The 53,933-nt window shown below is 64.2% G+C and carries 59 protein-coding genes (1 of these 59 cut by a window edge); 26 read left to right on the top strand and 33 right to left on the bottom strand.

All coding sequences use genetic code 11. The features are described 5' to 3' along the window. The 10 genes from IB243_RS25080 to IB243_RS25035 all read right to left on the bottom strand — a co-directional run. Positions 1 to 345: the 5' portion of a DUF1353 domain-containing protein gene (locus IB243_RS25080; RefSeq protein WP_192429854.1), read on the bottom strand. It extends 66 nt beyond the left edge of the window; only the first 345 of its 411 coding nucleotides appear in the window; its start codon is at positions 343 to 345; its stop codon lies beyond the left edge, outside the window. Continuing rightward, positions 342 to 899, bottom strand: coding sequence for a glycoside hydrolase family 19 protein (locus IB243_RS25075; RefSeq protein ID WP_192429853.1), 558 nt, complete (start codon positions 897 to 899; stop codon positions 342 to 344). The genes IB243_RS25080 and IB243_RS25075 overlap by 4 nt, the downstream gene beginning before the upstream one ends. Before the next feature lie 81 nt (positions 900 to 980). After that, entirely contained in the window at positions 981 to 1,202 is a 222-nt protein-coding gene (locus tag IB243_RS25070) for a hypothetical protein (protein ID WP_192429852.1), read from the bottom strand. Positions 1,203 to 1,210: 8 nt separating this feature from the next. Then, a complete protein-coding gene (locus IB243_RS25065) occupies positions 1,211 to 3,052 on the bottom strand; it encodes a hypothetical protein (RefSeq protein WP_192429851.1) in 1,842 nt (613 codons plus the stop codon). Between the two features lie 10 nt (positions 3,053 to 3,062). Then, entirely contained in the window at positions 3,063 to 3,434 is a 372-nt protein-coding gene (locus IB243_RS25060) for a hypothetical protein (RefSeq protein WP_192429850.1), read from the bottom strand. Then, positions 3,431 to 4,174, bottom strand: coding sequence for a hypothetical protein (locus tag IB243_RS25055; RefSeq protein ID WP_192429849.1), 744 nt, complete (start codon positions 4,172 to 4,174; stop codon positions 3,431 to 3,433). Before IB243_RS25055 ends, IB243_RS25060 begins: the two co-directional genes overlap by 4 nt. A gap of 3 nt (positions 4,175 to 4,177) precedes the next feature. Then, complete coding sequence (locus tag IB243_RS25050; RefSeq protein WP_192429848.1) at positions 4,178 to 5,338, bottom strand: hypothetical protein; 1,161 nt, start codon at positions 5,336 to 5,338, stop codon at positions 4,178 to 4,180. A 15-nt stretch (positions 5,339 to 5,353) separates the two neighbouring features. Further along, positions 5,354 to 9,040 carry a hypothetical protein gene (locus tag IB243_RS25045; RefSeq protein WP_192429847.1) on the bottom strand — a complete coding sequence of 1,229 codons (3,687 nt, stop codon included), beginning with the start codon at positions 9,038 to 9,040 and terminating at the stop codon, positions 5,354 to 5,356. A 2-nt stretch (positions 9,041 to 9,042) separates the two neighbouring features. Next, positions 9,043 to 9,453, bottom strand: coding sequence for a hypothetical protein (locus tag IB243_RS25040; RefSeq protein ID WP_192429846.1), 411 nt, complete (start codon positions 9,451 to 9,453; stop codon positions 9,043 to 9,045). A 3-nt stretch (positions 9,454 to 9,456) separates the two neighbouring features. Next, on the bottom strand, positions 9,457 to 13,449 hold the full coding sequence (locus IB243_RS25035; RefSeq protein WP_192429845.1) for a tape measure protein: 3,993 nt from the start codon (positions 13,447 to 13,449) through the stop codon (positions 9,457 to 9,459). A gap of 13 nt (positions 13,450 to 13,462) precedes the next feature. On the opposite strand from IB243_RS25035, the gene IB243_RS25030 reads away from it, so the two are divergent. Continuing rightward, positions 13,463 to 13,645, top strand: coding sequence for a hypothetical protein (locus IB243_RS25030; protein ID WP_192429844.1), 183 nt, complete (start codon positions 13,463 to 13,465; stop codon positions 13,643 to 13,645). 4 nt (positions 13,646 to 13,649) lie between these two features. Here IB243_RS25030 and IB243_RS25025 read toward each other — a convergent pair whose 3' ends face one another. The 19 genes from IB243_RS25025 to IB243_RS24940 form a co-directional block, all read right to left on the bottom strand. After that, entirely contained in the window at positions 13,650 to 14,429 is a 780-nt protein-coding gene (locus IB243_RS25025; RefSeq protein WP_192429843.1) for a hypothetical protein, read from the bottom strand. Positions 14,430 to 14,500: 71 nt separating this feature from the next. Further along, the gene (locus IB243_RS25020) at positions 14,501 to 14,956 is read right to left on the bottom strand and encodes a hypothetical protein (protein WP_192429842.1); all 456 of its coding nucleotides are present in this window, start codon (positions 14,954 to 14,956) and stop codon (positions 14,501 to 14,503) included. Continuing rightward, a complete protein-coding gene (locus tag IB243_RS25015) occupies positions 14,953 to 15,288 on the bottom strand; it encodes a hypothetical protein (protein ID WP_192429841.1) in 336 nt (111 codons plus the stop codon). Before IB243_RS25015 ends, IB243_RS25020 begins: the two co-directional genes overlap by 4 nt. A gap of 6 nt (positions 15,289 to 15,294) precedes the next feature. Continuing rightward, positions 15,295 to 16,326: a major capsid protein gene (locus tag IB243_RS25010; RefSeq protein WP_192429840.1), complete on the bottom strand. Its 1,032-nt coding sequence runs from the start codon at positions 16,324 to 16,326 to the stop codon at positions 15,295 to 15,297. A 38-nt stretch (positions 16,327 to 16,364) separates the two neighbouring features. Continuing rightward, positions 16,365 to 17,024 (bottom strand): head decoration protein, encoded by a 660-nt coding sequence (locus IB243_RS25005; RefSeq protein WP_192429839.1) that lies wholly within the window; start codon positions 17,022 to 17,024, stop codon positions 16,365 to 16,367. A 40-nt stretch (positions 17,025 to 17,064) separates the two neighbouring features. Continuing rightward, positions 17,065 to 18,396: a S49 family peptidase gene (locus tag IB243_RS25000; RefSeq protein WP_192429838.1), complete on the bottom strand. Its 1,332-nt coding sequence runs from the start codon at positions 18,394 to 18,396 to the stop codon at positions 17,065 to 17,067. Continuing rightward, positions 18,393 to 18,833 (bottom strand): hypothetical protein, encoded by a 441-nt coding sequence (locus IB243_RS24995; RefSeq protein WP_192429837.1) that lies wholly within the window; start codon positions 18,831 to 18,833, stop codon positions 18,393 to 18,395. The genes IB243_RS25000 and IB243_RS24995 overlap by 4 nt, the downstream gene beginning before the upstream one ends. Beyond that, complete coding sequence (locus IB243_RS24990; protein WP_225585323.1) at positions 18,830 to 20,485, bottom strand: phage portal protein; 1,656 nt, start codon at positions 20,483 to 20,485, stop codon at positions 18,830 to 18,832. The genes IB243_RS24995 and IB243_RS24990 overlap by 4 nt, the downstream gene beginning before the upstream one ends. Before the next feature lies 1 nt (position 20,486). Then, complete coding sequence (locus tag IB243_RS24985) at positions 20,487 to 20,738, bottom strand: hypothetical protein (RefSeq protein WP_192429836.1); 252 nt, start codon at positions 20,736 to 20,738, stop codon at positions 20,487 to 20,489. Further along, a complete protein-coding gene (locus IB243_RS24980; RefSeq protein ID WP_192429835.1) occupies positions 20,735 to 21,469 on the bottom strand; it encodes a hypothetical protein in 735 nt (244 codons plus the stop codon). The genes IB243_RS24985 and IB243_RS24980 overlap by 4 nt, the downstream gene beginning before the upstream one ends. A 178-nt stretch (positions 21,470 to 21,647) precedes the next feature. After that, on the bottom strand, positions 21,648 to 22,169 hold the full coding sequence (locus tag IB243_RS24975; protein ID WP_192429834.1) for a hypothetical protein: 522 nt from the start codon (positions 22,167 to 22,169) through the stop codon (positions 21,648 to 21,650). Then, positions 22,169 to 24,250 (bottom strand): phage terminase large subunit family protein, encoded by a 2,082-nt coding sequence (locus tag IB243_RS24970; protein ID WP_192429833.1) that lies wholly within the window; start codon positions 24,248 to 24,250, stop codon positions 22,169 to 22,171. Before IB243_RS24970 ends, IB243_RS24975 begins: the two co-directional genes overlap by 1 nt. A 55-nt stretch (positions 24,251 to 24,305) precedes the next feature. Continuing rightward, entirely contained in the window at positions 24,306 to 24,554 is a 249-nt protein-coding gene (locus IB243_RS24965) for a hypothetical protein (RefSeq protein WP_192429832.1), read from the bottom strand. 126 nt (positions 24,555 to 24,680) lie between these two features. Further along, entirely contained in the window at positions 24,681 to 26,486 is a 1,806-nt protein-coding gene (locus IB243_RS24960) for a DNA cytosine methyltransferase (RefSeq protein WP_192429831.1), read from the bottom strand. Beyond that, positions 26,486 to 27,058: a hypothetical protein gene (locus IB243_RS24955; RefSeq protein ID WP_192429830.1), complete on the bottom strand. Its 573-nt coding sequence runs from the start codon at positions 27,056 to 27,058 to the stop codon at positions 26,486 to 26,488. Before IB243_RS24955 ends, IB243_RS24960 begins: the two co-directional genes overlap by 1 nt. A 4-nt stretch (positions 27,059 to 27,062) precedes the next feature. Continuing rightward, on the bottom strand, positions 27,063 to 27,368 hold the full coding sequence (locus tag IB243_RS27525; RefSeq protein WP_370540389.1) for a glyoxalase superfamily protein: 306 nt from the start codon (positions 27,366 to 27,368) through the stop codon (positions 27,063 to 27,065). 273 nt (positions 27,369 to 27,641) lie between these two features. Continuing rightward, the gene (locus IB243_RS24950) at positions 27,642 to 29,345 is read right to left on the bottom strand and encodes a DUF5906 domain-containing protein (RefSeq protein ID WP_225585322.1); all 1,704 of its coding nucleotides are present in this window, start codon (positions 29,343 to 29,345) and stop codon (positions 27,642 to 27,644) included. Next, complete coding sequence (locus IB243_RS24945) at positions 29,338 to 30,408, bottom strand: toprim domain-containing protein (RefSeq protein WP_192429829.1); 1,071 nt, start codon at positions 30,406 to 30,408, stop codon at positions 29,338 to 29,340. Before IB243_RS24945 ends, IB243_RS24950 begins: the two co-directional genes overlap by 8 nt. After that, on the bottom strand, positions 30,408 to 30,794 hold the full coding sequence (locus IB243_RS24940) for a hypothetical protein (protein WP_063462585.1): 387 nt from the start codon (positions 30,792 to 30,794) through the stop codon (positions 30,408 to 30,410). Before IB243_RS24940 ends, IB243_RS24945 begins: the two co-directional genes overlap by 1 nt. 284 nt (positions 30,795 to 31,078) lie before the next feature. On the opposite strand from IB243_RS24940, the gene IB243_RS24935 reads away from it, so the two are divergent. Continuing rightward, positions 31,079 to 31,306: a hypothetical protein gene (locus tag IB243_RS24935; RefSeq protein WP_192429828.1), complete on the top strand. Its 228-nt coding sequence runs from the start codon at positions 31,079 to 31,081 to the stop codon at positions 31,304 to 31,306. A gap of 82 nt (positions 31,307 to 31,388) precedes the next feature. Here IB243_RS24935 and IB243_RS24930 read toward each other — a convergent pair whose 3' ends face one another. Both IB243_RS24930 and IB243_RS24925 read right to left on the bottom strand, forming a co-directional pair. After that, on the bottom strand, positions 31,389 to 31,715 hold the full coding sequence (locus IB243_RS24930) for a hypothetical protein (RefSeq protein WP_192429827.1): 327 nt from the start codon (positions 31,713 to 31,715) through the stop codon (positions 31,389 to 31,391). Further along, entirely contained in the window at positions 31,708 to 31,989 is a 282-nt protein-coding gene (locus IB243_RS24925) for a YdaS family helix-turn-helix protein (RefSeq protein WP_192429826.1), read from the bottom strand. The genes IB243_RS24930 and IB243_RS24925 overlap by 8 nt, the downstream gene beginning before the upstream one ends. Positions 31,990 to 32,065: 76 nt before the next feature. On the opposite strand from IB243_RS24925, the gene IB243_RS24920 reads away from it, so the two are divergent. From IB243_RS24920 to IB243_RS24835, 19 genes are all read left to right on the top strand, one after another. Beyond that, complete coding sequence (locus IB243_RS24920) at positions 32,066 to 32,566, top strand: helix-turn-helix transcriptional regulator (RefSeq protein ID WP_192429825.1); 501 nt, start codon at positions 32,066 to 32,068, stop codon at positions 32,564 to 32,566. A 111-nt stretch (positions 32,567 to 32,677) separates the two neighbouring features. Then, positions 32,678 to 33,178, top strand: a complete 501-nt coding sequence (locus IB243_RS24915) for a hypothetical protein (RefSeq protein WP_192429824.1) — start codon at positions 32,678 to 32,680, stop codon at positions 33,176 to 33,178. Between the two features lie 84 nt (positions 33,179 to 33,262). Then, complete coding sequence (locus IB243_RS24910; protein ID WP_192429823.1) at positions 33,263 to 33,757, top strand: hypothetical protein; 495 nt, start codon at positions 33,263 to 33,265, stop codon at positions 33,755 to 33,757. After that, positions 33,754 to 34,419 carry a primase-helicase family protein gene (locus IB243_RS24905; protein ID WP_192429822.1) on the top strand — a complete coding sequence of 222 codons (666 nt, stop codon included), beginning with the start codon at positions 33,754 to 33,756 and terminating at the stop codon, positions 34,417 to 34,419. Before IB243_RS24910 ends, IB243_RS24905 begins: the two co-directional genes overlap by 4 nt. Beyond that, positions 34,416 to 34,862 carry a hypothetical protein gene (locus tag IB243_RS24900; protein ID WP_192429821.1) on the top strand — a complete coding sequence of 149 codons (447 nt, stop codon included), beginning with the start codon at positions 34,416 to 34,418 and terminating at the stop codon, positions 34,860 to 34,862. The genes IB243_RS24905 and IB243_RS24900 overlap by 4 nt, the downstream gene beginning before the upstream one ends. Next, positions 34,859 to 35,086, top strand: coding sequence for a hypothetical protein (locus IB243_RS24895; protein WP_192429820.1), 228 nt, complete (start codon positions 34,859 to 34,861; stop codon positions 35,084 to 35,086). Before IB243_RS24900 ends, IB243_RS24895 begins: the two co-directional genes overlap by 4 nt. Beyond that, positions 35,080 to 35,214, top strand: a complete 135-nt coding sequence (locus IB243_RS27325) for a hypothetical protein (RefSeq protein ID WP_255509303.1) — start codon at positions 35,080 to 35,082, stop codon at positions 35,212 to 35,214. Before IB243_RS24895 ends, IB243_RS27325 begins: the two co-directional genes overlap by 7 nt. Continuing rightward, a complete protein-coding gene (locus IB243_RS24890) occupies positions 35,211 to 35,540 on the top strand; it encodes a hypothetical protein (RefSeq protein WP_192429819.1) in 330 nt (109 codons plus the stop codon). The genes IB243_RS27325 and IB243_RS24890 overlap by 4 nt, the downstream gene beginning before the upstream one ends. Before the next feature lie 2 nt (positions 35,541 to 35,542). Then, positions 35,543 to 35,680 (top strand): hypothetical protein, encoded by a 138-nt coding sequence (locus tag IB243_RS24885; protein ID WP_157891348.1) that lies wholly within the window; start codon positions 35,543 to 35,545, stop codon positions 35,678 to 35,680. Next, on the top strand, positions 35,677 to 35,994 hold the full coding sequence (locus IB243_RS24880) for a hypothetical protein (RefSeq protein WP_192429818.1): 318 nt from the start codon (positions 35,677 to 35,679) through the stop codon (positions 35,992 to 35,994). Before IB243_RS24885 ends, IB243_RS24880 begins: the two co-directional genes overlap by 4 nt. After that, the gene (locus IB243_RS24875; RefSeq protein ID WP_192429817.1) at positions 35,991 to 36,350 is read left to right on the top strand and encodes a hypothetical protein; all 360 of its coding nucleotides are present in this window, start codon (positions 35,991 to 35,993) and stop codon (positions 36,348 to 36,350) included. The genes IB243_RS24880 and IB243_RS24875 overlap by 4 nt, the downstream gene beginning before the upstream one ends. Continuing rightward, positions 36,347 to 37,000: a hypothetical protein gene (locus IB243_RS24870; protein WP_225585321.1), complete on the top strand. Its 654-nt coding sequence runs from the start codon at positions 36,347 to 36,349 to the stop codon at positions 36,998 to 37,000. Before IB243_RS24875 ends, IB243_RS24870 begins: the two co-directional genes overlap by 4 nt. Continuing rightward, positions 36,997 to 37,284, top strand: a complete 288-nt coding sequence (locus tag IB243_RS24865; protein WP_192429816.1) for a hypothetical protein — start codon at positions 36,997 to 36,999, stop codon at positions 37,282 to 37,284. Before IB243_RS24870 ends, IB243_RS24865 begins: the two co-directional genes overlap by 4 nt. Before the next feature lie 3 nt (positions 37,285 to 37,287). Further along, positions 37,288 to 39,435, top strand: a complete 2,148-nt coding sequence (locus IB243_RS24860) for a ParB/RepB/Spo0J family partition protein (protein ID WP_192429815.1) — start codon at positions 37,288 to 37,290, stop codon at positions 39,433 to 39,435. After that, entirely contained in the window at positions 39,422 to 40,087 is a 666-nt protein-coding gene (locus tag IB243_RS24855; protein ID WP_192429814.1) for a hypothetical protein, read from the top strand. Before IB243_RS24860 ends, IB243_RS24855 begins: the two co-directional genes overlap by 14 nt. Then, positions 40,084 to 40,599 carry a hypothetical protein gene (locus IB243_RS24850; protein ID WP_225585320.1) on the top strand — a complete coding sequence of 172 codons (516 nt, stop codon included), beginning with the start codon at positions 40,084 to 40,086 and terminating at the stop codon, positions 40,597 to 40,599. The genes IB243_RS24855 and IB243_RS24850 overlap by 4 nt, the downstream gene beginning before the upstream one ends. After that, positions 40,596 to 40,988 carry an ASCH domain-containing protein gene (locus tag IB243_RS24845; RefSeq protein WP_225585319.1) on the top strand — a complete coding sequence of 131 codons (393 nt, stop codon included), beginning with the start codon at positions 40,596 to 40,598 and terminating at the stop codon, positions 40,986 to 40,988. Before IB243_RS24850 ends, IB243_RS24845 begins: the two co-directional genes overlap by 4 nt. Continuing rightward, positions 40,985 to 42,121, top strand: a complete 1,137-nt coding sequence (locus IB243_RS24840) for a phage Gp37/Gp68 family protein (RefSeq protein WP_192429812.1) — start codon at positions 40,985 to 40,987, stop codon at positions 42,119 to 42,121. Before IB243_RS24845 ends, IB243_RS24840 begins: the two co-directional genes overlap by 4 nt. Positions 42,122 to 42,703: 582 nt before the next feature. Further along, the gene (locus IB243_RS24835; RefSeq protein ID WP_192429811.1) at positions 42,704 to 42,970 is read left to right on the top strand and encodes an AlpA family transcriptional regulator; all 267 of its coding nucleotides are present in this window, start codon (positions 42,704 to 42,706) and stop codon (positions 42,968 to 42,970) included. Here the strand turns inward: IB243_RS24835 and IB243_RS24830 are convergent. Further along, on the bottom strand, positions 42,936 to 44,225 hold the full coding sequence (locus IB243_RS24830) for an integrase family protein (RefSeq protein ID WP_192429810.1): 1,290 nt from the start codon (positions 44,223 to 44,225) through the stop codon (positions 42,936 to 42,938). The genes IB243_RS24835 and IB243_RS24830 overlap by 35 nt on opposite strands. A 241-nt stretch (positions 44,226 to 44,466) precedes the next feature. On the opposite strand from IB243_RS24830, the gene mutS reads away from it, so the two are divergent. Next, positions 44,467 to 47,055 (top strand): DNA mismatch repair protein MutS, encoded by a 2,589-nt coding sequence (mutS, locus tag IB243_RS24825; protein ID WP_192429874.1) that lies wholly within the window; start codon positions 44,467 to 44,469, stop codon positions 47,053 to 47,055. 62 nt (positions 47,056 to 47,117) lie between these two features. Here mutS and IB243_RS24820 read toward each other — a convergent pair whose 3' ends face one another. Then, positions 47,118 to 48,326 carry an alpha/beta hydrolase family protein gene (locus IB243_RS24820; RefSeq protein WP_370540388.1) on the bottom strand — a complete coding sequence of 403 codons (1,209 nt, stop codon included), beginning with the start codon at positions 48,324 to 48,326 and terminating at the stop codon, positions 47,118 to 47,120. A gap of 319 nt (positions 48,327 to 48,645) precedes the next feature. On the opposite strand from IB243_RS24820, the gene IB243_RS24815 reads away from it, so the two are divergent. The 4 genes from IB243_RS24815 (at position 48,646) to IB243_RS24800 (ending at position 53,835) form a co-directional block, all read left to right on the top strand. Beyond that, positions 48,646 to 49,473, top strand: coding sequence for a proteasome-type protease (locus IB243_RS24815; RefSeq protein WP_010459683.1), 828 nt, complete (start codon positions 48,646 to 48,648; stop codon positions 49,471 to 49,473). Positions 49,474 to 49,515: 42 nt separating this feature from the next. Then, positions 49,516 to 50,334, top strand: a complete 819-nt coding sequence (locus IB243_RS24810) for an alpha/beta fold hydrolase (protein WP_192429809.1) — start codon at positions 49,516 to 49,518, stop codon at positions 50,332 to 50,334. 287 nt (positions 50,335 to 50,621) lie between these two features. Continuing rightward, on the top strand, positions 50,622 to 52,070 hold the full coding sequence (locus IB243_RS24805) for an oxygenase MpaB family protein (protein ID WP_192429808.1): 1,449 nt from the start codon (positions 50,622 to 50,624) through the stop codon (positions 52,068 to 52,070). Next, positions 52,060 to 53,835 carry a diguanylate cyclase gene (locus IB243_RS24800; RefSeq protein ID WP_192429807.1) on the top strand — a complete coding sequence of 592 codons (1,776 nt, stop codon included), beginning with the start codon at positions 52,060 to 52,062 and terminating at the stop codon, positions 53,833 to 53,835. The genes IB243_RS24805 and IB243_RS24800 overlap by 11 nt, the downstream gene beginning before the upstream one ends. Positions 53,836 to 53,933: the final 98 nt, after the last annotated feature.

The raw sequence follows: 53,933 nt of genomic DNA, 5'->3' as shown, positions 1-53,933 counted from the left end.
GCCGATGCGTACGCCGAGCCACATAAAGAAGCGCGGCAGGAAGGACACCTCGTTTTTCATCGCGGCGTTGAACACGGCGTCGGCCCACTTGCGCGGCCGGTGCTGTGAATACAGGTAGTCGTGCAAGATGGCGCTACGCCGGGCACGGTTGGCAAACAGCAGATACGCGCCGGGCAGGCGCGGAACGCTGGCCAGGTCTGTGGTAAACCCACGGGGCACCGTGACGATTTCGGCAGGCTTGCCGTCTTCCTCGATGCGCACCGTGAAGTTGTCCACCAGCTCCCATTCGTTGCTGTTGCCCAGGGGCTTGAGCAAGGGGTCGATCAGGAAAGTGACGGTGATCACAGGCCCATCTCCTTGCGCACAGCTCGCCACCGCCGCAAGCGGTCTTCGTACCCATTCAGGGCACCATTGACCTTGCGCGTGACGGCCTTGAAGTCGTCGGCATCGGCCAGCGGGTTGATGCTGCGGGAATCCCAGTAGTCCCCCGCGCACAGCGCTGCCCACGGCTCGTGGGCGAGCAGCTCGGGGGATTCTTCGAAGTCCGGGACGTGCGCGCCCAGTCGCTTGCGCAAGCGGTCGCGCATCTGCGCATGGTTGCTGCGGCCGGTGATCTGGATCAGGCCATGCCCCCGGTACCGAAGGCCGTCGCCCGGGTTCACGTTGCCCAAGTCGGCACGGCCTTCGTATCGCCGCTGCGCATCCGTTGGTCCCCAGATCTCGGTGGTGTAGAGCAGGCCCTCCGACTCATGGCCGATCTGGGCCAAGAATGCGGAGATGCGTTTGGGCGTGCTGATGTCGTACGCCTGGCACGTGGCCCGCAAGGGCTCTAGCCATCGCTGCGCGCGGGCGGGTGATGCGCCGATAGCGCGCAGCGCCTCGACGGTGATGAGGTGCATGGGGAACTCCTTTCTAGGTTGCAGAAACAGCAACGCCCGCCGGTGTTGCCACTCGGCGGGCGTTGCAGGGATGTGTGTTGACTAGACTTCGATGGTCACCAGCGTCAGGTTGGGTGCTTCGGCCTCGATCACCCCATCGCGCACGTACACCTTCTGGCCTACGGTGGCTTCGCCCCGCACAGTCAACTTGCCGCCACCGGGCAGCTCGACGGTTGCGGTGCCCCCAGTGACAACCAACACTTCCCCCACCTGCAGGGGCGCGTCGGGGAAGATCTCTTTAAAAACTCGGTACGGGTTTGTCATGGGCTGCCTCACGCAGGATGGGTTTCAACGGAGAGCACCTGGCGCAGCGTGGGACGCGAGAACTCCAGGGAGGTGGATCGCACATAGCCGAGGTGTGTGGTGCCGCCGTCCACATAGCGCACCAGGGCACCCGGCTTGATGACCCCCGTGGTTGCCAGCACAGGCAACCGCAGACTTATCTGCGCCTGGCTGCCTGCATCGCTCAGCACTGCCCGGCCGCGCTGGCGGGCTGCGTCCGCGTGGGTGATCAGCGGATGGGTCACCATGGGCGCAACGACCCCACCGGATGTGCCGGCACGTGTGACTTGCCCCAGCACACCAGCGCTTGTGCCACTGACGAAGACGCGGTTGTAGGGTGCCTTCCGCCGCCACTCGATGCCCTCGACGCTGACGGCATCGCTGGGCAGCTCGAAGTTGGGCGTCAGCCCTGCCCAGTCCCACGGCGCAGCGGGATAGCGCGGAAGCACGCGCAGGGTTTGCGCCGTGTCGTGCGGCTGCAGGTAGGCCCCGGCCGCGTCCGCAATGTCGAGCAGGGCGCTGATGTAGCTGCCCTGGTGGCTCCACACATTGCCTGGCACCAGCCAGTCGGCCAGGCCCCAATCCACGTCCCACCCGATGCTTACACCGTTGACGGTGAGCACATCGGCCATGAGCTGCTGCGCGGTGCGGTTTGCTGTGTTGCCGTGGTTGCGCACAGGTGCGTAGGGCGCATCAAGGATGGCCGCCCTGCCCCGCCCCTTGACGTTGACGCGCGCCCTGCCAAACGAGCGCTCACGCGTAACGCTCTCTGCTGCCAGGCGGTACGGCACGCCGTTGATGGTGGCGAGCACGTCCACCGGGTCTCCGCTGCTATCGGGCATCACAAGATCAAGCGCGTGGCCCGGCAAGGATGCGGACCACTGCCAGGTCCACGAATCGACGTCGATGCTCATGCTGAAGCTGTCGGCGGGGATCGCCACCGCGCCCTCAACGCGCATGAGGGTGATGTTGTTGATGGTCATGTAGACCCTCCGTACTGGAACGACCACCGTGCCCGGGTCAGGCGGCGTTGTGTGCCGTTCACAAACAAAAACCAAGGGCATGCCCGCGCCGCCCGCTTCAGAGAACACCAGCCGCACGGGCAGCTCAGGCACATAGCAAGGGTCTGGCGCCGGTGGGTCCACCGGGCGCACCCAGCGGCCGATGGGCAGGCGCCGGGCCTCCTGGTAGCGGCTCAGCAGTTCAGTACGAATGGGGTCCGCATCGGTAGCCATCTCGACAAACCCGGCCGACAGGCCGATGGCCTCCTGGTATGCCGAGGTCACCCAAGCGCGCGCGTCGCGTCGCGCCTGCTCAAACGCTGTAGCCACCGGCCAGTTGCCCACGCGCTGCGCGTCCAGATACCGGGATGCCACCGCCCTGCGCAGGCGGGCCGCCTCTTGCCAGGCCGCCAACAGCGGCCAGGCACCCACGGCAACAGCCTGCTGGAATACCACCACGGCCCCTGGCCGCACGGTGCGATCCGCATCGGTCCAGGTGCCTGAGAGCCCGCGCTGCAGGCGCTGCCCGTCCTGCCAGTGCGAATGCCGCTGAACGCGCAAGGGCGCGGCACTCTGCCAGGTAGACACGAAGTCCTGCTGCAGCGGCTTGGCGTCCTGCCAGGAGCTGGTTGCAATCGCTTCTATCAGGCGCGGCGTGTTGCTGTCGTACTCCACATTGACCACGCCACGCAGGCGAGTGACCCGCGCCACCAGCGACACGGTGCTGTCTGCTGGCGGCTCGGCAGGGCCTTCGGTCTCGCCAAACACCACGCGCACCGGCAGCTCATCGGGCAGCGGCGCTTGGGTAAAGGCAAGGCGATTGACGGTCATGGCGCTGCGCTCAGGTCAGCTCGGTCAGACCGAGGATCGCGCGGCCACCAGCGAGCAGGCGGGTGCCTTCGCTGCCCGAGAGCTTGAACGGCCCTTCGCCATCCTCATCGGTCACCGCGCCTGAGGCCAGTAGTTCGTTGTCGTAGCTGTACCAGAGGGCCGACGCCGCAAAGCCATTGGCCGCGATCAGGTCACCATCTGGGTCGGCTTGCGCCAGCACCAGCTTGTTGTCCACGATCTCACCGCAGGGCGAAGCGAGCACCAAGACAGCCAGCGTGACCGACGTGGCACTCAGAAAGTGCAGCCGCGAGCCAGCTCCGCGCGCCAGCAAGCCTTCCAGCATGGCGACAGCGCCTGCATCGGTGAGCACCAGGTCGCTCATTCTGGGTAGCCTTCGGGTTTGATGCGGTCCGCGATCACGGCGCGCATGCCGCTGTCCGGGTAGATCGCGGTGAGCGTGTAGGTGAAGTTTTCATCCACGTCCTCGAAGACACCCAGTCCGGTGACCGGGTCGCTCCACTGCTCGCGCATCACCTTGCCGTCAATGTCTCGCTCCAGGCGCACCTTGGCCCATTGGGGCGTGTAGGTCTTTGGGGTGGTGGCGGGCAGCACTTCCTTGACCACTTCAAAGGGGATACGACCGATCCCTGAACATAGGTAGAGGTCCCGGGTCTTTACAACCACGGCAGATGCATTGCCCAGGGGCTTGAGGACGGCTGTCTTGGTGGCAGACACGAATCGCCCCAGGCCGTAGAACTGGGTCTCGGTGTATTCCGGGCTCGGGCCTGTGCCCGTGGCGGTATCCCCGCCGCGCAGCACCAACGCCGAGGGGTAGCGCGATGAAGTGGTGCGGGCGCCAATCACGATGCCGTCCACGTTTTGCGCCGTGGGGAACGTCCAGGTAAGCACCACAGCATCGCCCCCCGCCGCCCAGTAGCATCCGGTCGCGGTGCTGTCATCCTTGAGGTTCGCCAGCGCGCCAGAGGGCGCGGCGCTGGCCGTAAGAGTTGCTGCCGCGTCCACGCGGGTCACCCCGGCATAGAGGTGGAACTCCGACAGCTCCAGGGTGGTGGGGGTCGGCGACACCATTGCCAGGGCCTGCCAATACTTATGGGCTGCCATAGCTCACCTCCAAGGACCAATGATGTCCAGCATGGCAAGGTTGAGCATGGAGCTGACGTACACCTGATTGCCATGGAAGGAAGCCGCGTAGGCCTTGCCACCTGGCAATTCAACAATCTGGTGATTGGTCAGAAGTGCCTCCGCCTTCTGGTTGATGCAATACAGCAGCCCAGGAAAGGTGGCCCTTTGAAACCCCGACACCGTGTCCTTGTAGCCGATGCGACTCAGGGGAATCGCGCCCGTGATGGGGTTCGGTAGGGGATCTGAAGAGGCGCCAAACCGAGACTCTGACGATGCACATCCGCGAGAACTCGTGCCCGTTCCGAGAAAGATCCTTGGTGTGGCCACGGCGTAATTCACCGCGCCGTAGTCGATGACATAGTTCCCCCCCACCGCGTTCCAACCAGAGTCAGGGGAGCCTGCCAATACCGTGGCAAAGGGATCTCCAGCGGGCGACTCTGGGAGGAGGTCCCCGAAGGCCAAAATGGCATGACCCAACCCAGCATTGGATTCAAAGCAGCCTTGCACCATCAAGTAGAAAATCCGGCCATCAGAGGCAAACAACCAGGGCGATGGTGTAGTGCCGCTGGTCGCGTCCGACTTGCCCCAATAGGCGCCGCCGTTCACTTGCGCAGCAGAAGGAAACAGACCCGTGCCGGTGGAGATGGCCGTCATGGTCTCGTAGCCCACGGCACGGGCCGACTCGACGGTGGTATCGGCCACGCGCAGGTATTGACCGTGTGCGGCTGGGTGGGCCGACTTGTAGGCGGCGAGGTTCGTGCCCGAGAAAGGCTTGTTGAACCCGGCCGGTGCCATCTTGACCGTGATGGTGCCCGTGGCGGTGCCGTCCGCTGCCGCCGTCGCCCATTTGATGACGTTGGGCGCCACCGCCGTCACTTTCTGTTCGCCGTTTAAAGCCGCGAGCGTGCCCGTAACGCCCTCCACCAGCACCACCGCATGCTTTGCGGCTGCATGGTCGGTCGGAAACGTCGCCGTGGCCACACCACCCGCAACGACCACGCTGGATGCTGTCTGCTGGCCCCAGCCATTGACCAGCAACGCGTCCAGCAGCGCGATCAGGCTGCCAGCGGCGCGGGTGAGCGTGGGCGCGCCTGGCATGCTGCTGCGCGCCCATTTGACGGAAGTATCGACAGGAGAAGTCATGTTGCTGCGCCTCTTTTAGGGGCGGTCCCCGTCGCCGCGTGCGAGGACCGAGAAGGAATAGTTGGTGCCGGATTCGGGGCCTTGCTGGACCACACGCACGAGGGGCACGGATGCCATGGCGCCCACGGTGTTGAAGCGCAGCACGTTGCCCGCCACCCAGCCCGCGCCCCACCCTGATTCACGGACAGTGAAGTAAGGCGCGCCCGTGTTGGGATTGATGGGCGCACAGTCGGCGCCCGTGGAACCCGTGCCAATGACGCCGACGTTCTCGCCGACGATCCGATACGAAGTGCCGCTGACTTCAAAGTGCAGCGCCCAGCGCTCTGTCAGGGCGCCTTCGTTGGTCACCTCGATGGGGGCCAGCGTGTCGTTGTAGGACGCCAGGGCCTGGTCACCGTCCAGGGCATCTATCCAGGTGATACCGTTCCAGCTCATCTGGTCGAACTTCAGCGACACCCGGGCACGCATGTCGCCCAGCAGCAGCGCGCTGCTGACGTAGGTGCCCTCCACCGGGTAGTTGTGGGTGAGCGGGCGCGTGAAGCGGATATGGCCGCTGAGCTGCGCGTCCCCCACCAGGGCCGTGTCTTCGATGCGGTGCTCCACGGTCACCGGCTGGACAAAGCTGGAGACATCCGTGTAGGTGCCCAGGCCGGTTTCCAGATCTGCCGTGTAGCCGGTATTGATGGCGACACCGTCATGGCCCAGCAAGCGCACGCGAGAGAGGCGGGTTCGGCCGCAATCGAAGGTGTCGCCGTTGGCAACGGTGGCGGGTGCCAGCTTTTGCACGTTGCCCACCACGGCCACCCGGCCCGCCGCATGCACAGGCACCAGGCCATCGGTGGGCAGGCGCACCGAGTTGATGCCCACGATGGAGGCATCCAGCGGGATATAGGTGTAGGCCACCGCGTTGTAGCGCAGCGTGCTGGCACGGGCCGTGTCCAGATCAACCACGCCCACACCAGCGATCCCCATGTACGACAGGTCTGCGGTGCCCAGGCTAGTGGGCACAGGGCTGCAGAACACAAGCTCCACGACCCCGTTGTCATAGTTGATGGTGCCCTTGACACGGGCGCCGTCGATCTTGCCGTTGGTGCCCGCAGTCACGTTGATGGGCGTGCCATCCTCCATCTCGCCCACCAGGGAGAAGCTGCCCGGGCGCAGCGGCGCCGTGGCAGTGCGGAACATCACCTTCGTGTTGCCGGAAATGTCCCCGGCGCCTGACACCGGGGGCGCCTGCACCGCGCGCCAGTCGGTGAGCGCATTGGCAGTGCCGGGAGTCCAGGTGGTGAGTTCAAGCATGCCCAGGGCGGCACTCACCGTGCCCACCGGCACCCCTGCGCCGGTCCCGGGGTTGATGCTGCCCAGCAGCACCCCGGTGTTGGCCGCCAGCAGGCGCCCGCCCGCCAGCTCAAACGACACGCCTTGCAGCGTGTAGCCGTCCGCCAGGGTCAGCACCCGGTTGATGTACGAGTCCACCGTGACGGACACGGGGTCGATAGGGTCGGTGGAGGCTGTGCCCGGGATGTAAACCAGGGTGTTGAACGGGTTGAAGGCGCAGTCGGCGTCGAACGTGAAGCCTGCCCCTGCGTAGTCGCCCAGGCGGCCACCCATCAGCAGCCAGTTCTGGCCGGTGCCATCGACGGTGGCAACCAGCAGGGCCTGCCACCCGGTCATCGCAACGGTACTGAACAGCGCGGGGTTGATGCTGAGCACCCCCGAGCCGTAGTTGACCGAGCCGATGGTCTGACCCAGGGCTTTGAGGTTGCCGCTGCCGTCGTCCGTGACATTGACTTTCATGCTCACAGACGTACGCAGGCCGTTGTCTCCATGCGTGCGCGACAGGTAGAGCTGAGCGCCTGCAGGCAGGCCCGTGGCCGTGCCGTTTGCCACGATCTGCAGGTCAAACGCCACCGTGCCCGCCGCAATGGTCGCGCCCACCGTCGAGGTCCGAACGGGGGCGCCAGTGGTCCAAACCATGTCGGTCTTGGTCACCGCGATGGCCCCACTGGCGGGCACCCCCGGCGCGTTCTCTTGCTTGAGAGTAAACACCGTGCCGGGTGCAGGCAGCGCATCGGGTGCCAGCAGTGCCACGCCGCGCTGGTAGTCCACGACGCCCGTGGCATCGCCGGTGATGACGCCGTTACCGTCGTCCGATGCCGACTTGGCGGCACCGTCGTTCCAGGTGATCTTCAGCTTGTTCGGCTGGATGGGGCGTGCGCCAGGTGCGTCGGAGGCCGCCCCGGAGGTATTGAGGGGCGTGTAGAGCCGCGAGCCCATGCGCAAGGTGGTGTTGCTCAGCGCCTGGCTGGTCACTTCATCAATCCACTGCAGGATCAGCGCGCTGCCAACGTCGGGCAAGGCCCCCAGCGTGATCTGCAAGGTGCCCGTGGTGCGGTTTAGGTTGCCCACCCCATAGGAGGCATCCAGGCCGCGCAAGGCGCCCGATCCGTCTTCGCGCAAGGAGTACCACCGGCCCGCCACCAGGTAGTGCGCGACCAGGCTGCGGCGCGCAGGGGGAACGATGGTGACCACGTAGTTCAATGCGCGGTTTTGCAGTGTGATGGCAATGCCCAAGGAGCGCTGCGCGGCCTGCGGCGTGGCGGCGGGGGTGGCGGTGATCGTGTGCGATCCAGAGCCCGAGCCGAACACATCCACAGACAGCGAAGCCACGCCGTTGTCGTAGTCGATGCTGCCCACCTCCGCCCCGGCCTGCAGCAGCCGCCCGCCCTTGTCGATGATGGTGATGCCACCGCGCTCGATAGACACGCTGCCAGGCAGCAGGCTGCCGCCCACGAACAAGGACTGGCTGGGGGACCAGATGGCAGACACCGCCTGCACCACCGGCCCACCCGCCGCCACCAGGGCATAGGCCATGCCGTTGGTGCTGGCGTCGGCAATGGGCGTCTCGGCCTGGGCGCTGGGGACGATGGGCACGCGGATGGTGCTGGCGCGCACCGTGAAGTCGCCAATGCTGGCGGGTTCGGCCAAAGGCACCGCCCCGTAAAAGCTGGCGGCATTGGCGACCACGGCTTCGTTGATGCTGGTGCGCGCCTTGATCTCTTCGGCGCTGGGGTCAATGCGCATGGCGTCGAAACCGTCGAAGTCGGCTTCCAGCGGATCACTGAGACCCAGCGAGACGATGTTGCGCGCAAAGTCCCCGGCGCTGTCCGAAAACACGCGCAGCAGGTTGCTGACCGATGTGATGGCCACGAACTGCTCGACCTGGCCGGGAAGGCCGAAGTTCTTTCGCAGCACCAGACGATCGCCAATGTTGGGCAAGGGCACGCCCTCGCGCTGCGCGATGGTCAGGGAGCTTTGGCCCTGCAGCATGTCGCCGAACAGATAGCCGGGGTAGGAGGAGCCGCCCGCGAGGTAGCTCTCGATGCGGCGCTTGATCTCGTCGCGATTGGCAAACAGGTTGTCCACCTTCACCATCACCACCGACACGCGCGGGTCGTTGGGCGGCGCGGCAATGATGACGTGCGCGCCCAGGTAGGTGTCCGTGTCCGGTGTGGTCACCCCCAGCACCACCTGGCGGATGTTCACGCGGCCGATTGCGCGGTCCAGCTCGCTGATGTCCGGGAAGATGGCGTTGCTGGCGCCATCGGGAATGACAACGCCGGTCGGTCCGCCCCCGCCGTCCGGGGTGTCGGTCATGTTCTTGGAGGCAAAGATTTTGATGTCGCCGGATGCGATGGGCATGGTCAGACTTCCAAAAAGTTAAGTTCGAGACTGCAGTAGTAGTCGGAGGGCTCGGGGTCGCTGTAATCGATCACGGGCTCTACTTGCTTGATGGCGCCGCTTTCTTCTGCGGTGCCGTGGTCAAAAATGACCGTGCGCGCCACGCCGTTGTGCGTGAGCGTGAATTGCTGCTCGGGCAGTGCTGCCCAGGCAAGCAGGGTTTCCATGCCTGATCGAAGAATCCAGGCGCTGTCTTCGCTGCCTGCCAGCGTGATCAGCCTGCCGCCTACGCGGGGGGCAGCGTCTACCAGCAGCGCGCCGGTAAGGCTGCGTTCGGTGGCCTGGGCCACCGGAGACCAGCGGAATTCATTGACCCACAAGAGGTCTTCAGGCAGTTCCAGGGTGGTGGAGCCGTATGTGAGGGTGATGGCCATGGGCTACCTTGAAGCGCGCTTGCTGTCAGCCAGAGCGGTGAGAAAGTTCTCCAGCACCTCGCGCCCGGCAGCGTCGGTGTTCACCGCCCCCAGGTTCCGACTGCCGTAGTGAAGATGGACGGGGACGCCCGGGGGTTGCCGCGATACGCCGCCCGGACTGCCGGAGTCAAGCCCACCGCTACCCGATGAAACGCCGCCGCCTCTGCCGCCTGCACCGTTTCCACCGCCGCCACTGGAGCCACCGCCGCCACCGGCGCTGCCACCAGGGCGGGAGGAGGTCGATCCATCCTTCCCGAGCGACTTGGCCAGCTCGCGTTCGATGCGTTCAAGCTCCGCAGCAATGTTCCGTTGCTCCAGCAGGCTCTGCTTGCTGCGCATGTTCCCGTAGTTCTTTTGATAGGACTGGAGCTGCAGGCGCAATTGCCAGGCCTTCATGGCAAGTTCATTGCCCACGGCCTCTTCGCCATAGCGGGCGGCGATCTGCTGGTTGATATCGGTGTCGTTCACACCGGCATAGCGGATGTCGCGGGACTTGCCGATCAGGTCGGAGCCGTCGCCCACGGTGTATTTGTCTTTGTCGCCACCAGGGGTGAGACGGTGTTTGTCGTAGATTTTTTCGAGGGCTTTGGCGTTTGCAGCTGCTTGGGCCGCCGCAGCGGCCATATCCCGATAGCCGCCTGCAGCGCCACCGGCTGCACGGCCCACACGGTGTGTGGCTTCTTCAGCATCGCGCATCGAGCGCACGATGGTGCGACCGCTCTCATCTACTTCGACCTTGAGACCAGCAGCCGAGGCCTGCGCCGCAATGTTCGCGTCCACGATGCCGCGATTGGCCTCTACCATGCGCTGGATCATGGCCAGGGCCGCCAGCTCCTTGCGGCGCTGCCAGGCCACGTAGGACTCGCCCTCTTGCGCGCCCGCCTTGGCGATCACGGCGTACGCCTCACGGGCTTCGGTGGCAGTGCGCTGCAGGCTGGCCGAAGACTCCAGGCCCAGCCGCTTCATGGCCTCAGCAACGCTGTTAATGCCGGGCGTGGCCTGATCAAGTGCGGCTTTCAACTCCTCGGCCTTCTGCCTGGCTTGATCAAGCAGGCCATCGGCCACCTTGTCGCCCAGTGCCCTGCGTACCTGTTCGATGCGGGCGCGGAGTTCATCCAGGGCCTTCTGGCTGTCTGCCGTATTGATGGCCTGGGTGAAGCTGGCGGCCAGCACGCGCCCGGCATCTACACCTTGTGCCTTCAAACGGTCAAGGCCACCGATGACGACATCGAGGTCATTCAACGCGCTGCGCGATGCGGTACCGATCTTGCCCTGCAGCTGGTCGAACTCCAGCCCTGTGCGCTTGACCGCCTCGCGCAGGACGTTGTCCATCATCTGGGACACGCGCTCAGATTCACGGCCAGCGGCGGCAAGCGCCCCCTTGATGCGCTCCTCTAGGTCTTTGACAACCGTCTCTGATGCGCCGTTGGTGATAGCCTGCTGCAGCTGGTCCTGCAGCTTCTTCGCGTCTTGCGCAGCAGCAGTAAATGCGGTGCGGGCGAGCACTTCGAACTTGGCAAGGTCTTGCCCATCGAGCGCTTTTGCCCAGGCAGCCTGGAACTCGCTGGCCGTCAGCTTGCCGTCTGCCAGTAGCTTGTCGAGCACGGCAGAGGCGGTGCGGATGCCTGGGGAGTTCGACAGGTCAAAATCTTTTCCGATCTTGCCTACCGCATCAGCGACAGAGTCGCCCGAGGTGCGCAGCTTGTCGAACTCTGCGAGGAGGCCCACGCTCTCCTTGGTAAGGTCAAAGACCCGGTTGCGGGCCTCCACCAGTTTGTCGCTCTGCAGCTGCAAGGCCGCCGCCTGTGCCTTGCGTGCCTCTGTATCACGAACGACCGCCTCTGTGGCTGCGCGCTGTTGGGCTTCGTACCTCTTGATGGTCTGACCGGCTTCGGTGAAGCTCATCGCCCACTCGAACACCGATGTGGTGCCGCGCTTGATCTCGCCACTGAACAACACAACGGTGGCAATCAACCCCACCGGCCCGCCGAGCAGCCCAGTTACACCGCGCATAGCACCGCCCAGCACGCCAAACGCCGCAGTCTTCGCACCCACCGCAGCCGTGTTGGCCACAGCCGCCGCCGTGGCCGCTGTGGTGGCCTTGGTGGCCTGCCCGGTAAAAGTGGCAATCGAGGCCCACGACGCGGCATTGGCGGTGCGTGCAGCTGTGGACGCCGTGGTAGCGGCGATGTTGGCGGTTTGCGCGGCGGTGTTGGCAGCGTGGGCAGCGGCATTGCCCACCTGCGCAGTGGTGTTCGCAGCCACTGCGAGGGTGTTCTTTTCGACAGCAGCCGTGGCCGATAGGGTCTTGAGCGCCCAGGCGCCAAAGTCAGCAGCCAGGCCCGCGATCTTGATGGCCGCCCACAGCTTTCCCGCAGCAGTGAGGGTGCTCACCAGGGTGTCAAGGTTGCCAGCCAATGCGTTGATGACCTTCGCCGCGTTGGCGCTGCTCACCAGGCCGTTGTCTGACTGGCCTACATACAGGGTCCACTGCGTGGTGAGGTTCTGCAGAGCGCGGCCCACGGTGGGCGGCAGCTTGGAGAACTCGTTGGCAACCACATCGGCTTGGCCGCGCAGGGCCTTCATCACTACTTCAGCAGTAAGGGCGCCCTGCCCGGCCAGGTTGCGCAGCTCGCCCGTTGTGACGCCCAGGCCATTGGCCATGGCCTGAGCAAGGCGCGGCGCCTGTTCCATCACGGAGTTGAATTCTTCGCCCCGCAAGACGCCCGACTGCAAGCCCTGAATGAGCTGCGTGATCGCGGCCCTGGACGAGTCAGCAGAGCCACCCGATAGCTGGATGGCTTGATTGATGGTTTCAGTGAGGCGCAGGGCGTTGCCTTGCGCGAGCTGAGCAGACTGGCCGGCCTCTGTCCCTGCCTTCGCCAAGCGCGCGAACAGCGTGCCGGTTTCATTGAGCGCGGTGTTCGTGCGCAAAGCGACCTGCGCCACCCCATCAAAGGCGGCTTGAAACAGCGGGCCTTCACCCGTCGCCAACTTGACGCGGGCTTCGAGGTTGCGGAACTCGTCGGCGGTGTCTGCCACGCTCTTGGCAAGGCCCCCGACATAGCTGCCGCCCAGCGCAACAGTGGCGATCTGCTGGATGCGCTGCAGCTGCGTGCTGATGGAGGTCATGCCCTCACGCAGGGTGCGCTGGTTCTGCGCTTGCACCTGGGTGGACTGCGTAGAGGCTGAGGCGGCCTGCTGGTAGGCGGGGGCCAAGGCGGCCACTTCCTGCCGCACCTGAGCGACCGCACTGCGCAGACCAACCTCGGCCTGCGCGAGGTTGGTCGTGCTGATGCCAACGGCCTGCATGATCTCGCGCGTCTCAGTGAGCGCGCGGCGCTTGTTGCCCAGCTCAGTGCTCAAGCGCACCGAGGAGCCGATAGCTAGGTCATATTCCTTGCGCAACGCGGCTTCGGCGTTTTGGGCTTGGGTGGTGGCCTGGGCCGTGCTGCGCAGTGCGGTCTGTTGGGCTTTGACCTCTGCCACGGCGGTCTTGATGCCATCTTTGAGGCCCGCCACCGTGGCTTTGTATTCGTCGGTCCGGCGCGCAGCGCCCTGTGTTTCCTCCCGCACAGCCTTGAGCGCATCGCGTTTGCTCTGCAGAGCCGTGCGAGCCTGCTCCAGCGCTGTCTGGGCTGACCGTTCAGCAACTGCTAGGGCCTGGGCTTGGGCCGCTGCCTGGGGCAATTCGGAGCCCAGGCGGTCAACCTGCTCAGTGGCCTTCTGCAGTGCAGTCCCCAGGTCGGCAGACTCGCGCTTCAGGGCTTGGAAGTTCTCGACCGCCCGTTGCTTGGAGGCGAGCGCCTCAAGCGCCTGCGCGGCCTGCAGAGCACCTTCCTTGAGGTCGCCCTCCAAGACATCAGCGACCCCGTGCAGCGTCTTAGCGAGCACCTCGGCATCAGGCGCGCCCTTGACGGCGGCTTCGATGTCGTATTTGATCTTGGGGTCTGCCATTTTGGAGGATCAGATGAAAGGTTTGTTGTGGTGCTTCGCCCTGGTTGGCGCAGGCATTCCGCTGGCCCTGTTGGGCCTGCTGGTGGATTCGGAGCGCCTGATGGCGCTGGGTGGCGGGGCCATCGCCACCGTAGTGGTGGGATGGCCCGTGCTGGTGCTGATGGGCGCCGTACAGACGTCTGTACGGCGCGGCTGACCTATCAGATCGCGGCGCCTGGCGTGCGGACTTCGTAGGGCTCGGTCTTGCCGGGTGGCGTAACGAGTTTTCCGCTCAGGGTGATGGGCGTGAAATCAGAGCCCAAGAAGTCGAAACCGTTGCTGGAGCCAAGGACTGCCTCCCATACGTCGACTTCAAGGGGCGAACTGTCCACCATGTTCTGACCGTCAAAGAACACCTGGGTGCGCACTTGGGTCACACGCCCGCCCAGGATCTTCTTGCCGTCCACGGCGCCATACATCCCCGTGAGCTTCAGGACAGCCGCAGCAGCGGGCGCACCAGCGGCTGTGGACTTGAACCGCACTTCGCCGCGCAGCCAGTTCATGTCGTAGTGCGTGCCCAGCACATAAGTGACGGTGTCGCCAGCGTTGGTGAATTCGAAGCCCGCTTCGGCGATGTTGCGCTTGCCCAATGGCAGCCATACGTCCAGCGCCGTCAGCGTGAAGTCCTGCGCAGCGAAGGCGCCTGAACTCTGCGTGAGCGACTGCACAATGCCCTGAAACTGCATCGCCAAAACCTGCACACTGGCTGCAGACAGCTCAATCGTGATCTCGGTGGGCTTGGGCAGCACCACCGAAGCGCGTGCCTGGCCGTAGTCTTTGTGCGATCTGGACTCGCTGGTCTTTTCTTCGCTGTTCGGCTTGATCTCGAATTTGTCAGCATCGAGCGGATCGCCCTTGCCTGCATAGGCCAGCGCTACGGTATCCCAAATGTTGAAAGACACCAGGCCACCGGCCAGGATTGCACGTGCGGTAGTGGTCATGATCATTTCCCTTCAGAAACGAAGAGGCCCGCACTGCGGCGGGCCTCGGGTTGGTTGATTCGATTCGGGTGTCAGCCCGGATCGCGGTAATCGATGGTGAACAGGCCCAGCACAAGGCCACCTCCCACATCGATGTTTTCAAGGCGGTAGAGCACGTCGCCTTCGACAACGCCACGGCCTTCGATCTGCACCAGCTTGACGATCTCTGGCATGCAGCTGCGGATGACGCGTTTGGCCGCCCGGTAGTCGGCATGTGCGCCTTGCCGGTCGTTTTCGGTGCGGTTGATCGCCCCAACCGAGAAGCCGTAGGTGCGCTTTTGCGACTGGCCCGGCTGCCCGATGAGCTTGTCGGCCTGGTCCTCGAAAAAGACGATGCGGGCGCCGTCCTGCAGGTCGCTGGACCGCTTGGGGTTGTCCAGCACCTTGGCACCAGCCAGGGCTGGGGCCTGCCGCAGCGCAGCAACGATGGTCGCGCCGATGGCGAAGGGGGCGCCCTCCGGCAGGGTGTCAGGCTTGAGCACGCTCATGGCGACACGCTGCCCAGCAGCGCCTCCATCTCCATGCCGTCGTTCACGCGCTGGGGGTTGTCCAGCACACGAAACCGGGCGCCTACGGCGATGCTGAGGGCCGGGATAGCCTCCTTGGCCACCAGCACGTCATCAGCGCGGACATCCTGCGTGACAGGCATCTGCACCTTGCGTGTGACGGCCATGGCGCGGCCGTCCAGGGCCTCCGCATCCACCACCCCGAAGATCGCCGTCACGTCCACGTCAGCGACCGATGGCCGCTGGCGCGTGAAGGTGGTGGCGAAGTCGGGGCCGTAGAACACGGTGTCCATGTCTTCTTCGAGATCCAGCATGGCCGATCAGCGCACCTTGATGCGCATCGTGGCGTTGACGCGGTACGGAACCAACAAGGGCGCCGACTGCAGCAGCAGGTAGCGCATGCTGGGGTCCTGTTCCAACCAGCTCTTGGGAAAGTAAGGCAGGGCCTGCAGCGAATCGTGGTCAAGGATGGCGCCGAAATGGCGCGTGCCCTCCACCAGGTCTGGCGCGGCGGTGCAGATCACCGTGAAGGCGGGCAGCAGCGTTTTCTGTTGGGCCTCTTCGTCGCCTGGCTCAATGCCCCACCCGCTGTAGGTGTAGATGTTGAAGCCATCCACGATACCCTGGAACACCAGGCCTTCGCGGTTGTGGGCGTCTTGCTGGATGGTGCTGTTGCCACGATAACGGTCGAGGCGCTCCTTCACGTCAGGATCGGCGCGGAACACCTTCCAGGCGTCGATGGTCATCGTCACGTCGCTGATGCCAACGCCTGTCAACTTGACCATGGTGTCCGACCAGTCCTGCAGGCTATCGAGTGGCTTGACGCCGTTCTCGCCCCAGCGCTCCGCGTTTTGCAGGTTGATGGTGAGGTCCTGGTGGCGCCCGAAGTCCACGACCGCCTTTGGGTACTGGGGTGCCTGGACAACGACCTTGCCAGCGTAGAGCACCTGGGCCGCCATCCATTCGAGGCGGCGCTCCAGGCCATCAATCTGATCTTGGAGATCCTGCGCCACCAGCAACTCCATGCGCTGCTCGGCGGACAGCTCCTCACCACCAATTTTCTCGCCCATGGCACGCTTGACGGCGCGACCCGGGTGAAACACGCGCTTGTCCTTGATGTACGCAGGCTTGAAAGTGTCAGTACGGAAACCACGGCTGGCGACTACCTGGCCAGCCACCAGAGGGCTGACAAACGGAGCCATGCGGCGCGGCTTGTTCTCGATGTCGAAGTGGATTTCTTCGGATTCGTCTTGCTGGACGTTGATGAAGTAGCGGTTTGCGAGGCCCAGGTTGGGCACGCGCAGCTCTTCGACGACAGCGACCAGGCTGTCAGTGCTGAAGATATCGGGCATGGTGTAAGGCTCCTATGTGTTGGGGTTGTGGTTGGGCCTCAGACCGGCACTTGGCCGATGAGGAAAATGCCCTTGTCGCGGAGCACTGCGCGCGTGGAATCCACGGTGTGGGCTGCGCCGAAGATGACGTCGTCGGAGATGAAGTCGCCGCGCGTGTAGGCAATGGTGGGTGCCGGTGCCAGGGTGGCATCGGTGTCTTCGGCCAGGATGGCTTCGGGCACCTGGGAGCCGTCATTGGCTGTGGAGAGGCTTTGCACAAAGCCGCCGAGACCCGCCGCAACGGTGATGTTGAAACGGTCGCCCACGATGAAGTCCGTTGCGCCATCGGCAATGGTGAACTTGATCTGGTTGGCGAAGGTGGCACCCACGGCGATGGTGCCGAGCGAGTAGCCATCCGGAGCCACCACTGTGAACGTGCCGCCATTGGCGGCGGCAGTGGTGCAGGTGACGGCATAGACACCAGCCTGGGCGCCATCGAGACGGGGAACCGCATCGAGGGTCAGTACACCGTTGCCGGTGTTGCCACCAGCCTTGGCGGCCGAGGTGGCATCGCCCAGCGTCACACGGCCCAGCAAGGTGCCGCGTGCATGGTTGCCTGCCAGCAGCGAGATGGATTCGCTGATCAGCAATGCAGCGTTGCCAGCGATGAGGCCACGGGGCACGTACCCCTGGCTCTTGTAAGTTGCAAGGAACGTCATGTTCTTGGTCCTTCAAATGGGTGTTGATGGAACCGGCGCCTTAGCGGCCCCGGAGTTCGTTGAAGGCTGCGGCAGCGCGCTTGCCGATGCTGCGGTCCGTGTCTTCGCCCTGATTCGTGGGCGCGGCGGAGGCGCTCCCAGGTGCGGCGGGCGGAGCATCCTGCTGGTGCTGGGCGGCAGCTGCTGAGGTGCGTGCGGCCTGGGCCTTGAGCACAGCAAGAGCGGCATCACCCGCAGAGGTCTTGCCGTCGAAGGCCAGGGTGTTGATCAGCTCCTTTTCGCCATGGGCGTCAAGAGCCAGCACGGCCTGAATGCGCTCACGCTCTTGCGTGGCGCCCAGGGCGAGGAATTCGCCGCGAAGCTGGGCGAAGAGTGGCGCGTGGTCCTGCTCGAAAGACGCACGCGTGATGGGGGTTTTGTTGTCAGGGTCAGCCATGACGGGTTCCTTTTCACGGGTTGTGGTTGTGTCTTTGGGCGCAGCACCGGCGCTTGGGGACGGGAGGGCCGCCACGGCAAAGACAGCCTTGCGGCGCTTTGCATACGGGGCGGGGTCAGTGGCCATGCTTTCCACCAATGCGTCGAGGGTGAGAACACCGTCCACCAACCCCGCATCAATGGCCTGCTGGCCACGGAACACACGGCCATCGGCCATGCGTTCCAGAACTTGCTCTGAAGTGGTGTCGCGATATGCCGCGACCTGATCCACGAGCAGCGAATAGACGTAGTCCACATCGTCTTGAACCACGGCGCGGGCTTCATCGCTCAGAGGTTCGTTGGACTTCGAAAGGCGTTTGTATTTGCCCGCGACGATGCTTTCCTCGCGCGAGCTGCTCGCGGGGTTGTAGCTGCGGTCCACCACCACGCCGATGCTGCCCACTTGCACGGTCGGGCCGCTGATGTACACGGCGTTTGCGGCGCAGCCGATCCAGTAGCCAGCGCTTGCCAGAACGCCGTCGCTGTGCGTGACGATGGGCTTGATCTTCGACAGCTCATACACTGCGGACGCCATTTCAGGCGTTCCGATGACATTGCCACCTGGTGTGTCCATCGCCAGGACGGTAGAGCACACTCGGGGATCGGCCGTGGCGCTTTCCAATTGCTTGGTCGCCATCTGCGTGCTCATGCCGCCGCTGACCTGCATGAACAGATTGGCCTTGGGCGCGATGATCCCGGACATGCGCAACACGGCCACGCCACCGGGCTCGACGGCGTACGCCTGCTGTTCGTTGGAGAGAGGCCTGCCCATGCGGGCTTCGAGGGCTGCGATGTCGATCTTTTCGCCGCGCAGGTGCGTGGCGTAGATCGCCTGGATCTCGCGCAGCTTTTCGGGCTCGATAGCCCAGACGCCCGTGATGAGGTCGAGCAGAGTCATGGGGTGGTGCCTTCCTTGGACTTCGGGGCCTGTTGTGCACGGCCGCCGACAATGAATTCGAGGATGGAGATCCGGTTGTCATGCCGGTTGTCCTGGCCTTGCAGGCTGCGCAACTCGGTGTAGGCCCAGCCGACCAGGCCCAGCGATGACACCGCGACGGAGCCCACGAGCTTCCAGGTCCAGCTGTGGACCTTGAGTTCGGAGCTGATCTGCTTGATCGAGTGCGCGTGTTCGTCGGACAGCTGGAACAGGCGGCGCTGGTTCGCGTCGAACGACACCAAGCGCTCTTGCAGCACGGCGGATTGGCTGCTCACGGTGCTTTGTTGCTGGCTGATGGCAAGCAGCAGGCCCTTGAGTTCCGAGTAGTTGAGCAGCAGGGTGTCCACACGCTCAGCCAGGATCGCGACCTGTTCGGCAGAAATGGTTTTCTCGGTCATGCGGGTACCGCTTCGTTTTCGACGGCATCCTCTTTTGAGGGCTCGGGCGATGGCTTGGGCGAGTTCTGTGGAGCTGCTGCGCCCGCCTTGGGCACAGGGAGCATCTGTGCTTTGCGCAGGCGCGATTCTTCGGCTTCCTTCTGGTCGAAGGTGTCGTTCCAATCGGTGCCAAACAACTCCCACTCGGCGCGCTCGCGAGACATGAACCGCGCGTCAACAGCAGCGCTGTATGCAGCTACCTCATCCTTGGGGTTGATGCTGCCCATGCTGTCGCCATGCCAAAGTGCGCGGGTGTATGCCCAGCGCAGCAGGGGGTCGGTGAAGAACCCTGGTGCGGAGACACGGCCCCGAGACACCGCCTCGGCAAGCCATGTTTCGTACACAGGCTGGCAGAAGCTGCGGGAGAGCCAAGTGCGCACCGAGCGGAAATAGATGCCTGCATCGAGCAGCGCAGCCTTGCTGGCGGAGTAGCTGGCGTCGAACTTCTTGACCAGCAGTTCGTAGGGGATGCCAAGCGCCATGCCGATCTGGCGCAGCACCGCTTGCACGAACGGATCGAAATTGGGATTGGGTCGAAGCGGGTTTGCAAAAGTAGCTTCTTCGTCTTTCGCTAGATCGACAATTGCTGCCGGTCCCATCTCGAACGAATTGCTGCCATTCCCACCCTCGCCCGGAGCGCCCTCGCCCTGGAAGATGGGCGCAGCAGCGGAGCCCGAGCTGCTCTTGATGAAAACGGTGAAATAGCTGCTGATGACAGCAGCTGCAATCTCGGCCTCGGTGTAACGCGTGAGCTGCTTGATGCAGCCAACGATGGGCGCCAGGTAGGGCACGCCGCGAGGCATCTCGGGCCGCAGCTTGCGGTAGTGGTGCAGGATGCGCCGACGCCCAGACCTGCCCAGGCGTTCGTACCAGCGGCCTGCCCAGCGGTTGCCCGCGACACGCACGCCACCGGGGTGGTGGTCGTAGATGAAGAAGGCCATGGGCACGCCGCCCTGACCCATGCGGACCCCGCCCGCGACTTCTTCGGTGTCGCGTGTTCCCTGAGGATTGCCGCAGCGATCACCCTCCAGCAACTGAATGCGGAGGCGGTAGGGCTGCGTGGAGGTGGGCTCGCCGTCAGGCAGGATGGTGAAGGTATCGCCGCTCTCCAGCGTGCTCCGCAACAGCAGCCCTTGTTGTTCGTAGAAGTTGAGCGTGCCAGCGATGTCGCATTCAGGGCTGTCAGCCCAGAGGCTGAACTCGGCCTGTACGTGCATCTTCCAGGCCACGGACTCTTCAACGCTCCAACCCAGGATGCCACGGTGCGGCTGTGCGCTGAGAGCAAGGCCAGTGCCGACGACGCGATCCACGTTGGTGTTGATGGCGCCCAAGGCGATGGGACTGGTACGCACCAGGTCGCGCGATTGCCCGCGCTGCAGTGGAAGGTGCTTGAGGCTGTCGGCCTTGGCATCGCGGGGTGCGGGCCGCCAGCGGCGTGAGCCGCCATCGTCGCGCGTGCCCGTGGCGTCGTCAGACCCAAATAGGGCGTTTTCGCCGCCAAGAGAGCCACCGAGCGACGCGATCACATCGAACTGCATCTTGCTCTTGAGGCGGTTCACGGCATAAGTCGGCGCCACCCGGCTCACAAGGCGGTCGAGGAGGGAAGCGTGCATGTCAGCACCTCGGGCGTAGGTAGGAGACGCGCCCACGGCGTGTGGCTGCGGCCGTCAGTGTGGCGATCTCGATGCGTACTTCGCGGATGCCGTTCTGCACCTGTTCCAGCTCGGCCCGGCGTGTGCGGCGGGCAGTGCCGCCCTGCCCCACTGTGTATTCCTGCGACTGCAGGATGCGGGTCTCTGCCTCCAGGTAGTTCGCCAGACGCCGCTGCGCCAGCTCCAACGGGGTGACTGCTGGTGCCGTGCTCATGCCCGCCCCCCACGCGCCACCATGGCGGCCATGGCTTTCTGGAATTCGGGCTGGAAGCGCTGCAGTGCCACGCGCTGAACCACGCCCGTGAAGTCCAGGCGCTTGCCGTAAGTGGGCGCGTCGTTGGTGAAAACGAACAGCGCACGGATGCGCTTGCCCTCCCGGCGCCAGATGCCGTCTGGCCGGTTGCCACCGTTGGGCTTGCCGACGAACAGGTCGTTTGCCAGCTTGCGGCCACGCCCCGCCTTCTGGCCCTGGGCACCGACACCACCTCGGATGTTCTTGAGTGCCGCCAGGATGGTGCGAACCTCGGCGCCCTTGACGTTGCCGTTCGCGTCCAGCGACAGGCCCATACCTGGCATGGAGAATTGGCCCGCGCCCAGTACACCGGCGTAGCGCATGGCGGCCTCCGCGCGCTTGTGCTTGCGGCCACCGCCTTCGACCTGGGGGAGCAAGAAGTTCTCGGGCGCAACGCCTGCAGCACTGGTCTTGACCATCACCCGCGCACTCAATGTGTCTTTGGTCGCGGGCTCAATGCGCAGCGAGTTCAGGGTGTAGGCCACGGGGTTGCCGAACACCGAGCGCATCTCGGCGGGCAGCTCGATCTTGGCCGCGTGCTGCGCGGTGCGCGTGAGCGCCGTGGATGCGGCGTACGGCACGATGCGAGCGGGCACGTCACGCACCGATGCGATCACATCGGCCATGTTGCCGCTGCGGCGAATTTCAAGCATGTTTGGAAGCCCCAAAAGAAAGCCCCCGGGGCCTTTCGGCTGCCGGGGGCATGCTGCACAACTGCGTTGTGGACTATTGATTTTCAGGCTGGCGGACTTTTGAGACCTACCTGAATTGGGGCCAATTTTGGGCCAAAGTGTGACATCGAATCAATCCCTAAATTGTGACCTCTGGAGGTCACACTTTAGGTGTTGACAGTCCGTGTGGAAGTGCGTCCCGCGCCTGAATGTTTTGCTCGTGCAAGGCCTTCGCGGAGATATGGACCGTTTTCCGGAACGTCTCCAGCAGGCGGTAGAAGTGGCGCGTGGATATGCCCAACGCCCCTGCCGCTGCCTTGATGGGCTTGACTCGGTGCACGTAGTACAGGGCGAAGACACGCTTGTCCAACTGGTCCGGCTGACATGTGTAGGCCAGGTGAAATGCAGCCAACTCGGCACTATTGATGGCATCTGGCCCACCTGCCTGAACAGGCCGAGACGAAGTTCCACTTAGTTGCCCCAGTATTGAGCCCATTTGTGGAGGCGGACCATACAGGCGCCGGGATCTCGTCCAGGCTACCCAGCGCTCGCACAGGTCGTCGAGGTCGCGCTGCTCTTCGTCCAGTGCGGGCATCTCGTCGCTTTCACGCCCTATAGGCCCTGGCGCTGCGAGACGCAGAGCTTCGGTGTCGTACTGGTCTTTTCTATTTTTGGTCGTCATCAACGAAGTCCTCTAGAACGCATCCGGCGCCCTGTCGGTGCCGGGGGTTGAAAGATAGGTGCCGAGGGCACGCTCAGCGCAGGCGGGGGTACAGACGTCTGTACGGTCGAGATCGCTGGCTCCGGCGCTGCAGGTGCCAAGGACGGTGGGGCAGATACAGCAGGCTCTGGAGCTGACTTGACTGGAACGACAGGCGCTGGGAGAGCGAACAAGTCATGGTTGCGAGGTATCAGCTTGTCGCGCAGCCGTTGCCAATCGAGCGCGGACCACTTGTGCAGGCCCAACCGGTAGGCCATGGCAGTGTTGTAGACCGAAAGGTCGAGCGGCTCATTGCGGGCGCCGTTGGGCTTTACCCACTCCCGCACGGCCCTTCCTTTCACATACCGGGTGCGAGGTTGCTCAACCACCAGCCCAGCAAACCACTCGGGCGGCAGGTACTTATGGAATCGCATTGCACCCGGCCCCTCGGCCAGGTGGAAGCGGTTGAACAGATAGTCCTTGGCAACGTCAGTACCGACCATCCAGCGCTCAACGCCCCCTGGCCGCTTTGTGCCGCCCCAGTCGATATCAACCTTGCTAGGCATGCTGCTGATGATGGGCCGATTCGGACGTGGTGATCCACCAAGCACCGTGCAGCCGACGTGCGCGCGGGCTGCACCGTAGTTGTACACATCCTGCGTATGGTGACCGGCTGCGTCGATGCCATCCGCGCTGATCATGATGGCACGCCCACTGGCGTGCAGCAGCGGGGTGCGTCGGATTTCATCGAGACGCGCCCATACGCTTTTGGGATCATCTGGCGAATCGGAAGGTAGGCCAGGCAGCACGACGTAGTCGATAACCCAATGCTGCATGCCCGGCCCCCACGCTTCGATCTGCACCTCAAGGCGCGTGTCTTGCGTGTCGGTGGCCATGGTCACAACCAGTGCTTCATCAGGGATCACGCGCGGTGCGTAGTCTTCGGCGCGGTCCTGCAGCTGCTTGGCGGTAGTGTTGGACTCGGTGTTCTTGTAGCTCAGGCCCAAGCGGGTGTTGTAGAACACCTGCATCCCTTCGTGATCGCCACGCCCCAAGCGCTCTTTGGCGCGTGCGTACTGCCGGGCCAGCGACAGCCAGGTAATGGCCCCGACGGGCATGTAGAAAGCCGACAGGGTGAAGCTGATCGTTTCACCGTCGCCCGTCGATGTTGCCACCCAGCGCGCCTCTCCACCCATGCCGACATCGGGCAGCATGGTGGTCTTGTGGTGTTCGTCGATCTCGAAGAAGCACGCAGGACACACGAACCATGCCCTATCCATGTAGCCTGTTTCCGGGTCGCGCTCATAGCGGAAGTTGTCCAACACCAAAGCATGAAGGTGACCGCAGTCTGGACAGGGAACGTGGTATTCCTCCTTGGTGCCCATCTCGAACAGGTCATCGATCTTGCTAAAGCCTTCGGTGCTCGGACTGCTGGTGTAGAAAAATTTGCAGTCGTTGGCGTACTGGGTGGCACGAGCTTCGGCCAGCTCTACAGGGTCACCTTCGTCGTCAACGTTCAACTCCAGGCGGTCGATTTCGTCCACATAGATGAAGGGAGCTGAAACTTCAGCCAGGTTGGCCGCAGAGCCTGCAGTGTTGATGTGCAGGGTAGCGTCGCCCTGGAAATCCTTGGCCTGCACGGTGTTGCGGCTGTCGCGGCTTTTGGTGGCTGATACCCGCTCGCGCAGCACCTGCACGTTGCGAATCATGGTGCTGACACGCGCAGAGAAACGTTTCACCAGCGTATCGGTAGGCTCCAAGGCCAGGATGTTGCGTGGCCTGCGGTGGATGATGGAACCGATCCAGTTCAAGGCCGTCTGCGTCTTGAACATCTGTGATGCCACCTTGGCCACCACACGTTTGCAGGGGTGGCCTGGAGAAAGCACCTGGTGCACACGCCGGGCGGGCGGGCTGCGGTCGAAGCGGAACGGCCCAGGCTGCGGGCTGCTCTTGGGCAGGATCACGAACTCCTCGGCCCATTCGTCCACGCGCAGCTCGGGGTCTGGCCGCGCGGCCTCCATGGCGGCGCGGATGACTAGTTCGTAGCCGTCAGCGAGGTTCATGCGAACCTCCCCATATCGTTTGTGCAAATCGACGCCGCAGACTGCGGCCTACTTGCTAGCTCCGCGCTGTTCTGTTCGGCAACCTTTCTCTCACGAGCGACGCGGCCTCTTGCGCGGACATGGCCTCCGGTACGAATATGGCGAAGCCAGGCTCTGAACCGAGCGCGATCGTATCCAAATGGAGTCGATATCGGTGCACCTGACCAGTAGCAGGGGCGCCCACCTCCAGCAGTTTGGATTTCTCGACAACTTCCACTTGACCATCCATAGCTCCGCCATAGAAGTGCGCTTTCACCAGTTTCATGATTGCTCCTTTCGATGTGATCAAAGCCATTCTGCCCCGCAAGGTGTGCCTGCCGAAGCGCATGCCCCATTGAGCCAACGGCTTTTGCACGCAGACGGCAATACGGGGACTGATGACGAGAGTCCATCAAGCGGCCCTCCGCATCGGAACCTTGCTGTTCCAGTTCGCCTCGATCACAGCACGCCCCAGCGGCGGTGGCACGGCGTTGCCACACATCCGCACCTGGGTGGACTTGCTAAAGGCGCGCCCGTCGTGGCCCCGGTCGATGATGTAGGTCTTGGGGAAGCCGTTCGCGTTGTACAGCTCGCGCGGGGTGAGCATGCGCAGCTGGATATCCACGATGACGTAGGGCGTGCCGCGTAGCCACACCGTGACCAGGGCGAGGCGGTCCTTGGTTGTGCTGGTGGACATGGGCTCGCGCATGTCGCCGAGCTGCCCGCCCTGACCGTAGTAGCGGATCAGGAAGGCTGCGCAGCGCAAGGCGCCCTCTTCCGCTTCGGGCGACAGCGTGTATTCGATCAAAGCGTGGTGTTCCCCACCCGCGGTCATCGTCGGCACCGGGTCGCGGATATCCTGGCCTGTGCAGTTCTGCCGAAGCGTGGCGAGGTGGGCGGTCACCAGCCTCTGTTGCGAACCTGTGGCAGTGCTTGTGGACAGAGGTTCGCGTGCGTCGCGCGCCGGGGTGGCGTTGAAGCCGCCGTTGGCCTGCTCAACAAACGCTGTGACGGCGGCGAACTTGCCAGCCCCTACCACCGTGCCCAAGGGCTGGCGCGCATCGAGGGCGCGCGGGGCCTGGCCTTCGCGTTCGCCGTAACCCATCTGCACCAGCGTGCCCACGGCCAGCGCCTGGCCGCCTCCGCTGGCGGTGACCGTGCCCACGGGTTCGCGCACGCTCTTGTTGCCATGGCTCCAGCGGGGGGCGTCGGGCGTGCCCTGGCCGTGCCCGGCCTGGACCATCACCGGAGCCACCACTGCATGCGACCCGCCGCGCGGCCAAGCCGTGACGGTTGAGAGCGGATCGCGGGCACTGGTCACCCCGTCGCGCGACCAATTGGCGATCTGCACGATGAATGGGTCGGCGCTGTCCAGGACGTACCGCTTCATGCCATGCGCTACACGGCGCAAGGTGGCATCGGCCAGCGGTTTCTCGCGCTCAAAGATGCTGCGGCCTTGAATGCTCCAATCGATGCACTCTGCGGCAGAGCGCCAGCGCTTCTGGCCCTTGGCCGGGTTCTTGAAGTGGGTTGGCTCCGGCCAGACGATGGGGGCGCCGTCGCAGCGCGCAACCATGAACAGGCGGCTGCGCGTGGTGGGGGCGCCGTAGTCGGCGGCGCACAAGATGCGCCAGTCGACCTCATAGCCGAGTTGCTGTAATTGCCGGACGAAAGCGCGCCAGGTCTTACCGGCTCGGGCCGGGTCAGGCACCAGGTGCTGCAGTTGCACCGGCACACGTTCGCCATCGGCAGCGACGGTGCCATCGAGCTTGACCACACGCCCGGTCTTTGGGCAGCGCTTGGCGATCAGCGGGCCCCACTGCAGGATCTGCTTGACGTTCTCCAGGGTGATCAGCCTTGGGCGCTTGACCCCGCCCCAGCGGCAGGCGATCCAGGCGAGGCCGCGCAGCTTCTTGCTGCGTGGCTGGCCGCCCCGTGCCTGGCTGTGATGTGTGCAATCAGGCGACAGGTGCAGCAAGCCCACCGCCCGCCCCTTGGTGGCCTTGCGTGGGCACACCTCGAACACGTCTTTCCAGTGGTGCTCAGTCTGGGGGTGGTTCGCTGCGTGCATGCTGCAGGCGTCTTCGTCGTGGTTGACGGCGATATCGACGTGGCGGCCGGTTGCCTGCTCGATGGCTTCGGACATGCCACCGCCGCAGGCGAACTCATCGACCAGCTGCTCATCGTCCAGGCCCAGAATGAATTGAGGGGTTTGCATCAGGTGGTTTCCTTTTTTGGCAACAGCGCCGCCATGCGGACCTCGAAGCCCTCCAGCGCCTTGCGTGTTTCATCGGTGATGACGTGTTCGATCTCGCGGGAGTCGGCAAGTCCGATGCATCGAGGGGCGGCGCGCTGGCCGATGACCATCACGGAGTCACGGAAGGCGCGGACCGCGTCGAAGATCCCGCGCTCGACCAATGAGCGCTCCACCAGCAGTCCAGCCTCACGGCGGTTTTCCCGCTCCGCCCTTTCGTAGTCCGCTTTCTCCCGCAGCGTGCGGTAGTCGGCATATCCAGGCGTCGATGCGGCGCCCTGGGCCGAATCCGGGCCGCTGGTGGGCGTTTCTCCATCCAGCAAGGGGGAACCGGCATCGTTTGCAACAGCGCCCGCCGTGCGCTTGCTGTCGGCCCGGGCGCGGGTGTTCTTTGCCCACTGGATGTCCGCGACCTCGGGGTCAATCTTCCCGTCGATGAGGCTGATCCGGCCCTCCGCAATGGCTTTGCGCACGGCCTTTTCGTCGCAGCCACGGTGCCGCGCATAGGCCGCCTTGCTCAGGAGCTGCACAGCCATCGGACTATTTCCCCGAAACCGGACCAAACGCCGGACTTTTCCCAGCGCCTGCAACTAGCGCGCGCGCGGGGGTCGAATTACCCCCATGAGCAACGGCCCCAGGAGTACCTATAGGGGGGGTAGACAGTGGCAATACCACGGACGCGGCTGTGGTGGCCGACGCCGCCATCACAGCTTTCCAGCTCTGAAAGCCGCGCGACGCGGCCACCTGTTCCAGAGCTGCGTGGTGGGGCACACCCGTTGCCTTGCGGATGCGCTTCGCCTCGCGCTTCATGTTGTCTATCGCCGTCGATGTGATCACCTGAGCCATTCCCTTTTCCTTTCTTCTTTCAAAAGAACAAACCGAGTTACGCGCTTACACGCACGCGTAACACCACAACCCGCGCCACGCCTAGCGAGTTACGCGATTACGCGGTTACGCTGCACACGCACACACATGCATGCACGCACACACGCGCCCGCCTGCATGCCTGCGCACATACGCACACACAGGAGGCGCGTAACCGCGTAATCGCGTAACTACCCGCGCCAGTGCTGGGTTTTCGCGTTACGCACTTGCGTAACCGTGTAACTGCGTGGGCGCTCATTCATCACCTCCATCGGCATCGCCGCCATCGTGGGACGGGGAGCCAGACCCATAGCCGATGTACTTACGCAAGGCCACACCAAAGTCGGTGACAGAGCTTGTGGCCCATTCGGTCTCTGTCATGGTCACGTCGTCAGGCCCCGCGTCTGGCTTGCGCAAGACGGGCTCACAGACCAGCAGCATTCGGGTGGTTTTCTTGGCTTCACCTGGGCGCGTGACGTTCATGGCCTTGGTGCGCGCTGTCTTGCCCTGCCCCTCAGAAAACCGGGTGAGCGTGGGCGTGAACTGGTTGCGCTTGAACGGGTAGCGGTCACCAGTGCGCTGGCACCACTTGAGGTAAGCCGAATACGCCTGATCCACAGCGCACGCCTGGTAGGGCAGATCCAGCTCACCACTCGACCACTCCGCCCAGAACTGCTCAGGGCTCTTACGGTTGATCTCGATCAGCGCCTCTTTGGCCGCCGTCATGGGCGCGGGCGAATAGGGGTGAAACCCTTTGAGGGGGTACGTCAGCAGGAAGTGATAGAACGCCTCAGCCCCCCCGCTATCCCGCCACTCGCCCAGCTTTCGGTAGTAGTCGGGGTCTTTGGCCCGGGGCGTGTACACCACCAGATAGCGGCGGTCCGAGTTGTCCAGCGCCAGCGGCTGCAGCTCATTCGAGAGGAACACGATGTTCATCTGGTTCTTCTCTTCCCGACGAGCCAGGTTCTTCGGGTTGATCTGCACGGTGGGGCTGGTGATCAGCGCTTTCAACCGGTTCTTGTTGTGCACCAGTTCAGCGCGGCTAGACACCTCATCGCCCACCACAAACATCTTGCAGCTGCGCCAGTCGTTGAACTTATCCTCCAGTTCATCCTGGCCGACCAGGGCGCCATACTTTCCATAGATCGCCACCATGATGTCGAACAGGAAGTTCTTCCCCGCGCCCTCATCCCCGTGCATCACCACCGCCGTGCGCAGCTTGGCGCCAGGGTGCTGCAGCGGGTAAGCCAGCCAGCACAGCAGCCAGTGCATGATTTCATCGCACTCAGCATCGTGTTCGGCCGCCCGACTGGTCAGGTAGCGCACTAGATCAAGGATGGGGTCCACGTTGCCCTCCTTGGGCACCATGGCCATCCCGTCATACAGATTGACCGTCGTTTCTGGGTCGCACTGCATCGTGGGGTCAAACACCACATCATCCAGCCGCACCGTGCGCCGCCGCTCGCTGGACTTCCACATACGCACCATGTCCGCGCCGTGGGCGTGGCCCATGTTGGCGATCTTCATCTGCAGTCGCTCCGAGCCATCCCACACGGTGTCCGTGCCGTAGATCAGCACAAAGTGTTCGACCAGATGGTTGAACTTCCCCCAGTCGATGGTCTTTTCTTTCTTGCGCCCCTGCACCGGCTTGTCGCCAGCGGCGTCATCTGCAGGAGGCTCAGAAGGCTCCCCGGCGTCACCACCCCCATCCCCCGACATGCGCGCAGCTGCGCTACTTTGGGGGAGGGGGGGCGGGGCCGAGCTGGGGCCGCTTTCAGCATCAGATGACGCAGCACCACCGCCCTGCCCCTTGCCCGCGCCAAAGTCCACGCGAACGACAGAACTATCGTGCGGCGCTGGCGCGCCGGGTGCAACGTGCGCCTGCAATGCTTCGCTTGCAGTCGGTGCGGGCTCCACCGCCCCGCCCTGTGGCCCGCTGCCTGGCGTCGTTTCAGCCATAGCGCCTCGCCATCATCGTGACGACGCCAGACAGCTGCTTGCGCACGGCATTGAGGCCCTCACGCGCCTGCAGATCGTTGAAGTCGGTGTCTTTCTTGTCCCGCGTGTCCAGCTTGAATATGGGCCAGAGCAGGTCGCACCCCTCCACCTTTCGGGCCACAGCCCGGGCGGCATGGAGGCCAGGGTTGGTCAGATCGTGCGACACAGGGTCGCGCGTTTGCCAATCGTCGTCGGCCAGGATCAGGATGCGGGTGTGCGGGTACAGCTTGCGCAACAGCGGCACCACGTGCGCCAGGTTGCCCGCGTCCAGGGCAACGAACACCGGGTACTGTCCATCGATGGCCGCACGCGCCGTCAGACCCGTGGCATAGCCCTCCACCACAAACAGCAAAGGGGTGGCGGACACGCTGATATCGCCCAGGCGCAAGCAGCACCCCGGCTTGTCCATGCCCCGCTGGTATAGCTTCGCCCCATCCGGGCGGATGAACTGCAACGCCCGCAGCGCTTCCTCACGAGGCAAGTCGTACCGCAGCAGCGGCACCAGCAACGTGCCCTCGGGCAAGTGCACCCGCGTGTCATCTTCCCCAGGATCTCCCGGCCAGCGCAGCACAAAGGGCTCGGCCAGGTAACGGCAGGCCTCGCCCGTCACACCCTTGCGCTCCAGATAGGGCGAATGCCCATCCTTTACGCCCCGGCGCCACACATCGATGGCCTCAGCCATCGCGTTGGCAATCTCCGCTTTGCGCTCGACCGCAGCCCGGGCGCGCTGCGCACGCAGCTCCTCTGCCCGGCGCGCGCGCTCCTCGGGGGACAGGGGCGCCCACTCCACATCCACCTTCTGACTGGCCCCGCCGTGACGGTAGGTGCCAAACGTGCCAGTCACGTATGTGCCACCACCCTTGTCAGGGTCACGGCGGAAGAGATAAAGCTTGTACCAGTCCTTACCGCCCTTGCCGCACGTCACGCTCTTGGGCGTGTCCAGCTTCAGCGGCAAGTCTCGGCCTTCGCGCAGCTCGATGCCAAACTGCGCCATCTGGTAGAGCACCTGCTGATAGTTATCCATCAGCCGCGCCCTGCCCCGGTCAACCGCTCCAGGCGATGGGTCAACGCAGAGAACTGCCCCACCATGGCCTCCATCTGACGGGCCAGCACCTGCGCCTCTGTCTGAGGCTCCACGGGGACCGGGGGCGCGTAGCCCGCCTCACGCAGCAGATACGCCGTCAGGCCATGAAACCCCACCTCGCGCGCCAGGCGCATCAGCAGCAGCAACTGCGAAGGGCTCAGACGTTCGGCACGCGACCCGTTCAAGCAATCGAGCAGATGGCGCGCAGCAGTTTCCGGCGCCTTGTCAGGCCAGATCAGCGGCCCGACCTTCTTTGCGCCACCCAACGCCTTCACCGCATCCTTAGCGGCGTCCAGCTCATCTTCATATAGCAAAGGATCATTCACAGCAGCTCACCTCATGACTGTGCTGCCCGCAACGTTCCGAACGGTTCCGAATCATTCGGAACCGTTCGGAATGCTTTTTTTGGGCAAAAAAAAGAGACTTCAGTGCATGGCCCCATGCACTGAAATCACCATGAATAAAAAGCCCGCCAGCCGTGCGCCCAAGGAGGGAGGAAGGAACACGAAGGAAGGAAGCACGGCCACCGCTGCAAGCGGCCACGTGGCGGAAAATGACCCGTGGGCCTCGAACGCCCGCGAATCGAAAACAGGAACCCTTGAAGGAACACATGAGCAACGACAACACCCTGCCGCTGACAGCCGAAACAGCAAACGCCATCGTCAACGCCCTCGGCGCCTTGGTGTTCGCCACCGTGCGACAACTGCCAGCAGACAAGCAAGCAGCCTTTGCCAGCGACCTGGCACGACTGGCGAAGAACGAAGAGCGGCAGGGCCAGACAGCGACAGAAACCATCCTGCTGGACATGCACCGTGCTGCTGTGGCTGCGGCCAGCTGATCGCAGGGCAAACCACTACAAAACGCTTGGAGGCGACCCACGCCGAATACTGGGCTTCGAGGTTGTCGTGCGGCATAGCCAATCACCCTGTACTGCCGTCGTCAGCAGGCTTCGACAAGCGCGTGGCGGACCATTCGCTAAACCGGGCCTCCAGCTCATGCCCTCCAAGCAACGCGCCGGCATCCGGGTCAAGATTCATGGCCTGCATCACCCGGGCGCCTGCGGGCGATGCGCCCACCAGGTCATACAGCTCCACTGCGGCGGCCAGCAGTGCGCGCTCCTCGGGGCGGCGCGTCACGCTGAACGTTGTAGCGGTGAAGGACTTGCGGAACTCCAGCGTGGTGCCTGCGGCACCCGCCCAGCGTTCGGCCATGGACAGCAACTGGAGGGCGAAGGCTTCGTCAGACATGGACGGCCTCCTCCAGTACCTCAGCGGCCGCAGCATCCGCTCGCGCATAGACCCCGACCAGCTCAGGCCAGTTCTCATGCCAGTCGTCGGGGAAAAGATCGCGGCGGGACACCTCGCCTTGCGTGAACGTCTCGATCTTGACTGCCAGCTTGTGGGGGCAAGGGCGCTTGCCATCGGCAATCGCCCTCAAGAAAGCAACCGATGCTTCGCAGCCCCTGGCCATGGCTGTAGCACGACCGCGTTCCGCGTTGAAATAGGCTTTGAGTTTGCTCATAGGGCTTGCAGTATAGCGTTGCTATTCGTTAAACGGCAAGCCATGCTATCCAATTGCATGAATAGCATTGCTGTCCATGGCTGAGAGCACGAAAGAAGTTGTCCCCGACCACATCCGTACATCGGAGGGGGAAGCACTGCGCCGACTGATCGACTCCAGTGAGTTCAGCCAGCAGACGCTTGCTGCAGCGGCAGGGGTTGGCTCTAAAGGGTTCCTCTGGCAGATCATCAGCGGGCACCGCCCCCTCAACCTTGAGGCCGCCGCCAAACTCGCCAAGACGCTGAAAGTGAAGATCGACGCCTTCAGCCCTCGCTTGGCCGACGTCGTCCGCGAGACCAGCTCGCTCGTCCTACCCGCCAGCTATCTGCGTGAGCCAAACGGTGATTCACTCGCCAATGCGCCTATACCGATCAGCCGCGCGGCAGAGGCCCCAGCGCCACGCAGCGCATGGCCGTTCAGCAGCCTAACCCCAGCGGAGTACGCAATCATCAGCCCCGAGTCACGGGCTGAAATCGACGCCATAGTCAGGGGCATGTACATCGAAGCCAGCAAGCGGGGAAAGATTCAGGGAGCCTGACCCGACCTTCTGCTCAGATAATCCCTTTTCCAAAGTTTCATAGGTGCGGAGGGGCGAATGCAGAGGGAACATGAACGTCAAACAGGCAAAACACTGTTGATCATTGCCGTGTTGCTGGTGCTCGGCATCGGGTTCACGGTGTACCAAAACGAATCTCGCAAAGCTGCTGCCACCCAGAAGGCGCAGCGCGAAGCCGACTTGAAGGCTCAACAAAACCGCGCCGACCAGGAGCGCGAAGCCCTCAAGAAAGCCGCAGAAGAGGCAAAGGCCAAGGACATCTTGTCTACGGCGCTCAAAAGCGCCGATGACGTGATGGCCCGATGGGACGATGCGGTCACCATTGCCACCAGCACAGCGCGCATGTCTCTTTCAACCCCCATCGCAAATCTCCAAGCCATCAAGCGAGATGCAACGGCCCTCACCGTCCCGCCATGCTTGGCTGCGGGCAAGACCGCGCTGATCAAGGGCATGGAACTGATGCTGGAGGGCTATCTGGAGTTCATGGCGAACACTGGCAAGCTGGGCAGCGTCATTGCGGCATCGAAGTTTGACGAAGCAAAACCACACATCGACAACTACAAAGCCGCAAGAAGCGCCTGCCCAACACCTTGAGCACTCGCATCGGATAGCGATGCTTGCCAATTGAGATAGCTTTGCTATACTGACTCCACGCCCACCCCGGGCGATGGAGGTTTCATGTCATTGCAAAGCACGGCCTGCCGCTCAACGGCAGCGCCAGCCAGCCCAGCGCCCCGGCAACCCGGGAGCCGCCCACACCCCGCCCACTACCAAGCGCATGGCCGCCTGTACCGCGCCATCGTGTCGCTGCCTGTCGACATGTGCGAGCGCGACCGCCCGCTGCAAGAGCGCTGGGTTTTCTTCGACTGCCCCACGGGCGACATGCCGCACCCTCACATCGAGGCTCTGCTGGCCATGGCCTGGAACATCAGCACCATCGGCTGGTGTGATCGCGGTCTCATCTACGGCATCACCGAAGCCAGCGACCTGATCGCCCAGGGCGACGCCGACGACGACACCGCCCTGTTCGAGTGCGAATGGGGCGGCGAGGGCACCAAGCACGTGGCCTTGCACGACGTGGACTTCTTCTGCACGCCCCGCGTGCGGGCGCGGCTGGAGCTGGCCCTGCTGCAGGCGCATCTCGGCAAAGTGCTGGAAGGCGGTGCAGCATGAAGCACACAGCCGCACAACCAATGCTCGCGCTGCTGCGCCGACTGACGCGCCAGCCAGAGAAGTCAGACGCCCAGTGCGACGCCGACATGCACTGGCTTCTTTGCTGGCTCGCGCTCCCCCTTCAACGGCCTGGCACCAAGCTCACCACCGCTGTGGCCATCCAAGGCGGCGCGGGGTCTGGTAAGAGCTTGCTGGCCCAGGTAATGGTGGATATCTACAGGGACCACGGCACCTTCGTGAGTTCCGAAGAAGCACATGGCGTGTTCAATGAATGGTTGTCGAACCGCCGATTTGTTGCAGTCGAAGCGGAGCACACCCCCCGATCTCTTGTCGCGAAGCGCGAGCAGATCAAGGCGTGGATCACATCGCCCGAGATCACTATCAACCGCAAGTACCGCCCCGTACTGAAAGAGGAGAACAGGGCGAACTTCATTTTCTTGTCGGGCTCATCAGTGCAGTGGGAGCTGGCTGACACCACGCGCCGGTTCTTCGTTATCGAGCCCGAATCCCAGGAGGCGCAACCGGCCTTTTTCCGCGAGATCCACCAATGGATCGACTGCGAGGGCGGCGCCGAGGCGTTCAGGCAGTACCTGCTTGAGTATCCGGTCACTGACTTCAGCTTTGGCGCCCAGCGGACACGCCAGAAGGGCTGTGCAGCATGAGCGCCGCCGTCCACCACATCCTGCGCCAGATGCAGCGCGACGCACGGCTGGCGTGGCTCATCGGGCCAGGAAGCCGCACCTACGAACTGCTGACCGAGGAAGCCGCGACGGCGAACGGCCTCAATCTTGAGGAACTGCGCAAGCAGCACGCTGCCACGCTCAAGTTCGAGCGGTGGCCCACTGATCTGCGGGTGGAGATCGATCCAGACACGATCATGCTGGCCCCACCCGAGGAATCACGGGTTCGTTGGTATAGCCACGCAAATGGCTATATCAAGGGCGAAGGCTTTCACATTTCGCGGCACCACTGCGACATTTGCGCGCCCTATTGGGTTGCACACGAAACTCGCAAGAACGTCCATGGCTATGAAATGTGGCGTGGCCCGCATCGCTTCTACGTGACCAATGACTTTGGCCTGTTGGTGGAGGTGCCCGGGCCATGACCACCCCACGCCTTTCCCCCGCCATGCGCAACATGCTGCGCAACGCTATCGACGGCAAGCGTATCGGCCAGGGCCTTGCCGGTGGCCCGCTCAAGATCGCCGCCACCCGCCGCGCCCTGGAAGCTCGTGGCCTGCTCGACTCTGAGCTGAAGCCCACCGAAGCTGGCTGCGCCGTGTTCACCCCCAAGCTCCCAGCTGATCACAAGGAGGCATCCACATGCTGACCTTCCGCATCAAAGTGCAGGGCCGCAAGCCCTACGACGCCACCTTCCACAGCGCACAGGAGGCCATGGACGCCGCCTTCAGCCTCTACCCAGAGGCCCGCAGCATCACCGTGGGGCCACTGCGATGACAGCCCGCGCCCACATCAAGGAGCTGATCACCGCCCCCGGTGATCGCTTCCCGGCCCCAACAAAGCCGTTCCACACCGCTGGCTTTCCAGCGCGGTCCATCACCATCTTCTTCACATCGGGGGCGGTGGACTTCCTCCCGCCCGAGGGAACGAACGACCGGCGCTTCATGGTGATCGAGGCCCCCAAGCCTAAGCGCCGCGCTTACACCGGCTGCCCCATCCAGGTAGACGGCCCCTACTACGCCCGCAGCAAGGCGCGCCAACTGCGCCCCTTGGCATCGGCCCTGCTGGTGTTGCTGGTGGCCGCAGTGCTCCGAGGAGGCTGATCATGCGCGCCCTGCTTTTCATCCTGACCTACCTGCGCAACTGGTGGAGCTTCGACGGCAACCACGTGCGCATCAAGGCCGCTACGCACATGGACCTAGATCTGCGCGAACGCCGCCGCCGCCCAAGGGGCCGCCCATGACCACCGCCCTGCAGCTCCGCATACGCGGCCAGGTCACATCGGCCATCTGCGGCACCACCCGCAAGGGCGTGCCCGTGCTTGATGTGCACCTGACCGACGCGCAAACGGGCCAGCACGTAGTGGCCCGCCACACCTACCCCAACGCCAGCCCCGCCAGCCACTACGCGGCCAGCGCCCTAGCGCGCAGCCTGCGCGGCCAGGTGGCCGAGCTGGACGCCACCAACCCCCGCTTTCGCTCGCGCCGCCTCGACTGCGACGCCGAGCACATCGGCCTTCCCTACCAAACCCCATCCACTCGCAAGGATCTGGAATGACACGCAAAACCACCGTCACCTTCACGCTCAGCACCGATGCCCACGGCAACGTTGCGCTGGCTACCGACCTCGCCAAGCCCACTCCAGGCGCCCCGCTCAACCCCGCCCAGTTCGTGGCGTTGGAGTTGATCAACTACTGCCATCACCAGGGCCTGACCATCACGCACGGCACCGACGCCGTCCCGGCCCTCTCGCTGGTGCACGACATCACCCAAACCGATGGCTATGCCTTCGGTGTGCCCCAGAGCCTGTGGCGCGCGGCCATTGACGTGGTGAACCGCAGCCAGCACCCCATGCCCGTTGGCCCGCTCACCGCCGCCGAGTTCGACGTCGTCAGGAACGGAGCGCCAGCATGAGCAGCCACTGGATCGTCACGGCCGATGGCATGCCCCACTACCTCAGTGGGTACGACATGGCCCAGAACAAATACTCCATCGAGGTCATCGCCCACGCGGGCGCGCAGATCAACCGGTTCACCGGCCACTGCATCCGCCCCTACAGCGTGGTGGAACACCAGCTGCTTTGTGCCGACATCGCAGCGCACCTGATGCTCCCAGCAGTTGTGCAACTTGCCTGCCTGATGCATGACGCGCACGAGGTGTATGTGGGCGATTGCAGCTCCCCCGTGAAGTGGGAACTGGGGAGCGCGTGGGAACGGCTGGAATCGCCCCAGGCCAACTCGGTGCGCCGCCATTTCGGGCTGATGGGCATCTTTCTAAGCCATCGAGCGCAGATCAAGGCCATAGACCTGATGGCGCTGGCCACCGAGCGCCGCGACCTCGTCATCTACACCGAGGGCATATCGGCGCCTTGGGCCATCTTGGACACCCCGGGCCGCAAGGTCGAACCCGCCCACTGGGTGCAACTGCACACCGCCGCCCGCGCACAACGCAGCTGGACCGATTGGGCGCAGCTGTACCTCGAACGCTTTCACCAACTACGCGACGCCATCAACGCGACGCTGGCAACCAACATCCAAACAGTTACGGAAGGCATCAAGCAATGACCGCCCGCAAACCCACCCCAGCACTGCAGCCCATCCCCACCGCCAAAGTCTCAGGCAGCGGCAAGGTGCTGATCAGCCCACTGCCATCGCAAACCGAACTGCAGGCCCGCCGCAAAAGCGAGCGCCTGGAGATCGCCAGCACCGAAGTTCCCGTGCGCAACAGCACCACCAAGGGCGACCCGTACACCTGCCCCGAGCTGCGCACCAATCCCTACCGCCCGGGCTCGACAGACGCCTTTCGCCTGCCCAGCCGTACCGGCTTCCGCACCCCACAGCCTGCATAAACCATGGCCACCAAAGACCCACTCCTCGGCCTCACGGTCACCATCAACCCCGACGCCAAGCCAGCCAAAGGCGGCGGCAAGCATCCCTATGCAGGCCAGCAAGCCCAAGTCATCGGCAAGCCACCAGGGGGGCGCAGCTACTGGCTGCAGTGCGGCGCCGCCCAGGTGAGCGTGCCGCTGGCCGACTTCACAGTTGTCGGCGCCGATGCCGCCCAGGCCGCGCCCGCTGACAGCTCTCTGCCCCTATCGGAACTAGTGCGCAGCAAGACCAACCGGCAGATCGTTGAAGACGAAGCCCTGCTGGAAATGGCCGCCACCATGAAGGTCTACGGCGTGCTGCAGCCCCTGCTCGTGCGCCGCCTGCCCGCCGAGCGCCTGCAAGACACGTTTGAAGACGAAGCAACCAAGCACGCCACCCACGAGATCATCGCGGGTGAGCGCCGCTTTATGGCCGCCCGCATCGCAGGCCTGCGCCGGGTGCCCGTGCACATCGTGGCGGCCGACAACAGCAACGCCGTGGTGATGCAGCTCATCGAGAACCTGCACCGCGCAGACCTCAACCCCCTGGACGAAGCGCACGGCATCCAGCTGCTGGTAGACGCCCACAGCATGACCCGCGCAGCTGTGGCCGACGCCCTGCGCAAGAGCCTCAGTCACGTGATGGAGAGCCTGCGCCTGCTCAAAATCTGCCCCGAGGCCATCGCCGCCCTCAAGGCGGGCACGCTCAACCGCAGCGTGGCCCTGCTGGTGGCCCAGCGCCCCACGCCAGCCCTGCAGGTGGAGTTCACCAGGAAGGTGCTCACAGGCGGCCCCGATGGCGGCCCGCTCAGCTACCGCAGCGCCAAGGATCTGGCCCAGCGCAACTACATGACCGACCTCACCCAGGCGCCCTTCGCCCTGGACAACGCCCAGCTGCTGCCCCAGGTGGGCGCTTGCACCCAGTGCCCCAAGCGCACCGGCGCCAACCCCGAGCTGTGGGACAAGGCGGGTGCAGACGTCTGTACGGACACCGCCTGCTTTGCCGACAAAAAGGAGGCCCACTACGAAGCCCTCAAGGCCGACGCCCAAGCCAAAGGCCGCAAGATCATCACAGGCCGCGAAGCCCGCGAACTGATGCCCACCGAAGGCGCAACCCCCAAGGGCTACATCCTGCTCGACAAGCCCAAGAAGGGCAGCACAGAGCCCATGCGCGAAGTGCTGGGCCAGGAAGTGCCCCAGGGCAAGGTCGTGCTGATCGAGACCCCCACAGGCGGCGTGGTGGAGGCCGTGCCCGTGCGTGCTGCGGGCGAAGCGCTGCAGGCCAAGGGGGCGGCGGGCAAGGCCGACAAGAAGGCCCCCACGCGCACGAAGGAAGAGCTGGAGGATGAATACCAGCAACGCTGGCGCAGCGCCGCCGTGCGCGCCACCATCGAGGGGCTGCGCGTTGACGCCGAGCCCGACGATCTGGATTCACTGTCCCAGCAGGCCGCCTACCGCGTAGTCCTGACCATGGCCCGGGAGACGCACGACGAAGCCCTGGCGCAAATCTTCCAGCTGAGCCCAGGCTTCAGCGACGACACCCTGCAGAGCGCTGTGCGCGGGGTCGCTGAGTCCCCACCGCGCGTGCAGAACATGGTGCTGCTCATGCTCGCAGCTGCCTTCGACCACGGCCCCATGTTCAACCGGCCCGCCGACGAAGCCCTGCATCTTGAAGAAGTGGCCCCCATTGCCAAGGTCGATATCGGCGCCATCAAGCGCGAGGTGCAGCAGGCCATGAACGCCGAAGCCATCGAGCGCGCGGCCGAGGCAGACGCCGAGGCAGCAGCCCCCGCAGCCGACAAGGCCAAGCCCACCATCAAGCCCAAGGGCAAAGCCAAAGGCACTGTGGACGGCACCGGCAAGGCCAGCCAGGCCGAGGTGATGGCAGGCATCGCCCAGGCGATGCAACAGGTCGAAGCGCCCCACAGTTTCACGAAGGGGCAGGTGGCAACACTCAAGACAGACGTAAAGAATGAGCACGGGAAGCTGATCCCGTGCAAGGGACAGAAGGCTTCCATCTTGGAAGTCCAGGGCCGCAAGCTGCGTGTTTCCGTCCCCGACTCGTCGTGGCCGTTCCCTCTCTCTCTGACTGTGGACTACACCGATCTGGAGGCTGCAGATGTCGAAAAATGATCTGATCGCAGCAGTAGGAGGCACGGCAGCCGCTAGCAGCGAATGGGAAGCGCGCGGGCACCTTGCGGCATCGCTCACATGCTGGCATCGCCTGACAGGCGAGGAGGCAGACGAGCTGGTAGCTATGTTCCAGAGGCGGCCAACACCAGCCACCCTGCAAGCGAGGAAGTGCGCACAGTGCAAAAAAGTCTACAAGCACGGCCACGGTTCGGTCGGGTGCCCCAGATGCGCGCCAGGGGTTGAAATTGCCGAGGCCGAGTTTCAGAAGCCCATCGCAGAACCAGCCGCCCAGCAAGCGGAGCCAGCCGATCCGCTGGACTGGCCCCTGCCATGCGATGTGACGGTGGGGCACGGGACCATCGGCAAGGGCGTGGCGCTGCGCACCCTTGTCAATCGCATGAAGGTGCTCTACGAGATGGCTACAGGCAACAACGCGGATGAGGTTGCCAATCGCACGCCAAAGCAGCTAGATGCATTGCAACACGCATTTCTTGCGCAGGTGGCCGCAGCCCCCGCGCAACGTGGCGACCAGCAATGCCAAGAATGCGGCGGCAGCGGAGTGGACGGTGACGTGGACAACTACGGGCGCACCGTCGATGTGCTGTGCGGCGGCTGCAATGGAACAGGTGTTGCGGCGAAGGGAGGTGCATGATGGGCCTCCCCCGCTTCCGCATCCCCCCACGCCGCCAACCTGTGCCTGTGAACACCATGTTCAAGGCCCGGGTGCGTGCCTCGCGCCTCACTGAGGCCGAGATCCGCGAGATCATGGACGCTGTCCACCACTGCGCCACACGCATGCGCGAGGGCGTGGCCACCGAGCTGCAGGTGCACACCCTGCGCACCACCATGCTCATCGCGCTGGAGATCGAGCGCCTGGGCTACGTGCGCGGCCTGCACGGCCACATCGAGGCCGCGCTGATCGCGATCAAGAGCGCGCTCACGCGTGGTGTCGAGACAGGCCAATGGCGCCCCACGCAGTTGCAGCTGTACGAACTGGACGCCATCACCAACATGGTGGACCTGCACGAGCACCAGCTGCGCAACCTGGCAGCAATCGAGCTGCACACCGCCACCAAGCGCGTCATCGCCCACATGCAAAGCCAGGGCGGCGGCGAGCTGCTCAACGTGGCCCCGGCCGAGCTGGGCATGGAGGTCACAGCATGATCCCAGCACTCAGCATCCGCCAGCCGTGGGCCTGGCTCATCGTCCACGGCTTCAAAGACATCGAGAACCGCGACTGGCCCACCAACTTCCGAGGCCGCCTGCTGGTGCACGCAGGCCAAACCATGGCCCGCAGCTACTACGACGAGACCTGCGAGGAGCTGCTGCGCATGGGCCTGCTGCCCGCCAGCATGCCCGCCTACGAAGACCTGCCCCGTGGCGGCTTCGTCGGCTGGACCCACGTCATCGACTGCCGCCAGCAGCACCCATCACCCTGGAAGCAAGACGGCTCCCACGGCTTTGTGCTGCGCGACAGCAGCCCCATCCCCTTCGTGCCATTCAAGGGGCGCTTGGGGTTCTTCAACGTGGCAAAGGAGACGGTCACACCATGAGCGAAAACACCAAAATCGAGTGGTGCGACCACACCTTCAACCCGTGGGAGGGCTGCCAGAAAACGGGCCCGGGCTGCGATCACTGCTACGCCGAACTGCGCAATGCACGCTTCGGCGGTGGCGTGGCCATCAACTTTGGCCCAGGCGCACCACGCCGCCGCACCAGCGCCGCCAATTGGGCACTGCCCAAGCGCTGGAACGTCCAGGCCGATGCCTTCGTGGCCCAGCACGGCCGCCGCCAGCGTGTTTTCTGCGCCTCGCTGGCCGATGTGTTCGACAACACGGTGGACCCGCAATGGCGCGCTGACCTGTTCGAGCTGATCCGGGCTACGCCCAATCTGGACTGGCTGCTGCTGACCAAGCGCATCGGCAACGCTGCGGCCATGATCCAGGCCGCGCTGACCAATCTGGACATCGGCTACTCGGTTCCATTTGCGGCTTGGCCGTGGCCCAACGTCTGGATCGGCGCCACCGTGGTCAACCAGAAAGAGGCCGACCGCGATATCCCCAAGCTGCTGGAAGTGCCGGCCCGAGTCCGCTTCTTATCCATGGAGCCGCTGCTGGGGCCGGTGGACGTTCGCCGCTGGCTTCAGCCACATTGCGAGCGACACCCCGGAAAGCTGGAGCCTGACGGTAAGTGCGAAGTGTGCGAGAGCCGGGGTATCTGGGGCATCCCCGGCGCCGAGCTGCTGCAGGAGCACGAGAAGGCGCCTATCCGCAGCGGACTGGATTGGGTCATCGTCGGCGGCGAAAGCGGCCCCGGCGCGCGCCCAATGCACCCCGACTGGGCCTGCAGTCTGCGCACCCAATGCCTGCGCGCAAACGTACCGTTTCTATTCAAGCAATGGGGGGAATGGAAACCCATCAGCCAAATGGATGAGGCCGAGCACGGCGCGCTCTACAAATCCAACGTGATCGCCAAGCCGCACGAAGACCAGGGCAACTTGGACGATATCTACGGCCGCAAGTGCACCGTGCCAACCACCATCCTCCACGCAGATGGTTCGACGCACGACATCACCGAGCCCATGGCCTTCCAGCAGGACACCGGGGCGATGCAGATTTTCCGTGTCGGTAAGAAAGCCGCTGGCCGCCTGCTGGGTGGCATCACCTGGGACGGGTTCCCATCATGAAGAAGGCACCTTCCACCACTGCACCACAAGTGCCTCAACCTGAAAAGTGCCAGCATTGCGTGACTCCAACACGATGCGGCTCATCCTGTCTTGGTAACAAAGGGCCTCGCTGCGTTGGACGCTCTGACGGCCCCGACACCTGCGACTGCATCACTTCGTGTGGCGATGACCCCTGGCTCCAAGACGGTCGCAGCAAGCCTTGCACCCTGTTACTCCCCAAGCTACGAGGCGAAGCCATGGATGGTCACAGCGGCGGGACCACCTGGATTTTTTCGGTACCCCCGCTTTACGCTTCCCGGGTCAAGCTCGTTCAGGTGGTAGCTGGGCTCATGCCAGAGCCCAGGCGCGAGTCTGCCCTCCACAACGGGTTCCATGTTTGGCTAGAGAACTGGGACTTCGATTCGTCCTGCTGGAGATTGATCTCTGGCTCGATCAGCAGCGGCTTCCCAACACGCGAAGCCGCCCATACACATGCCAGCCATCTCTGGGAAACGGAGCGCCTGAAATGAAACGCGGCCTCACCCAACAAGAAGCCATGGCCTACGTCGGCGTCAAGCGCCGCACTCCCAATGGGGTTCCATCATGATCATCGCCCTCCAACCCGCCTATCTCAACCGGGAAGAGACAGCCAAGTTCGTCGGCCTGTCAGACACCACCATGGAGCAACTGGCCCGCGCGGGCGATTTCCCCAAGCCTCGCCAACTGGCAGCCAAGCGCGTGGGTTGGCTGGTGTCCGAGCTGCAGGCCTGGGCAGAAAGCCGCCCCGTGTCCGACCTGCCCCCACCCCGCAACACAGGCGTGCGCCACGCACGGGCTACGGCTGCGCAGCCAGCCGGTCCCAGTGCGTAGACAGAAGCGTAAGCCAGTGGCGCCGCTCAGCGTCGTAGCTGTGGCGGTTGTACACGCCCACAATACCCGCTGGCATGTGGCCCAGTACGGCCTCTGCCACGGCATCAGGGCACCCCAGCGCGGCCAAGGTCGTGCGCACCGTGCGGCGCAGGTCGTGCGGTGCCCAGGGCGCCAGGCGCAGCACCTTCGCGCGGTCCTTCGGTAGCACCGCCGTGACGGTGGTGGCGCGGGTGGCCCACACAGCCACGCCCACCACCTTTTGCTCCACGTGCGCGGCCTCGCCCCGCGCCACCGGAAACAGCCACCCCCGCCCGTACAGATCCACACGCCTGCGCACCACAGCCAGCGCGGCGCCCACCAGCGGCACGCGCAGGTCGGTGGCTGCGGCATGGCGGGCGCTCTTGGTTTTGGCTTTGGGCAGCGTCCACCACCAGCCGTCCGCCTCTTGCGAGATCTCGCTGCCTTCCATGGTCACAATCTCGCCGCCCCGCGCACCGGTCCACAGGTACAGCGTTAACAGGTCGGTCACCAACGGCGAAAAGTTGGGCAGCCAGCGCACCAGCTGGCCCACCTCGGCAGCGTCCAGCACCCGCAGGCCTTGCCCCACGTGCTCACCGTCCACAATCTTGCCCTTGCTGCGTAGCTTGCCCCGCAAGATCAGGCGCCACCAGTTGGGCGTTTCCTCCGGGATGCGCCCGGCGTCGAGGGCATAGTCCCAAGCCGCGCCCAGCTCAGCGCGCAGCGAGCTGGCCAGCACCGGCGCCCGCTTGGCCAACTCTTCCAGCAGTGCAAACGCCTGAGCCCGCGTCACGCTCGCGGCAGGCACGTCGACCAGATCGCCCAGGTAGTTTTCAAGCAGGCGCCGCGTTTCGGCTTGGCCCTTGGGTTTGCGGTGCCGGTCGACGTGGCCCGCCAGGTAGTCTTGCGTCAGACGCGCCACGGTGTACACGCCTGCCCGTGCCTGCTGTGCAGCCGCCTGCACTTTGGCGGCCTCAGCTTTGCGCGCCATGGCGGGGTCTTGCCCAGCCTCGCGCTGCTGCCGCAGCTCATCCCACGCACCCAGCGCGGCCGCATAGGACATGGCGGGCCACTGGCCCATCGCCACCTGACGCATGCGCCCATCGAGCGGGCTCTTGAATCGATAGGTCCAGGTCTTGCGCGTGGCGCTGGCCACCAGCCGCAAGCCCGGAGCGGCATCGACAATAATGTGTTCCCCCGGCGCTAGCAGCTTCGCCCGGCGTGCGTCAAAAACCATCACCACCTCCTATAGGCGGCGTAGGTTTTTTATCCAGCAGGAATACGAACGGCGTAGCTTTTTAAAAAGCAGCCCTTAAAACCTACGCCAATAGGCAGAGTTTAGCCCGGTGAGGATTGGCGAGAACAAGAAGTAAAACCCGCAAGCGGCGGCCCCTTTCTTCAACAGAATCAACAAGATGCAGAACGGACCCCAGCAGAATCAAGCACTTGCGGATACGCAGAAAGATGCACATACGCCGATGATGCAGCAGTACCTGGCCCTCAAGGCCGGGTATCCCGAGACGCTCCTGTTCTACCGCATGGGCGACTTCTATGAGGTCTTCTGGCAGGACGCAGAAAAGGCGTCGCGCCTACTCGACATCACGCTCACCCAGCGCGGCCAGTCGGGCGGCCAGCCCGTCCTGATGGCGGGGGTGCCGTTCCATGCGCTGGAGAACTACCTGGCACGCCTGATCAAGATGGGCGAGTCGGTGGCCATTGCCGAGCAAGTGGGCGAGGTCGGCGCGGCCAAGGGCCCCGTGGAGCGCAAGGTGGTGCGCGTGGTCACGCCCGGCACGCTGACCGATACCGAGCTGCTGTCCGACAAGTCCGAATCGCTGCTGATGGCCGTGCACCAGGCCCCGCGCGCACGCTGCGGCCTGGCCTGGCTGAGCGTGACACAGGGCCGCGTCTTCCTGGCCGAATGCGCGCACGATGAACTCGGCGCCTGGTTGGCCCGCGTGGCGCCCAGCGAGCTGATCTACAGCGCGGGCGTGACCGAACGCTTCGAGCAACAACTGCAGGTGCTGCGCCAGGGTGGCGCCTTCACCTGCCCCATGAGCCCCCGCCCCGACTGGCAATTTGACAGCGCCTTGGGCGAACGCAAGCTGCTTGAAAACCTGGGCGTCGCAAGCCTGCAGGCCTGGGGTGCGCACGAACTGGGCGAGGCCCACGCCGCCGCCGCCGGGCTGCTGACCTATGCCGAGCACACGCAGGGCCGCACCCTCACCCACGTGCACAGCGTGCAGGTGCAGCGCAACGACGACCTCATCGACCTGCCTGCCACCACGCGCCGCAACCTGGAGCTGGTGAAGACCCTGCGCGGCGACGATGCGCCCACGCTGTTCTCGCTGCTGGACACCTGCATGACCGGCATGGGCAGCCGCCTGCTCAAGACCTGGCTGCTGGAGCCCCAGCGCGACCGCACCGAGGCGCGCCAGCGCCTGTCGGCCACCACCGCCCTGCGCGGTGCGGGCGGCGCCGGCGGCGGCAGTGGCCCCTGGGCCTTGCTGCGCGGCGAACTCAAAGGCGTGAGCGATGTGGAGCGCATCACCGCCCGCATCGCCCTGCGCCAGGTGCGCCCGCGAGAATTGGTGGGACTGGGCAAAACGCTACAAAAAGCAGAGCTACTAGCGCTTAATGGACAAGCGCTAGAGCCCTATTTAATTCAAATATTTAGCCATCTGCAGCCGCCCGAGGGCTGCACCGGCCTGCTGCAGGCCGCCATCGCCGAAGAGCCCGCCGCCCTGGTGCGCGACGGCGGTGTGATCGCCAGCGGCTTCGACACCGAGCTGGACGAGCTGCGCGCCATCCAGACCAACTGCGATGCCTTTCTGCTGGATCTGGAAACCCGCGAGAAGGCGCGCACCGGCATCCCCAACCTGCGCGTGCAATTCAACAAGGTGCACGGCTTCTATATTGAAGTGACCGGCAGCCACCTCGACCGCGTACCCGACGACTACCGCCGCCGCCAGACGCTGAAGAACGCCGAGCGCTTCATCACGCCCGAGCTGAAAACCTTCGAGGACAAGGCCCTGTCGGCCAACGAGCGTGCCCTGGCCCGCGAGAAATGGCTGTACGAGCAGATCCTCGACCAGCTCCAGCCCCACGTGCCCGCCCTCACCCGCCTGGCGCAGGCGCTGGCCACGCTGGACGTGCTGTGCACGCTGGCCGAGCGCTCGCTCACCCTCAACTGGTGCGCGCCGCAGTTCGTGCCCGAGCCCTGCATCGAGATCGAAGGCGGCCGCCACCCGGTGGTCGAAGCCCGCCTGGCCGAGACATCGAGCGGCAGCTTCATCGCCAACCACACGCGCCTGAACGCCAACACGCGCATGCAGGTCATCACCGGCCCCAACATGGGCGGTAAATCGACCTACATGCGGCAGGTGGCGCTGATCGTGCTGCTGGCCAGCATGGGCAGCCATGTGCCCGCCACCAGCTGCCGCCTGGGGCCCATCGACGCCATCCACACCCGCATCGGCGCGGCCGACGACCTGGCCAACGCGCAGTCCACCTTCATGCTGGAGATGACCGAGGCCGCGCAGATATTGCACGCGGCCACGCCGCACAGCCTGGTGCTGATGGACGAGATCGGCCGGGGCACCAGCACGTTCGACGGACTGGCGCTGGCCAGCGGCATTGCCACGCACCTGCACGACAAGACCCGCGCATTCACGCTGTTTGCCACGCACTATTTCGAGCTGACGGAGCTGCCCGCCAAGGCGCGCCACGCGATCAACATGCATGTGAGCGCCACCGAGAGCGGCACCGACATCGTGTTCCTGCACGAGATCCAACCCGGCCCGGCCAGCCGCAGTTACGGCATTCAGGTGGCCAAGCTGGCGGGCATGCCCTCGCCCGTGCTGCACCACGCAAGGCATGCTCTGGCGGCGCTGGAAGAGCGGGCAGGCGAAGATGAATTGCAGGTGGACCTGTTCGCTGCGCCCGAGGTGCCTGAGAGTGCGGGCGCCAGCCCGCTGGAAGCTGCGCTGGCAGGCATCAACCCCGATGCGCTGAGCCCGCGCGAGGCGCTGGATGCGCTGTACCAGCTCAAGAAGATGGCGGGCTGACGCAGTCACGCAACCCAGCGGGTAGCACTCCCCACCAAGGCGAGCCCCGCCACCTGCCCGGCTTAAAGATCCTGCGCCACCGGCGCCAGCTGCCCCAGCATGAAGGTGATGAACGGCGGCACACAGGGCAGGTGCCCGGCCACCGGTTGTGCGCGGCATTCAGTCAGGCTGACCAGGTCGCCCGCGCCGCGACTTTGCATCGCGCGCACGGTGCTGACCGAGCTGGCGTAGGGCACGGTGCGGTCGTCGCGGCCGTGGTACAGGCGCACGGGCACATTGGGTTTCCAGTCGTAGACGTTGCTGGCGCTGGCCAGGGCCTGCACGTCGTCGGCCAAAAAGTGGTCGATGAAACGCGTGTCGTAGGCCACATCGGCATCGCCCGGGATCAGCGCGCGCAGCAGCAGGCGGCGCACCTCACGCTGCACGCTGCCGCCCAGGTAGCGCAGGAAGCCCGGGTTGATGAGCGCGCCGATCACCGGCTGTTCTTGCCGCACGAGGTCAACCAGGCCATCCATGGTGGTCTGCACGTTGTAAGGCCCCGCGCCCGGCACCACCATGCGCAGCTGTTGCAGGTGGGGCGAAGCGCTTGCTTGCAGCGCGCGGTGTGTGGCCATGGTGACGTAGCCGCCTTCGGAATAGCCGGTCAGAAAGAGCTGCCCGTTGTCCGCCACGTTGGCCTGGCTGCGCCAGGTGCGGGTGGCGGTCAGAAAATCCACCGTGGCGGCTGCGGACGGCGCCGCCAGCAGGTAGGGGTGGGGCGTGCCCTTGGAAGCGCCAAAGCCCACGTAGTCGGGCGCCAGCACGATATAGCCCAGCGATGCGAGCACCACCGCCACCTCGGACGCAACCGCGTTGTTGCTGGGCGCCTCGGCATCGCGAAAGAGGGTGCCATGCTGGTAACTGAGCACCGGGCTTTTGGCGCCCGCTGGCTTTTGCGGAACGCTGACCAGCCCCGAGGCGCGCACCTCTTTGCCGTCGGCATCGGTGGTGAGGTACTCGATCCGGTAAGAAGTGACGCTGTAGCGCGGCACCACGTCCTGGGCCAGCGACTCCTTGGCGGCCAGCGCTGCAGCGATATCAGCGGCCGGCACGGTGCCAAGCAAGGCGGCGGATTCGAGCTGGCCGGAACGCGCCGGTGCGGGAGGTGGCTCCGGAGTGTTGCCGCTATCGCCGGGGTCTTGCGCGCTGCCCCCGCCACAGGCCACCAGCAATGCCGCCAAGGCCAGCGCGCAGGCGCGGCGGGTTCCAGACAAAATCAGTGGGTTCAACACGGCAAGGCCCCTCCAGGTGAAGCGGCGGATGATAGGAGCGACGGGCACACACTGCCTGTCCCGCAAGCAATAGCCCTTTACCCCCGGGGCGGCAGTTGCCTTGGCTGCCGCCGGAACTTCGGGTCAACGCAAAAGGGCGGGATCTGCCAATTCTTGAGTAAAAATGGCCTCCAGCGCTTATCCAGCAAGCGTTGGTTGCTATCAATACAGGATACCGGCTACGGCACACGCAATTACTGGCCCGCACCCTGCCCAAGGGTGCCTTCCCACGCCGGACTAAACTCGCGGGTTCCCCTCTTACAACGACCCCACTTCTTCCATGACGTATTGCGTCGCCATCAAACTCAACGCCGGGCTGGTTTTCCTGTCCGATTCGCGCACCAATGCCGGCCTGGACCAGATCAGCTCTTTCCGCAAGATGATGGTCTACGAGAAGGCGGGTGACCGCTTCATGGTGCTGTTGTCGGCAGGCAACCTGTCCATTTCACAGTCGGTGCGCGAAATCCTGCAGACCGAGCAGCTCAAGGACGGTGACTCGGGCGAGACGATCTCGATCTGGAACGCCAAGAGCATGTTCGACGCGGCCCGCGTGCTCGGTGCTGCGGTGCGCCATGTGCACGAACGCGACGGCGCAGCGCTCAAGCGCTCGGGCGTGGACTTCAATGTGTCCATGGTGTTCGGCGGCCAGATCAAGGGTGAAGGCATGCGCCTGTTCCAGGTGTATTCGGCCGGCAACTTCATCGAGGCCACGTCCGAGACACCGTACTTCCAGGTCGGCGAATCCAAATACGGCAAGCCCGTGCTCGACCGGGTGCTCACCCCCGAAACCCCGCTGGACGAAGCCGCCAAGTGCGCGCTGGTGTCCATGGACAGCACGCTCAAGTCCAACCTGTCGGTGGGCCTGCCGCTGGACCTGGTGGTGTACGAGGCCGACAGCTTCTCGACCTCAAAGGTGGTCTGCATCGACGAGAACAACCCCTACTTCCGCATGCTGCACGACAGCTGGGGCCAGAAGCTGCGCCAGGTGTTCGACAGCATCGAAGACCCGGCCTGGGGGGGTGGCGCCACGACCGTGCCCATCATGGTGAACCCGGCCCGCAGCAAGCCGCTCAAGAAGATCACCAACCACACTGACAAGCTGATCTGATTTCTCTGACGGCGGGGTTCGCCCTGCCCCGCCGGTATCCCCATGCTCCCCATCGTTTTCTCGCACGCTAACAGCTTCCCGGCCAGCACGTACCGCGTGCTCTTCCAGCACCTCAAGGCCCGGGGGATTGAAGTCAGCGCGGTGGAACGCTACGGCCACGACCCCAAGTACCCGGTGACCAACAACTGGCCCCATCTGGTGCAGCAGCTGGCGGACTTCGCCACGCCGCAGGTGGAGCGCCTGGGCCAGCCTGTATTTCTGGTGGGGCATTCGCTGGGCGGTTTTCTGAGCGTGATGGCTGCCGCCCGCCACCCCCACCTGGTGCGCGGTGTGCTGTTGATCGATTCGCCCCTGCTGGGCGGCTGGAAGGCCAACGCGGTCGATGTGGCCAAACGCACGCAGGTCGTGGGCTCCATCTCGCCGGGCAAGGTCAGCCGGCAACGGCGCTTCAGCTGGGCCAGCAACGAAGAGGCACTGGAACACTTTCGCAAGAAAAAGGCCTTTGCGCACTGGGACCCCGAAGTGCTGGGCGACTACATCACCCACGGCCTGGTGGACCACGACGGCAAGCGCGTGCTGGGCTTTGACCGCGCGGTGGAAACCGCCATCTACAACACGCTGCCGCACAACCTGGGACGGCTGCTCAGCACCCACCCCCTGCAGTGCCCCGCCGCCTTCATCGGCGGGCGCGATTCGGACGAGATGCGGCAGGTGGGCATGGCCATGACGCTGCGCATCACCGAGGGACGCACCATGATGCTGGACGGCAGCCACCTGTTTCCCATGGAGCAACCCGTGGCCACGGCGGCGGCCATCGAGGCAGCGCTGCTGAACCTGGCGGCCACAACCTGCCGCCGGTAGTCCTTTCTGCCATTTCACGGGCGCTTCGCGGGGCGCCAGAATGGGGTGAAAGGGCAAACAGAGGGAGAAAATGTGCGCTGTCGGCTGTTTCTCAGGGCAAATAGGCAGGAGCAATCTCGCCACAATCCCCTACACTGAGTGTTTGTAACAGCATGTAGGTGCCTTATGCCCCCCAATTCACTGACCTTCCGGCTGCCAGTGCTAATTTCTGGGATAGCGTCGGCTTGCCTGATCTACAGCTCGATTGGCCTTGGTAAAACCGTCACTCTCGCTATTCGGTCCCGATCATGACTTTGCCCGCAGCTTCGTCGGTTCTACCGGCAACACCCGCCTACGATCCAGCAGCGATGCGTTATCAAGCTGATCCGCTGGCAGATGCAACCATCGCGGCAATCGTGGGCAGTTGGGAGTTGCCTGCCGGTGAAGCCAGTCTACAAACGCTGCTCGCGCTGAACGCCGACCGCATGCGCCATCTGCAGACCACGACGATGCTGTTGAATACCTGGACCAGCAACGCAGCGCTTGTGGATTGGACACCACCGGACGGCACGTCGCCGCACATCGTTGAGGCACTTCGCGGCTACCTTGACGCTGGGCGCGGATTGCCAGAGTGGAGCGATGCGGCAAAAATCACGCGTGGCGAAAACGTCTTTACTGAGCACGGCCCACTGTCGGTCATGTCGCTGTTTTGCGCGAGCTTGCCGGACTGCTACATTCAGCCGAAAGCCGCCGCCGTGTTGCAGATTTCCGGGCAGCTCACGACCAATGCCGACTACCGCATCCGCTCAACGGCGGCGATGGTGTTCCCGGTCATGCTGCGCGGTGGGCTAACGACACCTGAAGGACTGGGCGTTGCGCAAACACTCAAAGTGCGCCTCATCCACGCCACCATCCGCAACCTGATGCTGCATGGCGCGCCGCAAGAAATGGTCAATGCGGTGGTGCAGCCCATCGCCACCCCGGCCGCTGAGGCAAGCCAGCAATCCATGCATGGCGCATTTCTGGCGAACGGCTGGAACGTCTCGCGTGACGGACTGCCGAACAATCAGGAGCAGCTTGTGTTCACGCTCCTGACGTTTCACTTTGTCTTCCTGCGGGCCATGCGCACACTCGGCATCGGGCTGTGTGCGGAGGATGAGGAAGCCTATCTGCATTGCTGGAATGTAGTCGGCTACCTCCTGGGGATCGAGCCGAAGTGGATGCCATCTACTTACGCCGATGCCGAACGCTTGTTTCTCGACATCCAGACGCAATGCCTCGCTGACAACGTGTATCCGGGGGGCACCGACGCGCGCCCGGCGCTGGGCGGTGCGCTCATGGAGTACATGAGCGATTCGATCCCGTTCAAACTGCTCAAACCCTTTCCCGCGTTGTTTACGCGCTACCTGTGCGGCGGCGTTGTCGCCGACGCGCTGGGCATCTCCAACAGGCTGCCGCTGGTTTCGCGCATCCTGTTCGCTGTGTTGATGTCCGTCAGTCGATTGATCGATTCGGTTGTTCGCCTTGTCGTTCCGCAGTTTTCGTTAAGTCGCATGTTCTCGCGGGTCGTCGGGTATCACCTGTTGACCAGTTTCCTGATGGATCAAACCCGTCCGCTGAAACTTCCAACGCAGCTGCTCACCCAGATGCATGCAACCGTCGGCACTTGGGACGACGACGCAAAGGCACCACGCTGGCTCAACCGCTTGGAAGATCGATTGACTGTACGCGGTCGGTGGGGCCGTCATGGCAGTTAACCGCATGTGGCTCGGGCGATGGCTGGCGTGGGTGCTCATAGCCGTGACGCAATGGGCCACTTCAACCTGGGCGGCCGAGGCGACCACCCCGGCCTCGCGACTTTTGCTCCAGCCCACAACACCGGTCAGCGAGGCCTGGCCGTTTGTGACGGTGCTGTCGGAAAAGCAAACGCCCCTGACTTTGGCCGGTGCTCAGGCGGCAATCTCTGAATTCGAGCGTCCGCAAACAAGCTACGCCACGCTCGGTGTGCAGGCGCAGCCAACCTGGCTGCACGTTCCGTTCCGCGTGGAAGCAGTCAGCGGAGTGGCCTCCCAGCAATGGGTGATGAACATTGACTACCCCCCGCTCAACCGCATTGATGCCTACATCACCCAAGATGGGCACACCCTGCAGAAGGCTGAACTCGGCAGCCTGCGTACGTTTGCTTCCCGGCCCCTGTTCAGCCGTTCGCACGCGATGCCGCTGGATCTCGCCGCTGGCGACTACGACCTGATGCTGCGCGTCGAATCGCGCGGTGCGAGCATTCTGCCCATCGAATTCATGCAACCCAGCGCATTCCATCGCGCCAGCGTTGCCGAGCAGATGTTGCGTGGCATTCAAGTCGGGTTCTTCCTCTGCATGCTGATGTACAGCTTCGCGCAATGGGTGGGAACGCGGGAGCCACTATTCCTCAAATACGCGCTTCTGGTCACCGGATCGTTCCTGTTTGCCTTGCTCCTCTCTGGCGTCGGTGCGCAATGGGTCTGGCGCGACGTATTCTGGTTCGAAAGCCATATGGCAGGCATCGGCTCGCTGGTGGCAGTGGCGGGCACCTTCCTGTTTCTTGGGGACGTACTGCGCAAGCCACATATCGGCGCTGCCGGTGAACCTGCAGACCGTTTCCCGCGCCTCATGAACAGTGGAGCCGCGCTGTGCGGCGTGCTGCTTGTCATTTATTGCCTTGACGCATTCAATACACGACTGCTAACCGCCATGATCGTGCTGCTCGGACCGCTGCCGCTGCTGCTGAGCCTGCCGCGCTTCATGTCCAAAGTCACCAAGGGCGACGCGATTGGGCTCTACCTGTTGCTTGCATTCGCCTTCTATATCACCACCGTGGTGGTCACGACCACAACCATCCGCGGCAAGCTTCCCGCAAATGTGTGGACACTGCACTCGCTGACGTTCGGCGAGATGTGCCACATACTCGCCTTCACGTTGGTGCTGATCGTGCGTGCGACCGAACTGCGCAAAGCCAGCGAAAACGCACGGACCGAGCACGAGGTGATGCGTTCCATGGCGTACGCGGACGCTCTGACCGGACTGCCCAATCGCCGCAGTCTGACTGATGCCATGTCGCTGGCACTGGTGAGTGCCTCACCGCACCACATACTGGCTGTGTATCTGATTGATCTTGACGAATTCAAGGAGGTCAACGATACCCGCGGACATGAGGTTGGCGACCAGTTGCTGATTGAGGTGGCAAACCGCCTGCGCGCTGGTACGCGCAGCGGTGACGTCGTGGCGCGCCTGGGAGGCGACGAATTTGTAATGATTGCCGGCGGCCTGCGCGATCCGGCACAGGCAAGGCAAATAGGAGAATATTTGCTCTCACTATTCGAGACCCCGGTCCGCGTCGCAGGCGAGGAAATGCGAATCGGGCTCACCATAGGCTATGCCATCGCGCCAGAGGCTAGTCACGAAACAGCCACACTGTTACGAATGGCCGATGGTGCGTTGTATCAAGGCAAGCAGAGAGGCAAGGGACGATTGCAGCAAGCATGAGCGCGTCACGCCCGTGGCGGCCATGTGTCCTTAAAACGTTTCACGCAGTACAAATCAACGATATACAGCTGTGTTAAAGGTCACGCAGAGCTGCTGCC

The organism is Acidovorax sp. ACV01, from assembly GCF_014851495.1.
Taxonomy (GTDB): domain Bacteria; phylum Pseudomonadota; class Gammaproteobacteria; order Burkholderiales; family Burkholderiaceae_C; genus Acidovorax; species Acidovorax radicis.
The sequence above is the reverse complement of the archived record's forward strand: the minus strand, read 5'-3'. Positions and strand labels throughout refer to the sequence as shown.

Bases quoted from the DNA above. Each gene is read 5' to 3' on its own strand.
- IB243_RS25075 (WP_192429853.1), bottom strand. From the start codon at position 899: ATGCACCTCATCACCGTCGAGGCGCTGCGCGCTATCGGCGCATCACCC.
- IB243_RS25070 (WP_192429852.1), bottom strand. From the start codon at position 1,202: ATGACAAACCCGTACCGAGTTTTTAAAGAGATCTTCCCCGACGCGCCC.
- IB243_RS25065 (WP_192429851.1), bottom strand. From the start codon at position 3,052: ATGACCGTCAATCGCCTTGCCTTTACCCAAGCGCCGCTGCCCGATGAG.
- IB243_RS25060 (WP_192429850.1), bottom strand. From the start codon at position 3,434: ATGAGCGACCTGGTGCTCACCGATGCAGGCGCTGTCGCCATGCTGGAA.
- IB243_RS25055 (WP_192429849.1), bottom strand. From the start codon at position 4,174: ATGGCAGCCCATAAGTATTGGCAGGCCCTGGCAATGGTGTCGCCGACC.
- IB243_RS25050 (WP_192429848.1), bottom strand. From the start codon at position 5,338: ATGACTTCTCCTGTCGATACTTCCGTCAAATGGGCGCGCAGCAGCATG.
- IB243_RS25045 (WP_192429847.1), bottom strand. From the start codon at position 9,040: ATGCCCATCGCATCCGGCGACATCAAAATCTTTGCCTCCAAGAACATG.
- IB243_RS25040 (WP_192429846.1), bottom strand. From the start codon at position 9,453: ATGGCCATCACCCTCACATACGGCTCCACCACCCTGGAACTGCCTGAA.
- IB243_RS25035 (WP_192429845.1), bottom strand. From the start codon at position 13,449: ATGGCAGACCCCAAGATCAAATACGACATCGAAGCCGCCGTCAAGGGC.
- IB243_RS25030 (WP_192429844.1), top strand. From the start codon at position 13,463: ATGAAAGGTTTGTTGTGGTGCTTCGCCCTGGTTGGCGCAGGCATTCCG.
- IB243_RS25025 (WP_192429843.1), bottom strand. From the start codon at position 14,429: ATGACCACTACCGCACGTGCAATCCTGGCCGGTGGCCTGGTGTCTTTC.
- IB243_RS25020 (WP_192429842.1), bottom strand. From the start codon at position 14,956: ATGAGCGTGCTCAAGCCTGACACCCTGCCGGAGGGCGCCCCCTTCGCC.
- IB243_RS25015 (WP_192429841.1), bottom strand. From the start codon at position 15,288: ATGCTGGATCTCGAAGAAGACATGGACACCGTGTTCTACGGCCCCGAC.
- IB243_RS25010 (WP_192429840.1), bottom strand. From the start codon at position 16,326: ATGCCCGATATCTTCAGCACTGACAGCCTGGTCGCTGTCGTCGAAGAG.
- IB243_RS25005 (WP_192429839.1), bottom strand. From the start codon at position 17,024: ATGACGTTCCTTGCAACTTACAAGAGCCAGGGGTACGTGCCCCGTGGC.
- IB243_RS25000 (WP_192429838.1), bottom strand. From the start codon at position 18,396: ATGACTCTGCTCGACCTCATCACGGGCGTCTGGGCTATCGAGCCCGAA.
- IB243_RS24995 (WP_192429837.1), bottom strand. From the start codon at position 18,833: ATGACCGAGAAAACCATTTCTGCCGAACAGGTCGCGATCCTGGCTGAG.
- IB243_RS24990 (WP_225585323.1), bottom strand. From the start codon at position 20,485: ATGCACGCTTCCCTCCTCGACCGCCTTGTGAGCCGGGTGGCGCCGACT.
- IB243_RS24985 (WP_192429836.1), bottom strand. From the start codon at position 20,738: ATGAGCACGGCACCAGCAGTCACCCCGTTGGAGCTGGCGCAGCGGCGT.
- IB243_RS24980 (WP_192429835.1), bottom strand. From the start codon at position 21,469: ATGCTTGAAATTCGCCGCAGCGGCAACATGGCCGATGTGATCGCATCG.
- IB243_RS24975 (WP_192429834.1), bottom strand. From the start codon at position 22,169: ATGACGACCAAAAATAGAAAAGACCAGTACGACACCGAAGCTCTGCGT.
- IB243_RS24970 (WP_192429833.1), bottom strand. From the start codon at position 24,250: ATGAACCTCGCTGACGGCTACGAACTAGTCATCCGCGCCGCCATGGAG.
- IB243_RS24965 (WP_192429832.1), bottom strand. From the start codon at position 24,554: ATGAAACTGGTGAAAGCGCACTTCTATGGCGGAGCTATGGATGGTCAA.
- IB243_RS24960 (WP_192429831.1), bottom strand. From the start codon at position 26,486: ATGCAAACCCCTCAATTCATTCTGGGCCTGGACGATGAGCAGCTGGTC.
- IB243_RS24955 (WP_192429830.1), bottom strand. From the start codon at position 27,058: ATGGCTGTGCAGCTCCTGAGCAAGGCGGCCTATGCGCGGCACCGTGGC.
- IB243_RS27525 (WP_370540389.1), bottom strand. From the start codon at position 27,368: ATGGCTCAGGTGATCACATCGACGGCGATAGACAACATGAAGCGCGAG.
- IB243_RS24950 (WP_225585322.1), bottom strand. From the start codon at position 29,345: ATGGCTGAAACGACGCCAGGCAGCGGGCCACAGGGCGGGGCGGTGGAG.
- IB243_RS24945 (WP_192429829.1), bottom strand. From the start codon at position 30,408: ATGGATAACTATCAGCAGGTGCTCTACCAGATGGCGCAGTTTGGCATC.
- IB243_RS24935 (WP_192429828.1), top strand. From the start codon at position 31,079: ATGAGCAACGACAACACCCTGCCGCTGACAGCCGAAACAGCAAACGCC.
- IB243_RS24930 (WP_192429827.1), bottom strand. From the start codon at position 31,715: ATGTCTGACGAAGCCTTCGCCCTCCAGTTGCTGTCCATGGCCGAACGC.
- IB243_RS24925 (WP_192429826.1), bottom strand. From the start codon at position 31,989: ATGAGCAAACTCAAAGCCTATTTCAACGCGGAACGCGGTCGTGCTACA.
- IB243_RS24920 (WP_192429825.1), top strand. From the start codon at position 32,066: ATGGCTGAGAGCACGAAAGAAGTTGTCCCCGACCACATCCGTACATCG.
- IB243_RS24910 (WP_192429823.1), top strand. From the start codon at position 33,263: ATGTCATTGCAAAGCACGGCCTGCCGCTCAACGGCAGCGCCAGCCAGC.
- IB243_RS24905 (WP_192429822.1), top strand. From the start codon at position 33,754: ATGAAGCACACAGCCGCACAACCAATGCTCGCGCTGCTGCGCCGACTG.
- IB243_RS24900 (WP_192429821.1), top strand. From the start codon at position 34,416: ATGAGCGCCGCCGTCCACCACATCCTGCGCCAGATGCAGCGCGACGCA.
- IB243_RS24895 (WP_192429820.1), top strand. From the start codon at position 34,859: ATGACCACCCCACGCCTTTCCCCCGCCATGCGCAACATGCTGCGCAAC.
- IB243_RS27325 (WP_255509303.1), top strand. From the start codon at position 35,080: ATGCTGACCTTCCGCATCAAAGTGCAGGGCCGCAAGCCCTACGACGCC.
- IB243_RS24890 (WP_192429819.1), top strand. From the start codon at position 35,211: ATGACAGCCCGCGCCCACATCAAGGAGCTGATCACCGCCCCCGGTGAT.
- IB243_RS24885 (WP_157891348.1), top strand. From the start codon at position 35,543: ATGCGCGCCCTGCTTTTCATCCTGACCTACCTGCGCAACTGGTGGAGC.
- IB243_RS24880 (WP_192429818.1), top strand. From the start codon at position 35,677: ATGACCACCGCCCTGCAGCTCCGCATACGCGGCCAGGTCACATCGGCC.
- IB243_RS24875 (WP_192429817.1), top strand. From the start codon at position 35,991: ATGACACGCAAAACCACCGTCACCTTCACGCTCAGCACCGATGCCCAC.
- IB243_RS24870 (WP_225585321.1), top strand. From the start codon at position 36,347: ATGAGCAGCCACTGGATCGTCACGGCCGATGGCATGCCCCACTACCTC.
- IB243_RS24865 (WP_192429816.1), top strand. From the start codon at position 36,997: ATGACCGCCCGCAAACCCACCCCAGCACTGCAGCCCATCCCCACCGCC.
- IB243_RS24860 (WP_192429815.1), top strand. From the start codon at position 37,288: ATGGCCACCAAAGACCCACTCCTCGGCCTCACGGTCACCATCAACCCC.
- IB243_RS24855 (WP_192429814.1), top strand. From the start codon at position 39,422: ATGTCGAAAAATGATCTGATCGCAGCAGTAGGAGGCACGGCAGCCGCT.
- IB243_RS24850 (WP_225585320.1), top strand. From the start codon at position 40,084: ATGATGGGCCTCCCCCGCTTCCGCATCCCCCCACGCCGCCAACCTGTG.
- IB243_RS24845 (WP_225585319.1), top strand. From the start codon at position 40,596: ATGATCCCAGCACTCAGCATCCGCCAGCCGTGGGCCTGGCTCATCGTC.
- IB243_RS24840 (WP_192429812.1), top strand. From the start codon at position 40,985: ATGAGCGAAAACACCAAAATCGAGTGGTGCGACCACACCTTCAACCCG.
- IB243_RS24835 (WP_192429811.1), top strand. From the start codon at position 42,704: ATGATCATCGCCCTCCAACCCGCCTATCTCAACCGGGAAGAGACAGCC.
- IB243_RS24830 (WP_192429810.1), bottom strand. From the start codon at position 44,225: ATGGTTTTTGACGCACGCCGGGCGAAGCTGCTAGCGCCGGGGGAACAC.
- mutS (WP_192429874.1), top strand. From the start codon at position 44,467: ATGATGCAGCAGTACCTGGCCCTCAAGGCCGGGTATCCCGAGACGCTC.
- IB243_RS24815 (WP_010459683.1), top strand. From the start codon at position 48,646: ATGACGTATTGCGTCGCCATCAAACTCAACGCCGGGCTGGTTTTCCTG.
- IB243_RS24810 (WP_192429809.1), top strand. From the start codon at position 49,516: ATGCTCCCCATCGTTTTCTCGCACGCTAACAGCTTCCCGGCCAGCACG.
- IB243_RS24805 (WP_192429808.1), top strand. From the start codon at position 50,622: ATGACTTTGCCCGCAGCTTCGTCGGTTCTACCGGCAACACCCGCCTAC.
- IB243_RS24800 (WP_192429807.1), top strand. From the start codon at position 52,060: ATGGCAGTTAACCGCATGTGGCTCGGGCGATGGCTGGCGTGGGTGCTC.